A 57,671-nucleotide genomic window follows, 5' to 3' on the forward strand; every position below is an offset into this window, starting at 1 on the left:
TAAGTTAAATGTATTGTTGTACAGATAACCATTGTTTTCGGTTACTGAACCATTTCCGCCTTCTTCGCGGATATCATTAGGGCCATAACCAATTTTGTATTTTTTACTGTCGTTATGTGTTTTCCAAAGTTCGCGTTTAAAAGATGCATCAGCATTTACCTGAAGATCACCTTTTAAAAATAAGGCCGTAGCGCTGGTGATATTCTGGAAACCGAACATGTTCTGAAGGTTGTTTCCACCATCAACAAGTTTTGCGGCCAGTTTGCCGGCCGCGGTGTTTGCCCAGGTACCATCAGGGTTTTTGGCCACATCGGTTGGCATCAGGTAGTACAGGTCGGTAATATTTCCATTCGGGAGTGCCCGTTTAGTTTCATAAATATTCAGATTGTTATCAATTTTAAGCCAGGAAAGTGGAGAGAAGCCCACCTTCGATCTCATCCCATACCGGTCCCAATAATCGGCTGTAAGTTTGTTTAGTCCGTTATCTCTAGTGTAATCTGCTGAAAGGTAATAGGTTAATGGTTTTTCGTTTACAGTAGCTCCGCCAGAAAAGGTAAGGGTGTGACTTTTAGATAAACTCGAGTTATTGAAAAAGTAATTATACCAGTCGTTGCTACCCATGTAAGCCCATTTAGTAGGATCTGTAGGGTTTAGCCGGGTATCGGCTATTGATGGATTATCTGATCTTTCCTTTGCCCAACGGTAATACTCATCAGAGTAATTTACATAATCCCAGGGTGTATTATCGGTAGAGGTTTCTAAAACCCTCGAGAAGATATACGGATCTGTTACCGGTTTAGGCAGTAAAGTTGGTTTTGCCCACGATTGGAAAGTGTTGTAACTAATTACATTATTGCCTGCCACACCTTGTTTGGTGGTAATCAGGATCACACCAAATGCTGCACGTGCACCGTAAATTGCTGCAGATGCTGCATCCCTCAATACGGTAAAAGAAGTAATGTCGGAAGGTGTTAAGCGCAGCATATCATCATTACTAGTAGCAGGAATACCATCAATAACGATTAATGGTGAACCCCCGTTAATAGAGGTATATCCCCTGATGTTGATATTGGGTACACTACCTGGCGAACCACCTGCATAAGTAATGTTCAGGCCTGGACTAATACCCTGTAAACCCTGTAATACATTGGTTACAGGTCTTGATTCGAGTTGTTTACCTGAAATTTGATCAATTGCGCCAGCAACATTGATTTTTTTCTTGGTACCGAACCCAACCACCATTACCTCATCAAGGTTGGCGTAATCCGGAGATAAAGAAACATCGATTTTCGCTCTGCCGCCTACTGCAATTTCTTGTTGCTTGTAGCCGATATAAGAAAAAATGAGGATGGCATCAGGCTTTACACTACTAATGGTGTAGATACCGTTGCTGTTGGTGGCGATGTGCAGATTTGTTCCCTTTACGGTGATGTTTACCGCAGGAAGCGTTTCCTCTGTCTTTGCATCAGAAACCACGCCCTTAATGGCGATTCCCTGAGCAAAGCCGCCGGCGGATAGGATCATCATGGCGAACATCCATAGTAGCTTTTTTTTCATTTTACTTAATTATTTAGTTGTTTGATTTGGAATGATAGGTGCTTTTCAGCGGCGCTAAATTGAACATATCATATTAAGGTTAAGTTAAAACTAAATTAATAAATTAATTGAACGTTCATTCAATCTATTTCGAAAAATAAATTTGCGGAATCCCACTACTTTTGGTTAGTTTGCCCCATCAAATTAACTGCACAATGGGACGCAAAAGCCTAAAAGAGACTAGACGATTAGAAATTATTAAAGTATTTTATCAGGTAGCCAAAAAAGAGGGCTATGAAAATACTTCTATTGCCAAGATTGCCAAGGTGATGGATATTAACCCCAGCCTTATTATTCATTATTTTGAAACCAAAGAAGGACTCACTTACGAATTGATCGATCATATACTCGATCGCTATTTATTGATCTATACCATCAAACATAAAGGGGAAGCAACCTTAGATGATCTGAGGAAAACCATAGATATGTTGTTTTCTAAAAAATGGAACCTGCTTTTTGATGATGGTTTGTTTTATACTTTTTATGCTTTGGCATTTAGGGAAAAAAAGATCAAATTAAAGTATAAACTTATTTTGGATGCGCTGCGTAACGGCCTTAGCCTGATGATTGAACAATGTAACGCGCGGTGTGTAACAGATGTAGAAAATCCACAGGGTGTTGCCGATTTTATCTTTGTACTGGTTGATGGTGCCTATTTTTATCTTTCCATGGAAAGTGATAAAAAAGCTTATACAGAGCGGTTGGCCTATTATAAACAAAAGGCCTACGATACGCTTGGTTTACCTCCTGTTAAGGTTCTTTCTGCTCCCGTTTTGTGAACTGTTTGCTTAAGGCATATAAACCGATCGACATCCAAAGTACATTTGCCGCAGCATTGGGAAGATCGTGGGTATCTAAGGCAGTTACAGCAAGGCATAAGCCACCCAGTATGTTAAGCGCCTGGAAGGATAGTGAATCTGCACGGATTAGTTTCATGCTCAGCAAAAGGTAGCCGAGTGTACAAAACACTACCCCAGACCAGCCTATAATAGACATTGCTAATTTCATATGATTATATAAATTTATTTTTCTTTAAGTAGCACATTTTTCCTTAACGTTTTGAACCGCACTGCATTATTTTGTTTAACAGTAATGGTGGTATGTCCGGTTTTACTGGTATGCAGATCGCTTACTTTGCCCGATTTACCTTTGTGGGTTCCATCTATAACCATGCATTGATCGCCATCTTTTAAAGGTGTTGTGCTATTGGTGTTCATACGCATTCAAATGGCCATTTTATTGCATTAAAGCTATGAAATAAATGTGATCACAACCAGCTGGTCATCGTTTAAAAATAATCCACATTTTAATGGTTTGTTGATTTACATATTTGATTATGCATAGCGTATTTAGCACATAAACTGTTATATTTAACTGAAATAAATTTAATATGGATTCGAATATCATTACCTTAAGTGTCATCAATTATATGGGCGACTATGATTATTATAATTCTCTTGCAGATTTAAACAACAATATCAGCTCAAAGTCTTTAACCAAATTGAGCGAAATCAGAGAAAGAAATAAACGTCATATTACAGAACTTTTTCCTGAGGTAAAATTTCGCGACAGTAAAAACCAGTTGCTTGCAGTTGGCCATTTTAAAGGAGCAGTTAAGGCTAAAATCGAAACGTTATCAAAAAAAGAAACAGAAGATTACCTGGAGATCCTAAAAAAAGATGCGAAAAAGATAGAAAGGCTTTATAGAAAGGTGAGGAAGTAGAGTGGAAGCATCAACTCGACACTATGAAAAGTCCTTCGACTCCGTTCAAGATGACTAACTGGTTAGGTTTTCCGTGTTTCTGTGTTTCCGTGGCAAAAAATAACGTAAATTTTATTCCATCATCCATCTTACATTTTCCATCTTTCCACCATTAATGAATTAAGAACATCAAGGTCACGTCATTGCGAGGAGGAACGACGAAGCAATCTTACTACTACAGAAGGGCTATTAAATAGCGAAAGTATTAAGATTGCTTCGGTGGCTAAAAAGCCCTCTCGCATCCGATAGATATAGGATGACGATTTATGGAAAACTTGTCATTAGCAGTTCAATGTTTTTAGTTTAAAATCGAACGCTCTGGGTTACCAACCTGGTTAGGTTTTCCGTGTTTCTGTGTTTCCGTGGCAAAAAATAACGTAAATTTTATTCCATCTTCCCATAAAAATACAGACTTTGGACTCGGGACTACCGACTATGGACTCATTAACCTATTCGTGCAGCACCAATATTGCCTTTACCGTTTTGTTCATTACCTGATTAACCGTACTGCTGGTAAATAAGCGGTAAATGATATTGTGGTGGTGTTTAACCAAACAAAGTATATCGGTATGGTTGCTTTTAATAAAATCCATAATGCCATTAGGGGCGCTATTGTGCACGATGTAGTTAAATTCGATCTCCGTATCCGGAAGTAGTTCCCTGATCCTTTTTTCTCCGGTTTGTATGTGTGCTTCGTCTGATTTTTCGGCAACATAAAGTACCTGCATTTTTTTTGTTCCCGATGCTTTTAACAGCTCGCTCAATGCTGTAACATCTTTTGGCGATAAAACCGTTTCATAATCGGTGGCCAGGGTAATGATCGGGAAATTGGTGAAACTGCTTTCCAATGGTACAATCAGTGTAGGGATTCTCATTTTGGTAACGGCCATGCTCGCATTACTGCCTACAATTCCGCTAATTCCGGTTGCACCGGTTATGCCCATTACCAACAATTCTACAGGGTTGTTTTCGGTATGTTTGGTAATCACGGTTTTTAAAAAGCCCACGTCGCAAATCGTTTCGAGTTTAACGTCAGTAAGGTTCTCTCTTTGGCTGATGTTTTCTGCCCATTCTTTCAACGCCGCTCTTTTGTTCCCGTAATACGATTCGATAAAAATGGCATTATAAGTGCTGTTATTTATACCCTCAGTTGGATGGATGGCATGAATGGCCACAACTTCCATTTTCAGTGTTTTTGCCATCGCCAATGCATAAGCCAAAGCATTTCCGGCACTTCTTGAAAAATCCGTTGCTACAAGTATCTGTTTCATTTTTATAAAAAATATATAGAAATAGGTAAAAACTGCTTAAATAAACAGGTGAAAAAGCATAAATAACAAAATAGACAATACAATTGACACGGGTAGGGTAAGTACCCAGGCCAGGCCAATATTTTTAAGCGTATTGCTGTTCAGGTTTTTTCTGCCTCCAGAGGCCACCATTGCCCCCGCTATACCGCTTGATAATACGTGTGTGGTACTTACCGGTAGACCAAATGCAGTACTCAATCCAATAGTCGAAGCCGCAACAATTTCGGAAGTGGCACCCTGGGCATAATTTAAATGCTCATTGCCTATTTTTTCGCCTATGGTTACCGCTATGCGTTTCCAACCGATCATCGTACCCAAACCCAGCGAGATGGATATTAATAAGATAACCCACAACGGTGCAAATTCTACCAGTTTCGAAAGCTCCGAAGCGTTGTCATGAAGCAGCTGATCGTCAGCAGCACTTATGATCAATGTTTTATCCTCCCTTACAGTTTTTACCGAAGCAACCACCTCTTCAATCTGCTTACGGAAAAGATAGGTGTTTTTCTTATCAGTTTCGTTTTTCAGTGAAAGGTGAAATTTAGCCTTGTCAATTTTGCTGATCAAAGCATTAATGTCTAATCTTTTGCCCTGGTTAAGTGTGGCTGTTTTTTGAAGCACCTGTTCGGTTTGATTCAGTTGAAACAGTACCTTATCGTTCGATATATGGTGGTTTACTGCAAATTTTGCCGGTAAAAAAGCAATCAGGATCAGCATCAGTAAACCCACACCTTTTTGTCCGTCGTTACTGCCGTGGAAAAAGCTAACTAAAGTACAGGTAGTGATGAGCAAAGCCCTGATCAATAAAGGAGGCCTGTCGTTTTCGCCAGTTGGGATATGAAAAAGAGCATGGTATTTAATTACATGTTTTAAAAAGTACATCAATAATACGGCTAGTCCAAAACCAATAATGGGTGATAAAATGAGCGATAACCCAATCTCTTCGGCCTTGCCCCAGTTTACACCTTTACCACCATAATACCAGGTAAAGGCCAAGCCAGCACCAATCATGGCACCGATCATGGTATGCGAACTCGAGCAGGGGATACCCAGGTACCATGTGCCCAGATTCCAGGCGATGGAGGCCAGTAAAACGGCCAATACCATGGCCGCACCAACACCAACGGGAAGATTCATCAAGGCATCTAAGGGTACCAGTTTTAAAATGCCCATGGCCACGGCGATGCCTCCGGTAAATACGCCCATAAAATTCCAAAAACCCGACCAGGGAATGGCGATAACTGGTTTAAGTGCCTTAGTATAGATCACTGTAGCTACCGCATTGGCCGTATCATGGAAACCGTTAACAAATTCGAAACCAATTACGGCAAGCAGGCATACAACAAAAACAATGGCTAGGGGAGTGCTTAAATCAGAATTCCCTAAAAAGGGTATGATGGTGCAGAACGACGGCATAAAATCAGTTTGGATATTCAAAGGGCAGATCACTTATCTGCTCAGCTCAAATAAATGAATAAGTAGCTGATTTAAATCGTGTTGAATATTAAATGATTGTTATGAATATGTTAATTGCATCGTGTGGTGAACTGCGAAAAGGAAATCACCATTCATTAAAATTATTTGATAGTTTTGCCAATATATCCCTCCCTTAAAATGAAGCCGATTTTTACCTTTCTGATCATGTTTGCCTGTTTGTCTGTTATGGCGGGCAACAAAGTTCATTCAACTGTCGATAAACGCGTTGAAGTGTTGAGCATTATATTCCGGCTGGCGGGAAACCCGGAGTACAACATGAAATTTGCAAAACGGTATGTAAACGATATCCATACCTATTTTGATGCCTATAAAAACGACCCTGTAGTAAACTTTGCAAAGGAACTGAGCACAAAAAAAAACATGGGTTTTTCGAAGGTGATGTTTTTGGCGGTGCACTTACAATACATGAATAAGGGTTTTTCGCTGATCAAAGAATCTGAAAGCAATCTTAAAGGAAAGTGGGCAGAAGAGGACGCGATAAAATTTGTTAAACTGTTAAATGATTTTTATCACAGGTCCAAGTTCGATACCTTTTTTAAGGTGCACAAAAGTGAGTACGATGAGGCAACAAAACAGTTTGATCAATCCGTTTCTGCATTCGATCAGCAATGGTACCTGGATTATTATGGTGATCATGAAGTAGATTACCAGGTGATCCTCGGACTCGGTGATGGAGGGGCAAATTACGGACCCAGTGTTAGCCCAATAGGTAAAAAAAGATTGGTTTATGCCATTATGGGATCGTGGACTTTTAATGAAGACGGAAATCCAATGTTTCCTAAAGCTATTTATCTGACTTATCTGATCCATGAATTTAACCACTCTTTTGTGGATCATATCCTGGAGGAAAACAAAGATCTTGAGATATTGCTTCAATCAAGTGGAGAAAAGTTGCTCGATAAAAAGAAAAATGAAATGAAGCTTGAAGGATACGAAGACTGGCATAGTTTAATTGACGAATCGCTGGTTAGGGCCTCGGTAGTGCGCTATATGATCGATCATCAGGAAACACCTGAAGCAATAGCGCAGGAAATCTCAGTGCAACAAAAAAAAGGTTTTGTTTGGATGGGTGAGTTGGTTGCTTTGCTTGGTGAATATGAAAGTTCGAGAGCGACGTACCCCACATTTAAAAGTTTTTATCCTCGGATCACTGCTTTTTTTAATCAGGTTGCGATTTAAGGAATATCCGAATCTGGTTTTACCTCCAGTAATTGAGTGGTACAATCTTTTTCTTTAAACAGTTCATAACCTTCTTTCCACCAGGTTTTCATTTCCTGTTTGTCAAAAACGAACGAATGTGTGGTGAGTTCGCGGTTAATGAAATAAAAATTGATTTTTACATTTTTGCTCGCTGTTTGCAGTTTCGAAATGATCAGGTCGTCGTTTGCAATCTGGTTGAGCATAAAATCGCTGGTGCGGGCAAAAACCTCAATCGCATTTTGAAGGGGCGGGTTATTGTAAACCGCTTTTTCCTGCCGGAGAACAATGGTATCAATATCAGTTGCTCCTTTAACAATAGCCTCTTGCACGGGGATAAGATTGCCAAATCCACCATCGGCATAATCGTTGCCGTCTTTATTGCAAAGGCTCATTAAAGGTGCCAGGTTGCATGAGGCCCACATCCAGTCGCAAAAATCTTCATAACTGCAATCATTTGATGATTTATATTCGATCAACTGTGTGGTTAAATTGGCAACGGTAACCACAACTTCTTTCTTCAGTTCTTTTATCTTTTCAAAATCTTTACGTTTAAAATTTTTTCTGATCAGATTTCTCAGATTGGTGCTGTCGCCGAGGGTTTTCTGTCGTTTAAAAAACTGCATGATGATCCCCAGATGGTTCATCCGGAGTTTTACCTTTCCGTTTTTGGTTTTGATAATAAATGGGCAAACGGTAAATATATCCGATTGTTTAATCGTGGTGTATAGTTTTTTAATGCGTTCTACCTCGCCAATGGCCAAAAAGGGGATAAGAAGGCTGCCTGTAGAGCTTCCTACAAAAAGATCGTAGTTTTTGTGACTATGATTGATCAGATATTCTGCTACCCCGCCTGCGAAAGCGCCTTTGCTTCCGCCACCTGAAATGACCAGTGTATTCATGATATAATTTTAGAAGTTCTACTCAAATATAGATGATAATTAGATTCTTATCAGAAGATGAAAAATTAAAATGGAGATGAAATGACGAAATATAGATGCAGAATACCCGAGCTTATTATTTTTTTGTGATGTGAAGTAATAGCTTCTAAAATAAAGCGTTAACTAATCACTAATGTGAAGAAATGTTAAATTATCACTTAAAGTAAACAATTTACTGATGCTTCATGTTTATGTCTTTTTTAACCGAACAATATGATAAGAAAAGGGCGGATCCAAACCATTGACAAGTTTAGTGGAACAGGTGTAATTGTTGATGAAAATGATCAGGAAATTTCCTTTTCAGTTGAAGATTTGATAGAATGGCCTATAAAGAGTGCAGAGGTTGCATTCGATATTGCGTTAACGGCATTGGGTTTAATGGCAATAGATATTATTCCGCTCCATCAGATGTTGTCGACAAAAGAGAAAGCCGAACTTATACCTGCTGATCTATCCGAAACGGTATTAGAAGCGGTATTTATCCATCCGAATGGAAAGGTATAGATATTGTTGCATAAGCAATTAATATTTTGTAAACCGATAACAAAGAATTGTTACCGGTTTTATGTTGCCTATAGATAAAGGCTACCTTCCATAACGATAACCGATGAGCCACTAACAAAGATTCCGTCTTCTTCTACGCGTACATGTATTTCTGAAGGATGGCCAACCTGTTCTCCCTGAAAAATAATATGGTCAGTATGTTTTTGAATATGTCCTAACTTTTCAAGGTAGCCTGCCAATGGTCCGGCAGCAGTGCCTGTAGCGGGGTCTTCATCAATTCCAACGGTCGGACTGAAAAATCTTGTGCTGGCCAGGTATCCCTTTGCGGAAGGTGCTGTGGTGAAGAGATAATATCCTTCAAAACCATATTCTTCACTAATTGCTTTTAAAAGTGTTTTATTGGGCGATGCGTGTCCTAATGCATTGAGATCTTTAACGGGTACCATCAGATGGGCAACTTCTGTGCTTACGATCTGGTTTTCCCAACCATGATCGCCAAGTATTGCAGGATCAAGCCCCAATGCTGCCGAAATTTTGGAAACGGGTACACTACCAATACGTTTTGCCGGGCGCTGTTTCATCGCAACAAAGGGGTGACCATCTTTTTGAGATATCTCTAGATTGATTGCTGTTCCATTGATGGAAACCCATGGTTTTGTTGTTTGTGCCTTAAAAATATCCCATTGCTTTAACAGTGCCAGAATAACCGCGCCCAGTAAATTATGCCCGGCACCGCTAACTTCATAGCCAGAAGGGGTAAATGATCTGACCTCCAGCGCTCTGGTGCTTTCACTGTAATACACAAAAGAAGTTTCGGAATAGCCAAACTCTCTCGAAATTTTGTGGTATTCTTCCAAGCTGAGGGGATCGGGCGTATATACAACTGAAAGCTGATTGCCTGTATAGTGCTGTACGGTAAAAACGTCTAATACGTAATAATCTAGTTTTTTCATTTTTAGTGATTTAATTGTTGAGGCCTGTAATGATGATGTAATTTTGAATCCTGGTATATCGTTTTTTGATTCGCAACCAATAGGATATAAACTTTTTGACCATGATCTTTTGTTTAAAATTCATCTCAAAATTAGGCTGTAATAGTTTATTTTTGTTATGGGTTAACCCCAGGTAACCGGTTACCATGAGTTAACTATTATAGATATGGCAACAACGAATATCAGTGGAAAACTAACAGAAGCCACCTGTGAGCAGGAGCTATCGGCTATTCGCGATAGTCTGGAAATTTTGGGCGGAAAATGGAAACTTAGGATCATGCGTTATCTGGTGATCCGCCGGGAGCAGCGCAATACTTTCAAAAAAATACAAAGGGAGATTGAGGGGATTTCGGCTAAAATGCTCTCTAAAGAACTCCACGATCTGGAGCTTAACCTTTTGGTATCAAGAGAAGTGATCGATTCGAAGCCGATAACGGTAGCTTATTCGATTACGGAATATGGTTGTACCGTGCTTCCTGTAACCGATACCCTTGTAGAATGGGGATTAAAACACAGGGAAAAAATTAAGGAAATGATTCATTGTCCGTCGCTTTGTGATTGCAAGTAGTCTGTTTTATACTTGATATAAAATCACTTTCTAAAATTATTTGGTGAAAATTTATACAGCTTAGATATTTATAAACATGTGTGCTTGGAAGCCATAATTTATTTACTTTTGACGTCCCCGAATTTAACGAGATTTAGCAGCACGAGATATTGACATGGCGACAACAACAAATGAACAGGTAGCGGTAAAAGCAACCTATTTTAGTATCATTGGAAATACCTCCTTAGCCCTGATAAAAGGTGCTGCCGGCATTTTTGGGAATTCTTACGCCTTAATTGCAGATGCCATCGAATCTACCGCCGATATTTTTTCTTCCTGTTTGGTGCTGTTCGGAATCAAATATTCGAATAGGCCAGCTGATGAAAATCATCCCTATGGGCATGGTAGGGCAGAACCTCTTATTACATTTTTAGTTGTTGGTTTTTTGATTACTTCAGCAACTATAATTGCTTACGAAAGTATTCAGAACATCAAAACCCCGCACGGTCTTCCAAAACCTTTTACCTTATTTATCCTTGGGGCAATTATCATCTGGAAAGAGATTTCGTTTAGGCTGGTAATGAAGCGTAGCAAAGAAACCAATAGCTCATCTTTAAAGGCAGATGCCTGGCACCATAGGAGTGATGCCATCACCTCAATTGCTGCTTTTATCGGGATCTCTATTGCCTTGTTTATGGGCAAGGGCTATGAAGCAGCTGATGATTGGTCGGCACTGTTTGCAGCCGGTTTTATTCTTTACAACTGTTACCATATCTTCAGGCCTGCATTGGGCGAGATTATGGATGAAAATCTTTATGAGGATATTATTGCAGAAATAAGAAAGGTATCTGCTACTGTTCAGGGAATAGCGGGTACTGAAAAATGTTTTATCCGAAAATCGGGTATGAAATACCATGTAGACCTGCATGCACTTGTAAATGGAGAGCTTTCGGTGCGGGCAGGGCACGAACTGGCACATAAACTACAAGATACCTTGCATAAAGTGATTCCTGAGCTTGGTAATATTTTAATCCATATTGAGCCATCTGAATAATTAGTTTTGATGTGGAAGGTTGAGGGAAATCGTTATTCTTTCGGACGGATATACCAAGAAGTCAAGTTTTTAAAAACTTGACTTCTTTTTCATTTCTCCAGCTATTGATGAAAAATCGGTTAATGTGACTTCCGACTCTAGACTGAGGACTTCGCTAATTTAGCTGATTTTAAGTGAGATTGATGAGTTTAAAGCCGCTTCAGCGCATCCTCATTACCCAGTTTATTATCCGATTTCTGAATTTTAGATTTACCGAATTTATAGGTAAAGCCTACGAAAACACGTTTGCTATCGTTAGTGATGCGTTCTGCTGAGTTAAAAGTACCATAATTGCGTTCGATCAGATAATCGTTGCGTTTAAATATCAATTCGTTTCCGCCTAAGCGTAGCTGTCCTTTACCTTCCCAAAGGTTGAGTAAAAATGAAGCGTCTATATTTTTGTAGCCGCTGTTTTTCGAAAGATCCTGTACATAATCCGTCCAATAATAGGCATCCACCTGCAATTTCAGGTTCTTCGTGATTTTAAAGATCTGCGAACTTTTAAAATCAGAATGGAAAGCAGCCAATTTATAGTTTGCACCCAAAACAGGACCTTCTGCTTTGTTATAACCAATTGGAGTGCCGCTGTTCAAGGTTTCCCACCAATCGTTAATTTTTATCGGATAAAACAGGTAGAGCGAAATATCGGACGAATGGTTCAGGTTCCGGCGCATATAATATGTCACTTTTGTCGCCAAATCCTGCCTGTAAGGGAATAAACCAATCATTCCTTTAGTCCTGGTGTAACTTAACGAAAGATTAAGCTTGTGGATATTTGCATTTATGGAATAAGTATCATCGAATTGGGGCGTAAGTGAAGGGTTACCCTGCTCGATGGTATATTGATTAAGCAAAACAGTATAGGGAACCAATTCGTAATAAGCTGCACGGTTAATGGTGGGTTTGTATGAAAATGAGATGTTATTGTTCTGGTTAAAGTTGTGCTGATAAAGGAAAGTTGGGAATAGGTTACTGTAGTTTTGCTTAAAATTACCAACAAAATCAGCCTCAGTGCGTTCTACCCTTAAACCAAGTTGCAGTTTGTCGTTTTTCCAATCTTTACTCAGGATCCCATACACCGAACCGATCGATTCCCTAAGGTTACTCTGATTGGAAAATGTAGCATTGGCCTCCAATTGGCCATTGCGGGTATCTTCGTAGTCTACGCTGGTATTGGAATTGGTATATTGAAATTTAACCCCGGTTTCTAATTTCCATTGTTTTTTAAATTCGTGCGTATAATCTGCCTGGGCAATATAAACATCAATGGCGGCTTTATTCCGGTTCTGGTAATAGGGTGGGGTTCTGATTATTTTACCTGTGCCATCGTAAAGTACCGAGGGGAAATTCTGAAACAGATTCCTTTTCCACGGGGTAAAAGTGGCGAGTAAAACCAGTTCATTTTTACCAGAATCGGCCAAAAGGTGGTAATTCAGGTTGTAGGTATATGAACTGGCCCGCTGGTTAAAAACAGCATCAGTATACAATACGGAATCGATACCGATGTTTTTCCGGCCGAATGCATTCGTGGTGGCCCATGGCCCTTTAAAATAGAAAATACCACCATTTGCAAAGAGCGATATACTCTGGTTTTTATCCAATTGTAATTCGGCACTGGCCTGAAAATTATAAAGTTTATTGTGTGTTAGCCGCGACCAGTTATTGGTTAAATAATAAAGTGGATCGGTTGGGTCCTGAAAGCGCTCGGAAGTAATACCGAAAATATTATCACCTTTTGTAATGCCTCCATTGGCATAAATGGTGAGGTTTTTACGCTTAAAGGTCGCTGATGTATTGAGATTACCAATTGCATATTTTCCGGTCGAAGCATCTGCGCGGACATCTCCTGTAAAACCTTCGATCTGGCTTTTCTTGGTAATAATGTTGATCACTGCACCAAAAGCAGCATCGTACTTTGCAGAGGGCTGTGTAATGAGCTCAATTTTAAGAATGTTGCCTGCAGGCATGGTTTGTAATATATTCTCTAAAGCAGCATCGGGTATGGGTTTTCCATCGATCAAAATCATAGTCCGTTTTCCCTGTAAACTCACGGTATTATCAGCCGAAATCCGTACAAAAGGTGCCGATTTTAAAACCTGCAGCGAATTGCCAACGGCCATTGCACTGTTTTCTACATTAAAAACCAATCTGTCGCTTTTGGCTTCTACCAAAGGTTTGCTTGCGGTTATCTTAACTTCTTTTAGGTTTTCGCCGGATGATTGCATGGCAATAGGGGCAATGGTAACTGCTACGTTGCCGCCAACTGTAAAGGGTTTCGTAGTATACGGACTGTAACCAACAGATGAAACCCTGATTTTATAAGTGCCTGGTTTAACCGATGGGAAAGTGAATTTTCCTTCCAGATCGGTCATTGAGTTAGTCACGAATGATGAATCGGCAGCCACCAACAACGTTACTGTGGTATATTCCAATGGTTTGGCGTGCTCATCCAGCAATCGCCCGCTTACCTGATCCTTTGCAAGAGAATCTGCAATGATAGGAGTTATACTTGGCTTTAAGGGTGCCGCAGTTTTAGAAACCGTCGGGAAAATAGAATAATTTTTATCATCTACTTTGTACCACGAAAGGTTAAGTGGTAAGATCATCGCATCCAAAACCTGCTTTAAGGGCTTGCCTGCATAGTTATTGGCATTGTAAAACACCTGCTTCTCTTTAAGCTGGCTTTCTTCATATAAAAAATTGACCTTATATTGTGCGCTGAGTTTACTGAGTACCTGTGTTAAAGCTTGTGTTTCTTCTTGTTTTACCTGTTGGCTAAATGCACATGGAATAAAAAATAAAGTACATAATAAGGCAATAAGGCTGATTTTTAAGTTCGTTTTCATCATCTTGGCCTTATTTAGATGTAACAACAAGTTCGCGTGAATCCTCTTTTGGTGTAATACTGATGTTTAAGGTAAGGCCAATGGCTTTGAAAAGTACATCTCTGTTTTTCGCACTTAAAGCACCCGACAATCTTTTCTCTAAAATTTTAGGATCATCTACCACCACTTTATAACCATAAATATCTTCGAAATAGTCGAATATCTTCGCCATCGGTACATTACGGAAATAGAGTTTTCCATCTTTCCATGAAGCATATTCAACAACGTTGATCGGTTTTTTGATCAGTTTACCATTTGCATACTCTGCAATATCGCCAGGTGCCAAAATGAGCTGTTTAGCTGCATCAGCGTTTAAACCCAAACTGATTTTACCATCTAAAAGGGCAACCTCGGTACGGCCTCTTCTATCGTTTACATTAAATGATGTACCCAACACTTCTACATTAACCGCGCCTGTATGTACAATAAAACGTTCGTGCTTTTGTATTTTGCCTGTTTTATGCAGGTGATTTACTTTTAAAAAGGCCTCTCCTGATATCCAAACCTCACGGATTTCGTCTTTATCCCAGTTTTTATCATATTTAATGTTCGAGTTGGCATTTAGGGTAACGATCGATCCATCTGGTAAAGTGATGTTTTTTAATTCACCATAAGGTGTTTCGATATTTACCTTCTGGTTAACCGAATATAAAATGCCGATACAGCACAAGATACCAACCACAACAGCTGCGGCCGCATAACGGTACCACATTGGAATGATTTTGCCTGTTTTTTTGACCAAAACGGTTTTCGCTGCAATGTTTTGCCAAAGTTGTTGTTGCTCTGGTGCACTAAGCGAATCGGTCTCGAAACGCATAGACAATACAATTTCCCTTGCACTAACAATGGATGGGTTTAATGTAGGATAGGCCTTTTGAATGTTCTGCCAATAGGTATTCGTGGTTTCATCAGGCTGAAGCACCCAAAGGATAAAGGCTTCATCGTTGATCAGATCTGCTAAAGTATAAGCGTTATAATCGCTTAGCTGTTTCTTCATATTCTTTCTTTTGATCCTATTAGCAGCTACCTGAGTTTTTTACCCCATTCAAATCGATAAAAATATATAATATTTCGTAAGGTGTTGATTGTTAGTTGAATAATTTTAAATGTAAGATCAGGTAGAACAATAATAAATCATCTTTGGAAAGATTGTTCCGCAGGTAATCTAAAGATCTGGCCATTATTTTGTAACCAGCCTTAACGCTGATCCCCATTACTTCGGCAATTTCTTCATACGAAAGTTGTTCGTAAAACTTAAGGAAAATCGCCTCCTTTTGTCTGGCGGTAAGTTTAGCGATGGCCTGTTGAAGCTGCTCGCTTACCTGCGATTGCCTTTCGTTATCGATAAGTGATTCTTCTACATTTAAAACTACCTGAAAAGAATAACTTTCCGTTTCCTCGTAACTTTCGTTTTTACTTAACTGGAAAGTTTTTTTGAAGATGGAATGTCTGAATGATTTGTAGAGGTAATTTTTAACATGCTCCGGTTTTCCGATTGAAGTTCTTTTGGTCCAAAGGTTTACAAAAAGATCCTGTATACATTCTTTTATGAGGTCTTTGTCTTTTGTGAATTTCGATCCATAATTGTACAAACCTGCAGAATATGTTTGATAAAGTGATTCGAATGCTTCGGCATTGCCATCTTTAAAAGCGTTCCATTGTTCGGTTGCTGTTTTGTTATGTGGATGCTGATGGGTTTGCAAAATATTAAAGCTGATTGATGATTAGAATGTATGTTTGCAATTAAGTTCTATTGCACCTGTTGTAGGAGCCAAACATAAGTAAATTCTTTTAAAGCAGAAATTTGCTTTTTAATCCTAAAGTATTTGCTTTTAACGGCAAAGAACACAAAGAAAAGGTGCGGAGGACGCAAAGTTGGGTGTATCATCTTGATTTTCCGCTGTGTTTATCCTCATTAATCTGAGGTAACAAACCTATAGAGTTTCCAGCTGATCGCGCAGATTTACGCGGAGGCCATTCTATTTTTCATCATCCATCTTTTCTGCTCCATAACTTCGGACCTCCGACCCCCGACTATTCCCATCTTTTAACCACAAAGAACACAAAGGAAAGGCGCGGAGCATACAGAGTTGGGTGCATAGTTTAGGTCTTAATCTGCATGTATCTTCTTGATCTGCGGGACTAAACTAACGGCCTATGGTTTCCCGCTGATCGCGCAGATTTACGCGGAGGCAGTTCCATTTTTCATCATCCATCTTTTCTGCTCCATAACTTCGGACCTCCGACCTCTGACCCCAGACTATTCCCGTTTTTTTACCACAAAGGGCACAAAGGAAAGGCGCGGAGTGCACAGAGCTGGGTGCATAGTTTAGGTCTTAATCTGCGTTTATTTTCTTGATCTGCGGGAATAAACTAAAGGCCTATGGTCTCCCGCTGATCGCGCAGATTTACGCAGAGGTTATTCCATTATCCATTTTACATTTTCCATCATTTTCAATCTGTGGGAACAAACCTATAGCCTAGAGTCTCCCGCGGATCACAGAGATTTACGCGGAACGAATCCCATCATCCATTTTCCATCATCCGTCTTCCTCATCTTGTTTTCTTAAATTCACTTGGCGTTACGCCATATTTGGCTTTAAAAATGGTAGAAAAATAGGTTGCAGATGAAATACCCACCATATAACTCACTTCGGCTATGGAATAATCTTCATTTCCGAGATAATATTTGGCTTTTTTTAACCTGCGGTTTAAAATGTAATCGGAAATGCTGCAGTTTAATAATGCCTTAACCTTCCGATACAACTGAATTCTGGAGATACCAATGGCTTTACAGAGATCTTCCACACTAAAATCTTCGTTGGAGAGGTTGTGTTCAACAATTCCAGAAAAATCATTGATAAATTTTTTATCAAGCAGGCTTGCAGTGCTTTTTTTGGTGCTCGTATTCGTAATATCGCTTGTATAATGTTCTTTTAAAATGCCACGGTTCCTGATCAGGTTTTCTACATTGGCCGTTAAATAATCAAAATTGAAGGGTTTGGTAAGGTAAAGATCGGCCATACTTTGAATTCCGTTGATCTGCTGTTCAATACTTCCCCTCGCCGTTAATAAGATAATGGGAATATGAGAAGTACGGAAATCGTTTTTCAGTTTATTGGCCAGTTCGGTGCCGGAACCATCTGGCAGTATTACATCTGAAATGATCAGGTCTGGAATTTTTTCGTAGGCTTCGTGCGTACCATTTGTAACGTTTGCCGCAGTAAAAACCTCGTAATTGTATTCAAATTTTTCGCGGAGATAGTTTTGCAGATCTTGATTGTCTTCAATAATCAAAATCGATTGTTCTTTTAATGGATTGAATACTTCTTCTTTCCGGAACTCCTGCTGAGGTTCCATATCTGTAGTGTAAATTTTTAACTGATCATATAAACGTGTCCTTTTTTCTTGCTGTGTATCTTGTTCCGGCTTAGAAAGATGGGCATTTCCAAGTGGTAGGTTAACGGTAAATGTGGTTCCTTCCCATTTTTTGCTTAACACGCTAATCGTTCCTTTGTGCAGTTGAATCAGTTCTTTAGAAAGCGATAAGCCTAGTCCGGAGCCACGCGAGTACCCCGAATCGGCCTGATAAAACTGATCAAAGATGTTTTTAAGTTCATCTTCAGTCATACCAACACCGTTATCTTCCACCAAAATTTCAACTTCAGCCTCAACCGCCCGTATCCTAATGTGTATGTGGCCATTATCCGAAGTAAATTTGAGGGCATTCGATAAGAGGTTAAAAATCACCTTATCTAAGATATTGGCATCAAACCATACCATTATTTCATTTTTATCGCTCAATAGCTGTAAATCGATATTTCTTTTTTTGGCGATATGTTTAAAGTTTTCGATGAGTTCGCGTAAAAAAGCCACGATGTTTCCCTCTGCTGCCCTGAGGTTGAATTTCTGATGTTCTATTTTTCGGTAATCAATAAGCTGGTTCACCAGTTTCAGTAACCTGAACACATTTTTATTGATCAGGTTTAAATTATTACCTGCAAGGCTTCTTAATTTTTCATTTTTAAGCAGATCTTCAAGAGGCGAGAGGATCAGGGTTAAAGGTGTCCGGAATTCGTGAGAGATATTGGTGAAAAAGTTAAGTTTCATCTCGGTTGCCGCTTCTGCTTTGGCCGACATCTCGATCAGCTGGTTTCTTTGAGAAAGGATTTCGCTGTTTTTAAGCTCCAGGCTTTTATTTATTTTTCTGTTTTCTAAAAGCGAGTGGAATGCAATACCGCCAAAAACAACCACCAGCACAAGGGTAATTACAATCACATTCAGTACCAAACGCTGGTTATCATAAATCTCGAGCTGATTTTCCAATAATTCCTGCTGGCGTTCAATGTCTTTCTGCTGGTTGTTAATTCTCGACCACTGCATTTTCATGAGCTGAACATTTGTACTGTCGATCACTACCGTTTGCAATATGTTTTCCCTTGCGAACGATTTATTGCCAAGGATGGCAAAAGCCGTATTAATGGCTTCTTTACCTCCGGTTGGGTATAATAGGCTTCCTGTTAGGATTTTATCGCCAACAAGCTCCAAACCTGCACCTTTTCCCGGAAGGGCATCAACGCCGATTACTTTTGTTTTACGGTCTAAAGCCAGATTGCTTAGTACATTTTTGCTGGCCAGGGCCATTACATCGTTATGCGCAAAAATGGCGTCTACATTTTTAAGCTGTTTAGCGTGTTGATAAAGCTGTTTTTGTGCTCCTTCGCTAATCCAATTGCCATAAACCTGAAAACTTAATTTAATGTCAGGGTATTTTTTTAATTCATCTGTAAATCCTTTCGAACGTTCTATGGCAGGAGAAGATCCCGGTAAGCCCATTACTTCTGCTACAGTACCTTTTCTTTTAAGTACAGCATTGGCCATATAATCGGCCGCCATTTTACCGATTTCGTAATTGTTGGCGCCTACATAGGCTGTATAATGTGGCGACGATGTTTTCCTGTCGATCACAATAACCGGGATACCTTTATTATAAGCTTCTTCTACAACGGCAGTAAGTGGATGGGCTTCATTTGGAGATATAATCAGCAGATCGATGTTTTGCCTGAGCATTTCACGCACCTGTTTAATCTGCCGGTTGCTGTTTCCATCTGCGTCACTGTATAAAAATTCGGTGGCAGGATGTAAGGAGAGTTCCATTTTCATTTCATCGAGCATGGTGCGGCGCCAATGATCGGAGGCTACACATTGCGAAAACCCGATCACAAACTTTTCATCTTCCTTTTTTTTGCTGCATCCAAAAATGGACAATATCAGGAAAAACAGAGTGATCATCCGTACAAGTTTAAGGCTTGTGGAGAGCTGTAATTTGATAGGATTTGCAACGCTCATGTGTTAGTTTGATTTGGTTAGTTGAGCTAAAACTATAAAATGTAATCTGTATTTGAAAATCCTTGCCTGTAGCCATATTTAAAATCTGTAACCAGAACGAAGGTTATCTGATACCAGATTTAAAGTTTGTCAATTTTGTCAAAAATTAAAATTTCAATCGCCTGATTATTAGGCGTTTATTGTTTGTGTGTTTTTTAACGATTTTGATATTTTTTTTATAGCCCTCAGCAATTTGTAGCCATAAATTGCATTCAAAATTATCCTAACCAAATTATATGAAAAAAAATTCTGTCATGGCCTGGTCCATGGTTGTTGCGCTTGGAGGCTTTCTTTTTGGCTTCGATACGGCCGTGATCTCAGGTGCCGAAAAATCTATCCAGCAGTTCTGGTCGCTTTCCGTATTTCAGCATGGCCTTACCATTTCTATCGCCTTAATTGGTACTGTTGTTGGCTCACTTTTAGGCTCAAAACCGTCCGATGCTTTTGGCAGAAAGTCTACTCTGGCCTTTGTTGCAATTGCTTATCTTTTATCGTCATTGGGTACCGCCCTTGCCGATAACTGGTACCTCTTTCTGGCTTTCCGTTTCCTGGGTGGCTTAGGCGTTGGCACATCATCTGTAACGGCTCCGATTTACATCTCAGAGGTTTCGCCTGCCGAGAAGAGAGGGCAATTGGTGGGCTTGTTCCAATTTAATGTGGTACTGGGTATTTTGATTTCATATCTCTCTAATTACCTGCTCAGCCAAAGTGGCGAACATTCGTGGCGTTGGATGTTGGGGGTTCAGGCAGTGCCTTCATTGGTTTTTCTGATCCTGATCAGGTTTATTCCCGAAAGTCCACGCTGGCTGATCCTGAAAAAGGGAGATGTAAAACGGGCACTCGAAACGTTAAGGATTATCAATCCGCTAAATTGTGATGATGAGCTGGCTGCTATACGGCAATCTGATACCTTAAATAAAGGCAAAGATAAAAGCCCGGGACTATTTTCCGGACAGTATAATTTTCCGGTAATGCTGGCGGTGGTATTTGCCTTTTTTAATCAGGTTTCGGGTATTAATGCCATTATTTATTATGCGCCCAGGATATTTGAAATGGCAGGTTTGGGAGAGCATTCTTCGTTACTTTCTACAGTTGGTATAGGGGTAATTAATTTCATATTTACGCTCATTGCAATCAATTTTATCGATCGGGTAGGGCGAAGAATTTTAATGCTGATCGGTTCGGTTGGCTTGATTGCCTCTTTATTTGCGGTTGCGTTTACATTTTATTTCCATATAGAAGGCGGGCTTTCCATACCCATTTTTATCATGTTGTTTATAGCCTTTTTTGCTTTTTCTCAGGGCGCAGTAATCTGGGTGTTTATCTCCGAAATTTTTCCCAATCAGGTACGGGCAAAAGGGCAGACTTTAGGCAGTTCTACCCATTGGATCATGGCCGCATTGATTGCATTTTACTTTCCTTATCTAACCGAAACCCTTGGCGGTGCTGTTACCTTTTTCTTCTTCGGAACCATGATGGTGCTACAGTTAATCTTTGTTTGGCGCGTAATGCCCGAAACAAAAGGAAGATCACTCGAACAAATAGAATCAAACATTATACTCCATTAATATGTGTGCATTAAAAAAAAACAATACATCGGTAATCTGCTTTGGTGAGGTACTTTGGGATATTCTTCCCGATGGTCCGCAACCGGGTGGTGCACCACTTAATGTGGCTTATCACTTAAATAAACTGGGTGTACCAGCTGGTATTATCAGCCGTATAGGCAATGATGAAAATGGCAAATGGCTTCAGGAACTGATGGAAGAATGGGCTATTGATCACCGTTCACTCCAGGTGGATAAAAAATATCCAACCAGCGAGGTATTGGCCAGTTTAAACAACGGAAATGAAGTGTGTTACGAAATTGTATTTCCGGTTGCCTGGGATTTTATAACGGCAGATCAGGTGGCGCTGGAGCAGGTATCTTCATCAGCATATTTTATTTATGGCTCATTATCTTCCAGAAATGAACCCACACAACAAGCCTTAGCGCGTTTTCTCGAACTTGATGTGGTAAAAGTGCTTGATATTAACCTTCGGTATCCATTTGTAAAACGCGCTGTTTTGCAAGCTTTAATGGAAAAAGCCGATATCATTAAATTTAACGAAGCAGAGCTTGATGTGGTTCAAACGCTTTTCGGTGGACTTTACGGGACAGAAAGGGAGAAAGTAAAGTTCATTCAAGACCGGTTCGATGTGGCCGAAATACTGATTACCAAAGGCGAATCGGGTGCCGCATATTATAAAGGACCGGATAGGTTTTACCATTTCGGATCTGAAGTTAAGGTAGAAGATACCATAGGGAGTGGAGATGCATTTCTTGCCGCTTTTATTTCCGGCCATAAACAGCAGAAACATCCAAATGAAATTTTAAAGAATGCAATTGCTATGGGGGCTTTTATTGCCACACAGAAAGGTGCATGCCCAAACTATCAAATAGACGAGTATCTCCTTTTTGATACGTATTGCTAAATCGATTTTTTCTGCCAATATGAATCTATATTCCCGGCAAGGGTATGATGGATCGAACAAATACTAACCAATAAAACCAATTATGAGATGATGAAAAAAGTTATTTTTTATTGCTGTTTAATGCTCATTGCAGCGCTAAACAGTGTGGCTCAAACCAAAACTGTAACCGGTACGGTAACCGATCAGCAGAACAATGCACTTGAGGGTGTTTCTGTTGGTGTTGCAGAATCTGGAAAAGTGAGCCAAACAGATGCTAAAGGGAAATTTAGCATTCAGGCCGAAACCGGACAGACCTTAAAATTCAGTTATGTAGGGGCAAACCCTTACAGTTTAAAACTTGGCCTGAACACCAATGTGAGCATTCAACTCGATTTAACAAACGCCTTAAATGATGTAGTGGTAACCGGTTATCAGAAGGAAAGGAAAAAAGACCTTACTGGTGCTGTGGCCGTTGTTAATGTTAAAGATATCAAGGATATCCCGCTGGGCAATCCGATTAAAGCGCTGCAGGGCAGGGTTCCGGGTGTGTTGATCGGAGCCGATGGTTCGCCAAATGGCGGGGCCAGTGTCCGCATACGTGGTATCGGTACTTTGGGCAACAACGATCCTTTATATGTAATCGATGGCATCCCGACTAAACGGGGTTTGCAGGAATTAAACCAAAACGATATCGAATCGATACAGGTACTAAAAGATGCTTCATCTGCCACCATTTATGGATCGAGGGCAGCAAACGGGGTAATTATTGTAACCACCAAAAGAGCTAAGGCAGGTTATAGCCGTATTGATTTCGACGCATCTGCATCCCTTCAGTATTATACCTCGAAAATTAAAACGCTTAATGCCGAAGAGCGGGGAAGGGCATACTGGCAAGCGGCGGTAAACGACCGTTCGAATCCGAATGTAAACCAGATTTATCAGTACGATTGGAACAACAATTTCGATAACCCTGTGCTCAATCGCGTGATTATCCCTGAATTTATTGATGGGGCTAAAACCATGCGGTCGGCCGACACGGATTGGTATGACGAGATTTCCCAACAATCTTTATTACAGTCGTATAACCTTTCTATCGCCAACGGAAATGAAAAGGGCAACAGTTTATTTTCTTTGAGTTATTATGATAATAAAGGGATCATTAAAGAAACAAGAGATAAAAAACTAACCGGCAGGATCAATTCTGATTATACTTTGTTGAATGGAAAATTAAAAATCGGTGAAAATTTTTCGGGTACCTATATGAAGGATGTATTGATCCCTACAGGAGATGTTACCGGATTATCGCAGATTGTATTTTCGGTTGTGCCGATTTATACCGTAACAGGAGGTTGGGGCGGTCCGGCAGCGGGTATGGCCGACAGGCAAAACCCTGTGCGCCTGATTGAAGATAACAAACAGAATTACAATAATTTTTGGCGGGTATTTGGTAATGCCTATGCAGAATTGCAGATCATCCCGAAATTATTCTTAAAAACCAGTTATGCCATTGATTATAACGGAAACTATGCACGCACTTTACGCAAATCGTACACTTCTGGTTTCCTTTCCGATCCTTCAAATGCGGTGAACACCAACAGCAACTACGATGGAAACCGCATTTGGCAAAATACCCTTACTTATTCGATAAAAAAAGATAAACATCAGGCTGATTTTTTAATCGGGCAGGAGCAGATCAGTACCATATACCAGGGCTTTAGCGGAAGCAGGCAGGGATTGGCACTCGAAAACCTGGATTATGCCTATCTTGATGCAGGATCGACAACCAAAGACAATTCGGGAAACGGTACAGCAAGTTCATTGTTGTCGTATTTCGCGAAAGCCAATTATAGTTATAACGACCGGTACCTGCTTTCGGCAACGATCAGGCGTGATGGTTCTTCGCGATTTGGAAAAGAAAACCAGTTCGGTTATTTCCCTGCCTTTTCTGCCGGTTGGCGGATCAGTGAGGAAAAGTTTATCAAAGAATCGGTTCCAGTAGTTTCCGATCTGAAATTGCGTTACGGTTGGGGTAAAAACGGGAATCAGGAAATTGCAAACAATGCTACCTATACCTTGTATTCGGCCATTTATGGAACAAATGCAGTGGGCAATTATGATGGCGGTACCGCTTACGATATTTCAGGTGCCAATACCGGGCAGTTGCCATCTGGCTTTGCGCTCATCCAACAGGGAAACAATAGTCTTAAATGGGAAGAAACTGCCCAACACAACGTTGGTTTGGATTTTGCGCTTTTTAACAATGAACTTTCGGGATCGGTAGATTATTTTATCAAAAAAACTTCTGATATTTTAATCAATCCGGCGTACCTGGCCGTAATTGGCGAAGGCGGATCGAGGTTTGCAAACGGTGCATCTATGCAGAATAAGGGAGTGGAATTTTTGCTCTCATGGTCAAAACAGGTTGGTAAAGACTGGAACATTACCTTAACCGGAAATGCTTCTTCATACAGCAATAAGGTAACGGTTCTTCCTCCTGAAATCCTTACTTCTTACCCAGGGAACGGAACTGACAAAAATATCTTAGGCCGGCCGGTAACTTCCATCTTTGGCTACGTAGCCGATGGAATCTTTAAAACTGCTGAGGATGTAAATAACCATGCCATACAGCCAGGAAAAGGTATCGGCAGGATTCGGTATAAAGATTTGAACGGCGATGGCACTATTGATGCGCTGGACAGGGACTATATTGGCAATACCGCCCCTAAATGGATCTATGGTTTTAACACATCCATCAGTTATAAAAATTTCGACTTCTCCTTCTTCTTGCAGGGCGTACAGGGATCTGATGTGAACAATGGATATAAATACCTGACCGATTTTTCTTCACTGGCTCCGGGAGCAAATTTCGGAAACCGCACTTTAGACGCTTTTACACCACAAAACAGCGGTTCTAATATTCCATCACTTACGCTGGTAGACCGGAATAATGAAGGAAGAACTTCAACTTATTTCCTGGAAAGCGGCTCTTATCTCAAACTCCGGAATATCCAGTTGGGCTATAATTTACAGCCTGTGCTCAAGAATCTGAAAGTACAACGGGCAAGGGTTTTTGTACAGGCGAGTAATGTATTTACCCTTAAAAGTAAAAGTTATACCGCAACCGATCCCGAGAATCCGGGCAATGCCTATCCAATACCTTTAATTACCACTTTGGGGATCAATGTTTCATTCTAAATCAATAAAAAAGATGAAAAAGACTACACTATATATCTTAACTGCAATCTGCCTGATTTTGGTATCCTGCACAAATACACTGGATGAAAAACCTCAGGGGGTAGTATCATCCGAAGACCTGAATACACCTGAGAATGCAGAGAAAATGGTTATCGCAGCTTATTCTGCCCTTGGTAACGATTATTGGGCAACACCGTATAGCAATATGTGGGCTTATGGCAGTATCCGCAGTGGCGATGCTTATAAAGGCGGCGATGGTCCCGGCGATGTAGGCGATTTTAATGCTTACGAAACCTTTAACCTTAACCGCGTGGATATTGGCAATGCCGATGGTACCTGGTTTAGGTTGTATTTAGCCATTGGCAGGGTTAACGATGCTTTGGCGCGCGTAAATAACTTAACCGCTGCACAGCTCTCTACCAGGCTTTCGCGACAGGCTGAACTGAGGTTTTTAAGAGGACATTTTTATTTCCTTTTGAAAATTCTATTTAAACGTGTGCCTTATATCGACGAAAGTATTCCCAAAACCGATTATGATAAGATCTCAAATGTAGATTTAACAGACGAACAGCTCTGGGATAAAATTACTGCAGATTTTCGTTTTGCAGGCGATAACCTGCCGGTAGACCAGTCGGATAAAGGAAGGATTACCAAATTTGCGGCAAAGTCTTATCTGGCCAAAGCATTGTTATACCAGGCTTATGTGCAGGATAATCAGAATAACGTAACCTCAATCAATCAGGCCAAATTAAATGAAGTGTTAAGTCTTACCGATGAGGTAATCAATTCAGGTAAATATAGTTTGAGTGCCGATTATGCGAATAACTTTCTTTCCAGATTTGAAAACGGACCTGAATCTGTTTTTGCCATCCAGTATTCGAAAGATGATGGCACGCCCAATGGAAGAACGGATAACGGCCATTCCCTTAATTATCCTATGAACGTAGAATATGGCTGCTGCGGTTTTCATACCCCAAGTCAGAATTTAGTAAACGCCTTTAAAACCTCTCTTACAGGTTTACCATTGTTCGATTCTTACAATACCATTAATACGGCTGCTGGCGATGACTTTAAAACCAATAGTTTTGATCCGCGTTTAGATCACTCCGTGGCCATACCAGGTCATCCTTATAAATATAAACCAACATTCATTTTTCAGGTATCGTGGACCAGGGCACCACAGATTTACGGTCGTTTTATGAGTTTAAAGGAAACGGTCCTGCCCGATGATCCGGCGTTTAAAAAGTTCCCTCCCTTTATGTCGAGTGCTAAAAACTGGGATATTATCCGCTATGCAGATGTACTGCTTTTCAAAGCAGAGGCGCTAATCGAATTGGGGCGGTTTAATGATGCCGTTCCGATTATCAATTCGATTAGAACTAGGGCCGCAAACAGTACCACGCTGTTAAAACAGGCGGATGGATCGAGTACTTCTAATTACAAAATAAATACCTATCAGCCAGGGGTAAACTGCACCTGGACACAGAGCTATGCGCGTGAAGCCTTGAGGTACGAACGCAGAATGGAGTTTGCTATGGAAGGTTACCGCTTTTTCGACCTGGTACGGTGGGGAATAGCTGCCGATTATCTGAATGCTTATTTTTCGGTCGAGAAAAACAGGGCTTCGCACCTCCGGGATGCCTTTTTTAAAAAGAATAGAGATGAATATTTGCCAATCCCATTAAATCAGATCAATTTTAGCAAAGGATTGTACAAACAAAATACCGGCTGGTAGTCATCATTCTGGGGCGATATTTTGCACCGGAATATGTTAAATTTAAAAATATGAGAAAAGCTTTTTATTCGGTGGTATCGGCCTTTGCGGTTTTGCTGATGAGCTTTAATGCTTTTAGCCAGGAAGAAGTTTCGTTCTCGGGTTTGCTAAAAGAAATGACGGCCAGCAAAGCGATGAGTTATTGGCCTGCCAATAATTTTACCACCCATCAGGCCAGCAGTTACGACCGGGCTTCTGTATCGCCTGATCAACCGGGATGGTACAACAATGCCGATTTTTCGCAATACATCAGAACAGAACAAAAATCGGGACATGCCGAGCAGGTGATGCTGGATGTAGATGGTCCGGGTGTAATTGTACGGTTCTGGCTGACCACTTTTAAACGAAATGGAATTTTGCGGATTTACTTTGATCATCAGGATAGCGCAACATTGAAGATTCCCGCTTACGATCTGCTGAAGAGTGGTTTAAACCTCGGGCCTGCCTTGTTAAATCCGCATTCTTCCTATCAGCCAAAAGAAAAAGGCGGCAGTACCCTTTATCTGCCTTTGCCTTATGCAAAACATTGTAAGGTTACCTGGGAGGAAAAGGATCTTCAGGAGAAACAGCCAAGATATTATCAGATCAATTACCGTACTTATCTGCCAAAAACCAAAGTAAGAACATTTGATTTTAAAGAACTTGCTGCTGCGAAAAATCTGATCGGTGAAACAGAAAAACTGTTGTGGAATCCACCTGTTGCGAATCACACAACTGCCAGTTTACTTAAAAAGTTGATCCAACCGGGCAAAACAGTTTCCATAACCCTACCTAAAGGACCATCCTCCATAGATGTGATGCGCTTAAAAATAGCAGCACAACAACTGGCACTTCAAGATCAGGCCTTGCGTTCTACCATTATTAAAATCGTGTTTGATAACGAACAAACCGTTTGGTGCCCTGTGGGCGATTTTTCGGGCAGTGGAGTAGGTGGCAAGGCACTTCAAAGTTGGTACAGGATAGTAAGCCCCGATGGACAGATCATAAGCCGCTGGGTAATGCCCTATCAAAAATCGGCTGTAGTTTCCTTCATCAATTTAAGTGATGTGCCGATTGAAATTGATTTATCCGCGCAGGTCAGTAAATACCAGTGGACAAAATCGAGCATGTATTTTCATGCCAGCTGGAAACAAAAAAGAGAAGAAGCCATTTTTAAATTTGATACACCAAAAGCACAGGAACTGAATTTTATCACCATTAAGGGGAAAGGCATTTACCTGGGCAATAACATGTCGGTATTTAACCATATGCATACCTGGTATGGCGAAGGCGATCAGAAAATATGGGTCGATCAGGATAAATTCCCTTCCGAATTTGGAACGGGAACCGAAGATTATTACAATACCTCCTGGGCACCGGTTGTATTATACCAAACACCTTTTGCAAATGCGCCCCGTGCAGATCATGAAGATTCGTACGGGTACAATACCTTTACCAGAACCCGCAACCTCGACCGTATCCCATTTACAAACTTTTTTAAAATGGATATGGAGATGCTGGGCTGGCAAAACGGAACCGCCGATTTTGCGGCCACAACCTATTGGTATGGTTTCGCCAAAGCAACCGATCAAATTACAGGAATGGAAGAAGAAGCCAAAACTATTTTACCAAAGTAAACAGATAAACTATTTATCGGACAGATTAATTATTATTATTGAAAAGATATGAAAACAACACTCAAAATGATGCTCGGCATCGGCGCTTTATTGGTTCTTTTTCAGGTGGCCAATGCGGCTGATATTGTGATCAAAATAAACAAGCGGTACCTCAATTTGCCTGTTTCGCAAAAACAGAACAGGGCAAACATGAAATTTGAAATTGCAGGTAAACAGGAACGTATTTTCAAAATCAGGCTTGCTAAAGATGAACCCGAATATTGGGTTTTCTGTGATGTAAGTGCGTTAAAAGGAAAAACAATCAAAATCAGCTACGATGGCGATGGTTCAGGACTGGATAAAATTTATCAGAACGATGAGATAGAAGGACAAAAATCGATATACAAAGAAAAGAACCGCCCCCAGTTTCATTTTACGACGAAAAGAGGATGGATAAATGATCCAAACGGACTTATTTTTTACGAAGGCGAATACCACCTTTTTTATCAGCATAATCCTTACGAAAAGGAATGGGAAAATATGTCGTGGGGCCATGCGGTAAGTAAGGACATGATCCATTGGGAAGAGCTTCCAACGGCTTTAAGTCCGGATAATATCGGTACCATGTTCTCGGGGTCGGCAGTGATCGATTACAACAATACCGCTGGCTTTAACAAACGAAATACACCTGCCATGGTAGCTACTTATACGGCATTTACAGATGAAAAACAGGTTCAGTGTGTGGCTTATAGCTTAGATAAAGGACGTACCTGGACAAAGTACAGCAAAAACCCGATTATCGATTCGAAGGCAAAATGGAACAGTAATGATACCCGCGATCCGAGAGTGTTTTGGTATAAGCCGGGCAACCATTGGGTATTGGTGTTAAATGAAAGAGACGGCCATTCGATCTATAACTCTAAAAATTTAAAGGATTGGACTTTCGAAAGCCATACCACAGGTTTTTGGGAATGCCCTGATTTATTTGAACTGCCTGTTGATGGCGATAAAAGCAAAACCAAATGGGTAATGTATGGTGCATCAAATACCTATATGATCGGCACTTTTGACGGTAAAAAATTCACTCCTGAGTCTGGCAAACATTATTATGTTACCGGAACCATTTATGCTGCCCAAACTTTTACCAATATCCCAGAAAGCGATGGACGTAGAATCCAGATTGGATGGGGCAAGGTGAGTCATCCTGATATGCCTTTTAATGGTATGATGCTTTTGCCAACCGAACTTAAACTTAAAACCACAAAGGATGGTGTACGCCTGTTTAGCGAACCTATAAAAGAGGCCGATCAACTTTTTGAAAGCGTAGGGGAATGGAGTAACCTAAATGAAAAAGATGCCAGCGAAAAGCTCAAAGCCTACAACAATAACGATAGGATCCGGATCAAGACAAAAATTAAACTTTCTCACGCCACTGGCGCAGGTTTAAATCTTTTTGGACAGAAATTATTGGATTACGACATGAATTTTAATTTGGTAAACGGTGTTTTTTATTCTCCGGAGGATATGACGAGTATGGAAATTTCGGCTGATATCTATATCGACCGTACCTCTATAGAGGTATTTATTGATGGTGGTGCCTATTCATATTCAATGGAACGCAAGCCGGATACCAAAAACACTGAAGGTTTTCACTTTTGGGGAAATAATATTGATGTTAAAGAACTGAAGGTTTATACTGTGAAGTCGATTTGGTAATAAATTAGATATAAACCGTTTTTTTGGGATCCTGGCGCAATCATTTGCCAGGGTCCCAAAAATTTGTTGACTTAAAATACTTAAATTGCTTTTCAAATAAAGGTAATTATGAGAAATAGGTCTTTAGTTTTTTTTGCTTTCCTGGTTGTTTTGTCTTTTTCTGGTTTCATTTCAACTCAGCCAGAATATCCACAGTTGGGCATCGTTTCCGGTTTAGCTCAAGACAGTATAGCCTATTCGGCAGGTTTTAAACTGATCGGCGAATCGGTGCCAAAAATATTGGTACCAACAATGGGCGATGAAGAGTTTCGTGCAAACTTAAAAAAAGTGAAAGCAGCAAAATGTAAGGTGTTAAGCTGTAATCTGTTTTTTCCAGGCAGCTTAAAAATTGCCGGGCCAAATGTAGATGAAGCCCAGGTTTTGGCCTATACCGAAACGGTGTTATCTAGAGCCAAGGAGGCGGGCGTGAAATACATTGTTTTGGGCAGTTCGGGCGCACGCAGCATACCCGCCGATTATGATGTGAATAAGGCAACATCAGATTTCATAATCCTGAGCAAAAAACTGGGGCAGCTTGCCAAAAAACACAATGTAATTATCCTGCTGGAAAACTTAGAAAAAACCGAGACTAATTTTATTACCTCGTTAAAGTCGGCAGCCGAGGTTGTAAAGGGTGTAAATGAACCCAATTTTAGGCTGAATGTGGATATTTTTCATATGCTGCGCGAGGGAGAATCTCCAGACGAAATTGTTGCCGCTGGCGCGGTAGTAGGCTTTTGTGAAATTGCCGAAAAAGAAAAACGTACGCTACCTGGTGTAGCTGGCGATGATTTTAAACCTTACCTAAGGGCATTGAAGAAAATCAATTACAAAGGTTTTATCTTTATCGAAGCGAGTACCAGTAACCCTTCAGTTGAGATACCAGTTGCTTTCAAATACCTTTCAAATCAGGTTGCAGAGGTGTATTCGGGAAAATAGGATTAATGTGGTAAGGTGCAATATCATTAAAAAGCGCTAGACACAAAAAACTTAATCCTTTAACGAAATCTCCAGTTTCTGTTCCGCTTGATTTCTAAATATGGTAATGGCTACATGTCCTTTCCATCGGATTTCACCATGGATTTTTAGTAAGCCGCCAACAGATTTCACTTCGTTCTGATCAAGCCCGATAATCACATCACCTTTCCTTAAGCCATTTTTTTCGGCGATAGAGCCTTTTGTTAACCGAATGAGCAAAGCCCCATCATTATTAGGCAGCCCGGCTGCTGATCTTTCACCTAAATTTTCAATATTCTTGAATGTCGCGCCCAGCCATTCGCCTTCACTCGATTCGCTAATCTGATCAGTACTGTTTAAGGGATTGATTTTAGGAGAAGCGGCCAGCTTTTTTAAACGGGTGGCAGTTACGCCAAAATTCATATCGAAATCTTTAAACCCGATTTTTAATGCATCAGATGATTTTTTAAGGTGATAATTTCCTGTTTTTTCATCCACAAACCGGACATCGCCTGCCAGGCTATTTGCGTCTGTTTTTAGCTTTTGCGTTTTTAAAAGACCTTCCTGGGTAAGGAAAAAATTGTAATTAATTTCTTTACCCCAGTTTTCCATTAATATTGGGGCATAAGCTGATGATACGATGTTGTTTTTAAAAATATCACCACTATTTTTTAACCAAACATGAGGATGAAAGGTATTGTTAATAATAATGTTGTTATATACGCTGCGGTGATAGCCTTCCCTTAACTTTAAACCACCACTCAAGCAAATGTTATTGTAGATCTGATAATTGCTACTGCCATCATCTAAATCAATATCCCAGCCATGGTCGCATCGAAAACGGTTGTTCCGCAAAATGATCGGATGGATCACATCTAAAAGTTCTATGCCTGGCTTAGCCGCCACAATGCTATCCATTGTATTTCTTGCCGGCCGCCAGTACCGGTCTCTACCCCACGAATTAAAGGCGCCATGGTCGCCAGTTTCCAGTACAGTATCAAATACATCGTTAAATTCGATAATATGTCCGCCCCAGGTACCTTCGCTAATGTTAATGCCCGCACGTGGAACATGATAAATGGTATTATGGCTGACCAAAATATCCGACGACATGGATATTTGAATACCTGCTGATTGCTTTTCTATAGTACCCGTATGGTGGATCAGGTTACCTGCAGCCTCGCACTGCTGCGGATAATTTAAGCTTTTAGGCCCTGGCTGCATGTCTGTTTCAGGGTATGGAACAGCATTTTCATATCTAAATGATGGCGAACGAACGGCATCAGGACTACCTACAAATGCGATTCCATTTGCACCGATGTTATAAATGTGGTTGCTGTCGATTTTGTCATTTTTGTTGTAATTGCTTAGAAAAATTGCGCTTCCACCTAAATCGTAAAAATTACAATTTTTAACCACGACATTTTCTGTCCCATCCATCAAAATAGCGCCCCCACGGAATATGGCCCAGTCGCTTCTTAATAAAGGTTCCTTTACCAGCATAAAACTTCTGGCGGTCTGCGTAAAATCAATACCAGTTATGGAGATATTTTTAATTGGGCTCGCTAGTGATCCTTTTAGATGTACAAGATCGGTAATGCTGGTAAATGCAAATTCGGCCGTTTGCGGGTTTGTCCCAACAGGAGGAATAAGGTAAATAATTTCCGCTTTCTGATCATAAAACCATTCGCCGGGCTGGTCTAATTCTTCGAATATATTTTCTACGTAGCGGTGTTGAGGATGCATTTTGGCTGGGCGGTTGTTCTGCCAGCCACCTTTGTAAAACAGTTTGCCCGTACTGTCTTTTCCGGTAATCAGATAATGGAAATCGCCCCATTCGCCCTGATGTAACGCATGTATATAACCACCTTTAGGGTTATTCCATTTCTTTGCGCGCTCCGGTGCAATTGCATCGGCAGCTGTTCCGTTATATACCCTTGCCGATGGATTAAAATCCGGGTACCGTGCCATTGGTAGTATCTTGCCATTCATAAATAGCTGGTCGGGAGCCTGATTTAAACTTAATCTGGCAGATAGGATATTGTTTTTAAAAGGCTTCCAGGACAATTTAACTTTCTGTGCGCCCGAAATGAGTACCTTTTGGTTGGGTTTTGCTTTAATGTTAAGTGTTTTAAGATGATAGTGTGCCGAAGTAATTTCAACAGTTTTATCTAACGGATATGTACCACCGGCAAGTTCGATAATGACGTTTTTGTTTTTATAGGCTAGTGCCTTACTGATCCCTTTAGCAAAGGTTTTTACAGGCTGCTTGGCCGTACCGGGGTTTTGATCATTGCCAGCTGTGGAGACAAAAATGGTTTGTGCTTTAGCAATGCTAAATGCCAAAAAAGCAATAATAGCCAATGATGTTTTTTTCATCCGTATATCTCTTATTAAAATACTGCGGGTATAAGGCGCAGATTGTTTAAATATTTGGTCGTTTTTACAGGATGTTTGAACACCCGTTTAAGCTTAGGCCTTAAATGATTAAGATGTTATCAATTAGCCTATTGCAATTAAACCATTAGGGCGTAATTTAAATTTAATCTTATTGGCAAATGATTCTCCGATATAAGCCATTAAATCACGTTACGAAACCTAGCTTAACCCGTTGCTCTTTAAAAGATTCGATAGCTAGCCTTTTCTTGTTGGCTCATTTTCCTTGAAAAGAAAACTAGACAAACGTTTGTGCGAAGAAAAAATAGGAAGGGCGAAATTGTTATCAATATCTTGCATATGCCAATTCAAGTTCGATGCTGAAATTGGAAGCGATTTAATTTTTTGAGCTCATTTTATTATAAGGATCGAAGTCCATTTGGTTTTTCTTTTTGTCTGTTGATCATCATGATTAATCGCCGACGTAAAGACTCAATAAAATTGAAAATGATACCAGGGTTCTGCCCTTAAAAATTGAACAAAATTATCAACGCTAAAAAAGAATAAGCTTAATCCAAACCACGAATGATAAAAAGAACGCTATTCCTGTTGTGTCTGGCCGGAACATTAACTGCCAGCACCTATGCTCAGAAAAACAAGACTAAACCCAATATCGTCTACATTCTTGCCGATGATCTGGGTTATGGCGAACTGGGTAGCTATGGTCAGCAGAAAATAGAAACCCCTCATCTGGATGAACTGGCCAGGCATGGCAAACGGTTTACCCAGCATTATGCCTATCCCGTTTGTGCGCCTTCGAGGTTTGGATTAATGACGGGCATCAATTCGGGCAAAGCATTCATCCGGGGTAACCACGAGTGGGGAGAACGTGGCGATGTGTGGAGTTTTAAGGCGATGGAAGAAAATCCTTTTCTCGAAGGCCAGTATCCAATTCCTGATTCGACTATCACTATTGCCAAAGTATTAAAAACAGTAGGCTATAATACTGCATTGGTAGGTAAATGGGGTTTGGGAAGCCCGATGACGGCCGGTACGCCAAACCGACAGGGTTTTGATTATTTCTACGGATTTATCTGTCAGCGACAGGATCATACTTACTACGGCGGGCACTTATGGGAGAACGAAACCCGTGTTCCATTGGATAATAAAATTGTTGATCCTGATGTAAAATTCCCTTCGGATCTTGATCCCCTGAATGAAAAAAACTATGAGAAATATCAGCAGAACGACTATGCACCAGATTTCTTGATTAAAGCGGCCATAAATTTCATCGGAAAGAATAAAGACAAGCCCTTCTTTTTGTATTATGCAAGCCCTTTGCCACATGTATCATTACAGGCACCGAAAAAACTGGTCGATTATTATCATCAGAAATTTGGAGAGGAGAAGCCCTTTTTAGGGGGCTCTTATTTTCCTTGTCGTTACCCCCGTGCTACTTACGCGGCTATGATTACCTTACTCGATCAGCAGATAGGGCAATTGATTAAAAAGCTTAAAGATGAAGGCGTGTACGAAAATACCATCATCATGTTCTGTGCAGATAATGGAACCGCATCTAACGCAGGTGCCGATCCGGTATTTTTTAACAGCAATGGCCCATTTAAAGGAGAGTATGGCTGGGGCAAAGGTTTTGTGCGGGAGGGTGGCATCAGGGAGCCATTTATTGTATCCTGGCCGGGTAAGGTGAAAGAAGGATCAACCAGTGATCTGATTTCGTCGACCCTCGATATCATGCCTACATTTTGCGATTTGTTGAATATCAAAGCACCAGCAGAGATAGATGGATTGAGCATTCTGCCAACCATTTTAGACAAAGGGAAACAGATCCAGCACGATTATCTGTACTTTGAATATCCCGAATATGGTGGGCAACAGGCCATCCGCATCGGCAATTGGAAGGGGGTAAGGTTAAACATGCTGAAGGGAAATGATACATGGACATTGTACGATCTGACAACTGATTTGAAAGAACAAAATGATGTAGCTGCAGATCATCCCGACATTGTAAAACAGATGGTGGCCATTTCAAAAAAAGAACACCATACGCCATTGATCAAAAGATTTGAAATACCGGTGTTGGAAAAGGAAAAGCAATAAGTTTTAACTTTTCCAGCGTTTATCTGATTTTTATATGATTTGCAGCCACCCATGGTGGGAAGCTTTCATAACCCTTATGATTTGTCGCCACCTATGGTGGGAAGCTTTCATAACCCTTATGATTTGCTGCCACCCATGGTGGGAAGCTTTCATAACCCTTATGATTTGCCGCCACCTATGGTGGGAAGCTTTCAAAGTAAAATTTTCATGTTTGCGCCTTAGTACGATGGTAATATTTAAATTTGGCCAATAAAATTCTTCCTTAACATGACCTATGTAGAAAAATTACAAGCCTTACGACAGTTAATGACTAATCAAGGTGTTGATGCTTATGTGATTACCGCTGCCGATCCTCACATTAGTGAATATCTTCCTGCACATTATAAAGCCATCCCCTTTGCCTGTGGTTTTACAGGTTCGGCCGGTACACTGGTGATTACGCAAACCTTTGCAGGCCTGTGGACGGATTCGCGGTATTTTAGTCAGGCAGAAACCCAATTACAGGGTACAGGCTATGAGTTGGTTAAGTTAAAAGTACCCCACACTCCCGAATACATGGCTTGGCTGCTCGAAGTATTGCCCGGAGGTGCAAAAGTAGCCTTCAATCACCAATTGATTACCGTAGCATTGGCGATCGAGATGAAGCAACACCTGCTGGCGCGATCTATTGAAACAATCGATTTCGATTTCGTGAGCGCCATCTGGACCGATAGGGTAGGGCTGCCGCAGGAAAAGGCTTATTTAATTGGAGAAGAAGCCGCTGGTTTGAGTATTTCGGATAAAATTGCTGAAACCAGAGCTATATTGAAAACAAATGCTACAGCCTATCATTTTATTTCTTCCCTTGATGATATTGCATGGCTATTTAACCTCCGCGGCAAAGATGTAGATTATAATCCCGTTGCTTTAAGTTTTGCGATCATTACTCCTGACGAAACAAAACTCTTTATCGATCAAGAAAAGTTGTCGGAAACCGATATCGATATCTTGAATAAACAGGGCGTAAGGGTATATCCATATCAAAATATATCGAAGGCATTGCAGGCTTTGCCACCCGATGCTTCTATTTTTATCGATCCAAAACGCACCTGTTTCGGCTTGTATCAATGTTTGCCTAAAACAGCTCAGGTTATTTTTGGGATCAATCCGACCACGCATTTAAAAAGTTTAAAAAACGATACCGAGGTTAAGCACATCCGTAAAGCCATGCTACAAGATGGTGTGGCCCTATCCAGGTTTTTTAAATGGATGGAAGATAGGCTGGGGAAAGAAAAAATTACAGAATGGTCGGCGGCAGAACAGTTGGCTAAATTTCGGGCCGAACAGCAATCTTTTGTCGACTTAAGTTTTAATACCATTGCAGGTTATAATGCCAATGGCGCGCTGCCGCATTATAGCGTAACCGCAGAGAGCGATCAGGAAATTAAAGGCGATGGTTTGTTTTTAGTCGATTCAGGAGGGCAGTACCTGTATGGTACCACCGATATTACCAGGGTAATGCCCATCGGTAAAGCTTCGGCAGGCCAGGCCGACGATTATACTTTGGTACTTAAAGGACTTATTGAGGGGGCTAAATTGATTTTTCCAGAAGGTACAAAAGGGTATCAGATAGATGCCATCTGCAGAAAACCATTGTGGGATTATACCATTAACTTCGGTCATGGCACCGGTCATGGTATCGGCTTTTTTCTGAACGTACACGAAGGTCCTCAGAATATTAGCCCTGCTAATGTAGATATAGCCTTTAAGCCGGGTATGGTAACTTCTATCGAACCTGGTATTTATCGACCGGGTAGACATGGTGTACGGATCGAAAACCTGGTTTTGTGTTCTGCACACAGTAACAGCGAGTTTGGTAACTTCCTTGCTTTCGAAACCTTAACACTGTGTTTTATCGATACCACTATCGTAAATAAAACACTTTTGGAATCGCATCAGCTGGTCTGGTTAAATCAATACAATCAAATGGTTTTCGATCGGCTTCAGCCTTTGTTGTCAGTAGAAGAAGCGGAGTGGCTGAAGGTAAAATGTCAGCCGATTTAAAGATTGTCTTGGGGCATCATAATCCGATCGCTGCCCAGTTTGGATATTAAGATTACTTATGTCTTATAATGACATTTACTTAAATAGCAGATAATCTGTGTTTGTTTGCCATATAGGGAATATAAGGACCATGTAAGCTTACCTGTTCTCATATTCCTTATATGGTGAAATCTTTCGCGTAAACTGCGAGCACCTGTTCGTTGATCACACTTCTCACCCTCCGCTCACCCCAACTTCCAATAAATACACCAATCCTTTACCAATTTTGCGCTATTTTTAAGATCGGTACCCGCTTTATCTTTTAAAGTATATTTTTGATTGTCCCAAAACACTTGCTCCCTCATCATGACCATCAAATCAAAAAAACTATCAATAATTACTTTTAAAGCAATATTTTGCTGTACACTGGCTCTACTTAATGTTAAGGTAGGTTTTGCGCAATCACCGTGGATTGCCTTAGGTAAAAAACCTTCCACATTAGGGCTTGAAAATGGATTTTCGACCTTCAACGCCGGAGCTTTTAACCTGAAACTGGTGAAATCCTCGCAAACGGTGGCTGGACTTCAACCTAAATTGGTTAAAGATTTCGACTTCGTGCCCAGCGATAGTTTAAAAGTGCGTAGTTCCGACGGATTATACCATTTGGGCGATATCAACCTGAAACTACGAAGTGCGGGAGAAGAAGCCTGGAAAAGCTACAGTACGGCAGCAAAACGGAGTCTTGTTAAAAATATTCCGATCGGTAAAAATGGATTGGCAGCAGCCGATCTTAATGCAACGCTCCCAACTGATATTCCTTTGCAGGTAAAGCGCATCTGGGAAATGCAAAACGGAAAACTGGTACTGCGTTTCGAACTAAAAAACAGAACTGATAAAAATATAGAAATCGGTGCATTGGGAATACCAATGATTTTTGACAATATTTTAGAGGGCAGAACATTGGAGCAAACCCATGCTAAAAATGTTTTTTACGATCCTTATATCGGTAGAGATGCCGGTTATCTACAGGTGACCCGGTTAAGCGGTCACGCGCCATCATTGTTGGTGGTTCCGGTGGGGCATACACCTTTCGAGGCTTACAATCCCTTAAACGACGACAAAACGCCAAGAGGAATTGCCTTTGAGGGCTTTTACGAATGGATGGTGTACAGTAAGGCCAATGCCGAAAACGAATGGAAAAATGCAGAGCAATGGAATACACCAACATCAACCACTTTAAAACCTGGCGAAACAAGGAGTTATGCCCTTCAGTTTATCCTCTCAGGTACTGCTAAAAATACCGAAAGTAAACTGATCGAAAATAAACGACCTGTAGCCATATCGGTTCCTGGTTATGTATTGCCACGTGATGTAGAGGCCAAATTATTCATCAGCTATCCTAAAAAAATTAAATCCATTCAGGTTCAACCAGAAAATGCCTTAAAAGTGAGTGCATTAAGTACCACTAAAAATGGTTGGAAGAGTTATGCCGTAAAAGGAAATACCTGGGGCAGGGCAAGGTTATCGGTTACCTATGAAGATGGACTGGAACAGACCATCAATTATAAGGTAATTGAGCCTGAAAGTGAAGTCATAGCCAGTTACGGCCACTTTTTAACCACTAAACAATGGTTTAATCAGGCCGATCCTATTTTTAAAAGAAGTCCTTCTGCCATTACCTACGATGATGAAAAACAGCAACAGGTTACACAGGACAATAGAGCATGGATTGCAGGTTTAAGCGACGAGGGTGGGGCAGGATCCTGGTTGGGTGCCATAATGAAACAATTGGTTCATCCCGAAAAGGAAGAGGTAGATAAGTTAAAACAATTTGTTGATAGCGTGATGTTTGGGCGCATCCAACTAAAGGATGGTCCTCAGAAATATGGGGTGAAAAAAAGTTTGTTTTATTATGCCCCTGATTCGCTGCCTAAAGATACCTATGCCGCAAACATTAATTTCAAAACCTGGTCGGCATGGCCAAAAAAAGAAGCCGATAATTTAGGCAGATCCTACAACTATCCGCATGTAGCGGCTGCGCATTGGTTAATGTACCGCCTGGCGCGTAATTATAAAGGCCTTGTAGATGAGCAAAGCTGGAAACAGCACCTGATCGATGCCGCGGAAACCGGTATGGCCATGGTAAATATTGCACCTTATTACGCACAGTTCGGACAGATGGAAGGCACCATCTTTTACCTCATCTTAACCGACCTTAAAAACGAAGGGTTAACAGATGAGGCAGGCAAGCTGGAAACTGAAATGAAAAAACGCGCCAACCATTGGCGTTCGTTGCAATATCCCTTTGGTAGTGAAATGCCTTGGGACTCTACAGGTCAAGAAGAAGTTTATGTATGGTCGAATTATTTTGGCTACCAGGATAAAGCAAATGTAACGCTCGATGCCATACTTGCTTATATGCCTGTGGTACCGCATTGGGCTTATAATGGCAATGCCCGCAGGTATTGGGATTTCCTTTATGGCGGTAAACTTTCACGTATCGAAAGGATGATCCACCATTATGGGTCAGCATTGAACGCCATTCCGGTATTAATGGATTACCGTAAACACCCTGACGATTTTTACCTGTTGCGTACAGGTTACGGGGGCTTGTTGGGATCGATCTCAAACATCACCAAAGAAGGTTTTGCACCAGCAGCTTTTCATGCTTATCCATCCACCCTGAAAAATGATGGTATCACCGGCGATTATGGCTCTGGTTTTTTTGGCTATGCTGTTAATACCTCATCGTACCTTTTACAACATCCAGAATTTGGTTGGCTGGCCTTTGGCGGAAATCTGAACAAAAAAGGGAATACCATCAGTGTAGAATTAACCACAGCGGCAAAATCGTCTGTTTATATTGCCCCTGCCGGACTTTGGATTACCCTTGATGCCGGAACCATTGATGGGCTTGATTATAACACTGCAAATGGTGAAATCAGTTTAAAATTGAGCAAGGCAAACGGCTATACGCCCAATGCGGTGTTGAGATTGTCGCAGCCTGCGAAAGTTAATGGAGTGGGTATTTATTCAGTTAAAGGGAATAAAGTTGGAGATAGGGGAGCGTACGAACTTTCGCTTTCGATGGATCATGCCACACAAATTATCCTTCAAAAATAACATTGCTATATATACTTAATTAGCCTCGTGAAATAAAATTTACGGGGCTATTTTATTGTCTTTTAATTTTGATATTCAGTTAGATATCATTTTTATTTATAAAAGGTATCTATGTAATAGGGTTTTGTGCTATGTATTTCAGGTAGTTAAATCAAATAAATCCATTTTTAGGCCTTATCTAGCTTTACTTATATCACCAAATTAAGCTTAAATACACTTGTATGGTTAGTTTAAATATAAGCACTTAATTTTTTGTTTAACAAACTTCTAATGATTATCAAAGTAATATAATCCATTTAAATTTGTAAAAGATTATCGATCGTCCTTGTTTGTAACGAGGATGGAGGGAGACTGGCGATTGTATCGCCTCTTAAATATGAATATCTTATTCTTTGGTTGGTGACCCTTTCATCGTCCTCGTTTGCAACGAGGGTGGATGGAGAAAGGCGATTGTATCGCCAGCTAGAACAGTTTCTTTATCCCTTTTCTATTGGCGCTCCAGCCATTTTAGCTTATCCTTGCTTGTGACTCACATAATCCATTTGTTTACCGCGGTTTGTGCAGATTTTAACCTTATTTTTCACTAACACAAAATTTATTGTGATTTTTGTACCATAATTTTAACTTATAATTTGCAGATACAACCCATATTTTAGCCATTTGATCCGATCTTAATTGAATAAAGATTGCTTTTGGGATATTTGCCTAACTCATAAAAAATATGTTTGAAAAGAAAGTTTACCTCCAACGGAGAGCAGCGTTAAAATCAAAAATAAATTCGGGACTATTGCTCTTTTTGGGTAATGAAGACAGCCCGATGAACTATAAAGACAATACCTACCATTTTAGGCAAGACAGTACTTTTTTATATTATTTCGGAGTTAGCGAACCCTTATTGGCGGCCATTATCGACCTGGATGCAGACGAAACCATCCTGTTTGGAGACGAAATGGGTATCGACGATATCGTTTGGATGGGCAGACAGAAGACGCTCGAAGAAAAAAGCCAGGATGCAGGACTTACAAAAGTACTTCCTTTAGATCAGCTGGATGTTTACCTTAAACAGTATCAGGAGAAGAAAAGGACGGTTCAGTTTTTACCGCCTTACCGTTCGGAAAATAAAATAAAACTGGCCAACTGGTTTAGCCTGCCGATTGATCAGCTGAAAGAAAAGGCCTCTATTGAATTTATTAAAGCTGTGGTAGCACAACGCTCAATAAAATCGGTAGAAGAGATTGAAGAGTTAGACCGTGCTGCAGCCATCTCTGCAGATATCCATTTAATGGTGATGCAGCAGGCAAAACCTGGTATGTATGAGCGTGAGCTTGCAGCTAAGATCCAGGGAGCGGCTTTGGCTTCAGGAGGTAATTTAGCCTATCCTGTGATTTTGACGGTGCGCGGCGAAATTCTGCACAACCATTATCATGGCAATCAATTACAGGAAGGTCAACTGGTTTTAAACGACTCTGGTGTAGAAACTGCTTTAGGGTATGCAGGCGACCTTACCCGTACCTTTCCGGTAGGGAAAAAATTCAGCGCAGAGCAAAAAGACATTTATGATATTGTACTCAATGCTTATACCCATGCTAAAAATCTGCTGGCACCAGGTGTAAGGTATTTGGATGTGCATTTGGCTTCCTGTAAAATGTTGGCACAAGGCTTAAAAGACGTGGGTTTAATGAAAGGAAATATCGACGATGCCGTGCAAGCAGGTGCACATGCTATGTTTTTTCAGTGCGGAACCGGCCACATGATGGGCATGGATGTACACGATATGGAAGATTTGGGTGAGCAATATGTAGGTTATACCGACGAGCTATCCAAAAATACCACGCAGTTTGGATTAAAATCTTTAAGGTTAGGTAAGGCACTCGAGGCAGGTTATGTATTAACTGTTGAGCCTGGTGTTTACATCATTCCTGAGCTGATCGATCGCTGGAAAGCCGCCAATCAGTTTACAGAGTTTATCAATTACGATAAATTAGATGAGTTCAGAAACTTTAGCGGAATTAGGGTAGAAGACGATTTTCTGGTTACTGAAAACGGAAGCCGGATGTTGGGTAAACACCTGGCCTTAACTACCGACGAAATCGAGTCGATCAGAACAGGAGCTTACTCGTAAATCGCATTTATATTGTAGAATAATAATGTGTTTATTTCGGAGCGCAGGGCTTTTCGCTTTTTTTAAAGGATAGTCCTGCCATTCGCTTTACCCCCGACTTTACGTCGGGGTGCCCGCTGCTGTCAGGGCTAAAAACGGCAGCCTGAAGCGCGGAACTAATGAATAACTGCCATTGCTTTTCAAATGAATAAAACACTCTTTCAATATATAACCAGTAAAAAGATATGAAAAAACGAACATCCTTAACCGTACTCTTCTTCGTATTTAGTACTATGCTTTTTGCGCAGGCCCCAAAAAAGGTCTACACTTTAGCCGATACCTTAAGGGGAAGTCTAAATGCAGAACGTACCTGGTGGGATGTACAACGTTACGAACTTTCGGTTAAGCCCGATTATAATGATAAAAGTATTACCGGTTCGAATAAAATCGTGTATAAAGTTGTACGCAATAACAATGGCAATACCCGTATGCAGATCGATCTGCAAGAACCATTAATTATCGACAGTGTTTTATACAACGGAAAAGCTAAATTAAAATTTGAACATGTTGCCAGTGTTTGGTATGTACATGTGCCGGCGCAAAAATTATCGGCAACAAATAATGTCCATATCTTTTACCATGGCAAAGTGCACCAGGCAAAAAGAGCACCCTGGGATGGCGGTTTTATCTTCACCACCGATTCGCTTTCGCGCCCATGGATGACGGTGGCCTGCCAGGGCTTGGGCGCTTCAGTATGGTATCCAAATAAAGATCATCAAAGTGATGAGCCCAATCTGGGTGCCTCATTAACCATGACAGTTCCGGATACATTGATTGCTGTTGGCAATGGCAGATTGGTGTTTAAAAAGGATAACCACGATGGTACCACAACCTATCAGTATAATGTTAAAAATCCGATCAGCAACTATTGCATTATTCCATACATTGGCAAGTATGTTAATTTTAAAGAAAAATATGCAGGCGAAAAGGGTGCGCTTGATGTAAACTATTGGGTACTCGATTACAATTACCCCAAAGCGAAAACCTATATGCCTGATCAGGTACACAAAATGATGAAGAGTATGGAACACTGGTTTGGTCCGTACCCCTTTTACGAAGACGGTTATCAACTGATCGATGCTTCACATACGGGGATGGAACACCAATCAGCAGTGTCTTATGGCAATGGTTATAAGTTTGGTTACAGAGGAAGGGATATGTCGGGCGATGGCTGGGGACTGAAGTGGGATTTTATCATCATCCACGAAAGTGGCCACGAATGGTTTGGCAATAACATCACCACCAACGATCTCGCCGATATGTGGGTACATGAAGGATTTACCAATTACAGCGAAACGCTTTTCGTAGATTATATTTTCGGCAATAAAGCAGGCAATGAATACAATTTTGGCATTAGAAAAGGCATCCGCAACGATACGCCGATCATCCCTCCATATGGTGTAAATGCACAGGGCAGCGGCGATATGTATCCTAAAGGTGGAAATATGTTGCACGCCATCAGACATAGTTTAAACAACGACGAACTTTTTAGATCGATATTGCGCGGCTTAAACCAAACCTTTTACCATAAAACCGTAACCACTGCACAGATTGAAAATTATATTTCGAAAAAAGCAGGATTCAATTTTTCAAAGGTTTTTGATCAGTACCTGCGTACCATACAAGTGCCCGCATTCGAATATTACCTGAAAGATGGCAAAGCTTTTTACCGTTACAGCGATTGTGTTAAAGGTTTCAACCTCCCATTAAGCCTTAAAAAAGAGGGTGTAAAAACACTTAAAATTTTGCCTTCGCAAAACTGGCAGCAGGTGGTATTGGCTAAAGGGCAGGATGTTTTGTTTACAAAAGCGGGCATCGAATTTATGTACTACCTACAGGTGAAAAACACAAAATAAACTCCTCGTAATATAGGAAGGACAATAAGATGTAGTTGTCTCGCTGATTTAATAAAATGGTATTCTTTTCACGAAGGATACCATTTTTATTGTACCTCCTTTTTTCTACAAAAGATTATATTTCTTCCATGCGTTCCTGTCTGATTCAAATGGCGCATTTATAACCAATATCGGTTAAAATCCAACAATATTACTGTTTACCGATCAGTTAACTTTGAATATCGTTTAACAGATTGATCGCTGATCATTTAATTAAATGACGTTTGGCCGCTGCCATACTAAGTTTTTGAATCATAATTTATAAAAAACATAACATTACAATGAGTATCAAATGGACTGGGGTTTTCCCTGCTGTAACGACAAAATTTACAGCAAATGACGAGTTAGATTTTCCGGCTTTCGATTTAAATATCGAAGCACAGTTAGAAGCAGGAGCTGAGGGGATTATTTTAGGCGGGTCGCTTGGCGAAGCCAGCGTATTAACCGACGAAGAAAAGTTCGGTCTGTTATCGCACACTTTAACCGTAGTAAATGGACGAGTTCCCGTTTTATTGAATATTGCCGAATCAACCACGAAAAAAGCAATTGAAGTAGCTAAAAAAGCCGAATCGTTAGGTGCACAAGGTTTAATGTTATTGCCGCCAATGCGCTATAATGCTGCCCCCGACGAAACTTTGGCCTTTTTTGGTGCCATTGCCGAAAGTACCAGCTTACCGATCATGATTTATAACAATCCTGTTGATTATAAAATCGAAGTGACCCTGGATATGTTCGAGGTTTTGACTAAATACGATAATATACAAGCGATTAAAGAATCAACCCGTGACGTATCGAACGTAACCAGACTGATCAACCGTTTTGGTGATCGTTTCAAAATCTTTACCGGTGTAGATCCATTGGCAATGGAAAGTATTGTAATGGGGGCACATGGATGGGTTGCAGGTTTAGTTGATGCTTTCCCGAGAGAAACGGTAGCCATTTTCAGATTGATCAAAGAAAACCGCATTTCCGAAGCCTTAACCATTTACCGTTGGTTCTTGCCTGTATTAGAGCTTGATATTCATGCCAAATTGGTGCAATACATTAAACTGGCAGAAGTAGCAACCGGATTGGGAACTGAAGCCGTACGTGCACCACGTTTACCGATAAGCGGAGCAGAAAGAGAAAAAGTGTTGAAAATTATTAACGATGCGTTAGCTGTTCGTCCTGAATTACCAGCAGGTAGCTGGGGCAAATAGTTTAAAAACCAAATATGAACGGAAAAAATATCGTAGCAAACACTTATGTAGAAGTTAGTGAAAAAAGCCTTAGAGCTGTTAATCCCGCAACGGGATTAACGCTTGACGGTGAGTTTTTTAAAGCCAGTGAAAGCCTTGTTAATGATGCATTAACAGCAGCAACAACAGCTTTCCAAAGTTATAGAAGTTTAAATAAAGACCTTAAAGCCGCTTTTTTAAATGCCATTGCCGATGAAATTGCCAGTCTTGGCGACGAACTGGTAAACCGGGCATCTGCAGAAAGCGGTTTGCCTTTAGGTCGCTTACAGGGCGAATTAGGCCGAACAACGGGCCAGTTAAGGTTATTTGCCAATTTAGTTGCCGAAGGCTCCTGGGTAGATGCAATAATTGATACGGCATTGCCTGAAAGACAACCCTTGCCACGATCTGATATTAGAAGAATGCTGATCCCGATCGGACCTGTAGTGGTTTTTGGTGCCAGTAATTTCCCGCTGGCCTTTTCAGTGGCAGGTGGCGATACGGCATCAGCCCTCGCATCTGGTTGCCCCGTGGTAGTAAAAGCACATCCCGCGCATTATGGAACCAGTGCTTTAGTGGGCGGAGCCATTATTAAAGCCGCAGAAAAAACGGGAATGCCAAAAGGTGTTTTCTCACTTTTATATGATGATGGTTATACCATCGGCGCCAGTTTGGTTAAACACCCGTTAAGCAAAGCGGTAACTTTTACTGGTTCGTTTAAAGGAGGGATGGCACTGATTAATCTTGCACAGGAACGGGAGCAACCTATTCCGGTTTTTGCCGAAATGGGTAGCATTAATCCCGTAATTTTTCTTCCAAAGGCCATCGAAAATCAGGCAGAAGAGCTGGCTAAAAAATATGCGGCGTCTATCACCTTGGGCGCTGGTCAATTTTGTACCAACCCGGGTTTATTACTTGCCGTTCAATCGCCAGCTTTAGAAAATTTTAAAACGGTTTTAAAAGAAAGTATATCAACAGTTCCATCAGCAACGATGCTTACCGAAGGCATTGCCAATAATTATGGCAAACTTTCTGAAGAGATTGTTAGCGAAGGTGGTGTCGAGCTTTTATCGGCTTCAACACTAAAAAACAATGAACTTCAGAACCAGTCTGAAGCAAAAATTGCGCAGGTAAGTGCGGCCGATTTTATCAAGAATCCAAAACTCCGGGAAGAAATTTTCGGTCCTTATTCGCTCCTGGTGGTGGCTCAGGATATTGCCGAACTCGAAAAAGCCATTGCGGTATTGGAAGGACAACTTACGGTAACCCTAATGGCCGAAAAGCAAGAACTTCAGAATTATCAAACCTTAGTAAATAAACTGACCGATAAAACAGGAAGGATCATCTTAAATGGTGTACCTACCGGTGTTGAAGTTTGTGCGGCCATGCAGCACGGCGGACCATTTCCGGCAACTAACGATAGTAGGTTTACTTCAGTTGGCTCTACGGCCATACACCGTTTTGCACGTCCATTGGCTTATCAGGATTGGGAGCAGGATTTATTGCCGGATGAATTGAAAGATGGAAATCCTTTGGGCATTTTCAGAACGATAAACCAGAAATTAACGAAATCTCATGAGTAAAACTTTTTTTTGTGTAGATGCGCATACCTGTGGAAACCCGGTTAGATTGGTAGCAGGCGGTGGCCCTCAGCTTATTGGCTCAAATATGAGCGAAAAACGTCAGCATTTTTTAAAGGAATTCGATTGGATCAGAACAGGTTTAATGTTCGAACCACGCGGACACGATATGATGTCGGGTAGCATTCTTTATCCACCTCACGATCCGGCTAACGATGTTGCTGTATTATTTATCGAAACCAGCGGTTGCCTGCCCATGTGCGGTCACGGTACCATCGGTACCATTACCATTGCCATTGAAGAAGGATTGATCCAGCCAAAAGTACCCGGGGTTATCAGAATGGAAGCACCGGCAGGATTGGTATTGATCGAATACAAACAGGAAGGAAAAAAAGTTAAATCTGTTAAACTTAAAAATGTAGCTTCTTACCTTGCTGCCGAAAACTTGCAGGTAGAATGCCCTGATTTGGGTACGCTTACTTTTGATGTAGCTTATGGTGGTAACTTTTATGCCATTGTAGATCCGCAGGATAATTTCCCTGGATTGGAAAATTATACCGCTTCGCAACTCGTTACCTGGAGCCAAACCATCAGAAAACGCATTAACGAATTATACACTTTTGTGCACCCACAGGATCCAACGATAAACGGTTGTAGCCACGTGTTGTGGACAGGGAAAACAATCGACCCTACATCTACGGCCAGAAATGCTGTTTTTTATGGCGATAAAGCGATTGATCGGTCGCCATGTGGTACCGGAACTTCAGCGCGTTTGGCACAATGGTATGCTAAAGGGAAGTTAAAGCTGGGAGAGGATTTTATCCACGAAAGTTTTATCGGCAGTAAGTTTATCGGTAGGGTGGAAGAAGTTGTCGATTTAAATGGCATCCAGGCAATTATCCCGAGTGTAGAGGGCTGGGCTAAGGTATTTGGTTACAATACCATAAAAATTGATGCCGAAGACGATCCTTATGCACATGGATTTCAGGTGATTTAGTGAACTTTTAAATTGAAGATTAGCAATATAAATTAGAATAATGTCGAAGGTATTAATTATAGGTGGTGGAATTGTAGGTCTAACTTCAGCATATTACCTGCAGAAAAAAGGCTACGAGGTAACCATTTTGGATAAGGGTGATATTACCGACAATTGTTCTTTCGGTAATGCAGGGATGATTGTACCCAGCCATTTTGTGCCATTGGCTGCGCCGGGTATGATTAAGCAGGGCATCAGATGGATGTTTAACAGCAAAAGTCCGTTTTATGTACGCCCATCATTAAATGGCAATCTCATTAATTGGGGACTGAAGTTTATGAAACATGCCACAACAAAGCATGTTAACGCATCGGCAGAACCCTTACGCGATCTCTCTTTACTGAGCAAAAAGTTATATGAAGGTTTGGCTAAAGAACCTGATTTTAATTTCGAACTCACCAACAATGGTATCCTTGCTTTTTACAAAACAGAAAAGGCAGGAGAAGAAGAGGCACATCTGGCTACCAGGGCTATAGAGCTTGGTTTAGATATGGCGGTATTAAATGTTGAAGAATGTAAAGCATTACAACCTGATTTAAAACTGGATGTTTTGGGTGCGGTACATTACCGTTGCGATGCACACCTTTATCCCACGAAGCTGATGAATGCCCTGTTAAAATATTTAATTGATAACGGCGTGCAGATAAAACGTGGCAAAGAAGTTGATAAAATTGAAGCTGCGGGCAACCGCATCACGAAAGTTTTTACAGGCAATGAGGCCTGGGAGGCAGATCAATATGTGATTGCTACAGGTTCATGGTCGCCGGCGGTTGCTAAAATGGCCGATATTAAAATATCGTTAATGCCAGGCAAGGGCTATTCCTTTATGGAAGCTGAATCTCAAAACCGTTTAACTATTCCGGCTTTATTGTGCGAGGCCAGGGTGGCCATTACCCCAATGAATGGGCAGATCAGGTATGGCGGTACAATGGAATTGGATAAAATCAATAACAGGATCAATATGCAGCGGGTTAAAGGGATTGTAGAATCCGTGCCCAACTATTTTCCTGATTTAAAACCTGCCATTCCTGCCGAAAAAGATATCTGGTATGGTTTCCGTCCATCATCTCCCGATGGTTTGCCCTATATTGGTAGAAGTGAAAAAAGAGAAAATTTAATTATAGCTACAGGCCACGGCATGATGGGACTAAGTTTAGGGCCAGCCACTGGTTTACTGGTGAGCCAGATTGTTGAGGGCATGACAACCGATTTAAAATTGGAGCCGTTTGCCGTAGTCCGGTAATCTTGTTGATAAACTATTAAAAAGTATACCATACAAAGTTTGTCAGTCTGAGCGTAGTCGAAGTCTGAAGAAGTCAGGTTTTTTGAAACTTGACTTCTTTTTTTATCAAAACTCCTTTATTTTGCCTATTTTCCTCAAATTAACCCTCAAAATCGATGGTTTTCAAATATTAGTTAATCGTTTTAGTTGTTGTTATTCAGGGTTTTAACTAATTATCTAGTAGTCGTGTTTTATCAATTATAATACTAAAATCCGTCATATTTTATCAAATTGTAGCAGGATTTTAACCTTGTTAAACTTTTCTTGGTTTTTTAGGGTTAATATCCTTACATTCAATTCGTAATCAACAAACCGAACCTAACTAAACTAAATCATGAAAGTATTACCATTTACCATGCTTGTGCCCGACGACAAGAGTGTGATATCGGAGCATATTGAATCGCCTTATTTCTATCAATACCTGCACCGACATGACGAATGGCAGATTACGTATATCGAAAAAGGAGAAGGGACATTAATTGCAGGTAACGATATGCACGCCTTCAGATCGGGCGATGTTTTCGTGATCGGCGCAAAGCTTCCTCATTTATTTAAAAGTAATCCAGAGTACTTTTCCACAGATAGCCCTAAATCCATTAAGGCCTGTTCGGTTTACTTCAATCCAAATGGTATTCTGGCTGCGCTGTTTAATCTTCCTGAAATGAAAATGGCCAGTGCTTTTTTGGCCAAAAACAAACATGGCTTCAAAATTCCAAATGGTTTTACCAAAAATATCATTACAAAAATTTTTAATGTACACCTGGCATCGGGGGTAGACGTATTGTTTAATTTCCTGAAATTGGTTAACGGCCTGCAGGATTTGAACGAGAATGTAGAATCATTGTGCTCGGATATGTATTCCTCTAACGTTACCGAAAATGAGGGCATGCGTTTGAGTAAAATCATCAACTTCATTACCGAAAACTACAATAACCAAATCTCTTTAGAAGATGTGGCGAATGCTGCCTTTATGACCCCGCAAGCCTTCTGCAGATATTTTAAAAAGCATACTGGCCATACTTTTGTTTCATTTTTAAATGAGGTAAGAATCAACGATGCCTGTAAAAGTCTCATTTCGGGAGAGAAAGCCGACTGCATTTCGGGAGTAGCCTATAAAGCTGGGTTTAATAGCATCACTAACTTTAACAGGGTATTTAAAAGCATTATTGGTCAATCGCCAAGGGCATATATCGATACCTATAACAGCATAAGCAGGGTAAGTTACGTAGGCGCGTAAACCAAATATCATCTTCATGTATCCTAAAAATTCAGCCATCTTTTCAGATGGAGGCAATTCTTTTTGTAAAAAATTAACCGATTCGAAATGCAGCACAAGTACTATTTTTTTGCGCTTTTATTAACTATAAACTTATTATCAGGCCCCCTTGCAATTGCACAATCGCCAAATGCAAGCCTATATGAGCAGACCAGTGAAATGGGAACACTCATTGTGGGTTACGAAAGAGATGTAGATGCCATTAACGATTTCTATTATCCTTATACCGCGGGAGGTTATTATGCCTATCCAATGACCACCTTTAAAAGTCCGGAGCAAAGAAAACGGCTTCAGGATATCAATAACGATTATTTGCAAAAATTAAAGGCGGCGCCTTTCGAAACCTTTAGTGTTTATGGAAAGGTAGATTATATTTTGCTTAAAAAGGAGATCGAATCTTCGGTGTGGTTGCTCAATAAAGAAGAAACAGATTATAATGCGCTGGCTAAGTATTTCACTTTTGCCGATTCCATATATGCATTAGAGAAATTAAGAAGGAGAGGTACCTATAAAGAAGGATCTTTGCTGGCGGTGCAGATGAGTGAAACGGCAAAACAGATTGATAACCTGAGTTTAAATTTTAAAAAAGGGCGTAAACTCAAACCCGACCAGCTTAAAATGGCGGCAGCAGTGACCTTCAGTTTAAAACAGCGTTTGAAGGGTTTTTATCAGTTCTACATGGATTACGAGCCAGGTTTTACCTGGTGGGCACCCAAACCCTACGAAAGGCTCGACCTGGCATTAAACAATTATGCTAAATTATTTGCCGATAAACGCGATTCAGTTCCTTCTGTAAAAACAGATAAACCCGAAATAAAAGGTACACCGATTGGGCGTGAAGAGCTGATCAGACAGTTAAATGCCGAGCTGATTCCTTATACCCCCGAACAGTTAATCCAGCTTGCCGAAAAAGAGTTTAAATATTGCGATGAAGAGTTGTTAAAGGCATCAACGGCAATGGGATATGGAAAAGACTGGAAAAAAGCGCAGGAAAAAATTAAGAACAGTTATGTGCCGCTGGGTAAACAAGCAGAACTGATAGTTAAACTACAGGATGATGCATTGACTTTTATAAAAGCCAACGACTTGATCGCTATTCCGGCTTTGGCAGAGGAAACCTGGGGCATGGTGATGATGTCGGCCGAACGCCAGTTGGTGAATCCATTTTTTACCGGAGGTCGCGAAATCAGTATTTCTTATCCTACCAATAGCATGGAAGAAGATGATAAACTGATGAGTATGCGCGGTAACAATCCTTATTTTTCAAGAGGTACCGTACAACATGAGTTATTACCAGGCCACCATTACCAGTATTTCATCAATAACCGTTATAAAAGCTACCGCGAATCATTTAAAACCCCTTTTAGTGTAGAAGGATGGCCTTTATACTGGGAGCTTTTGCTTTACGACAAAGGTTTCGCCAAAACGCCTGAAGAAAAAATGGGCATGTTGTTCTGGAGGATGCACCGTTGCGCCAGGATTCTATTTTCCTTAAACTTTCACCTTGGTAAATGGACCCCGCAAGAATGTGTCGATTTTCTGGTCGACCGTGTTGGCCATGAACGTGCCAATGCAGAAGGTGAAGTACGAAGATCTTTTAAGGGCGATTATAGTCCTTTGTACCAGGTAGCCTATCTTACCGGCGGACTTCAGCTTTTTGCACTTAAAAAAGAACTGGTTGATAGCGGTAAAATGAGTTTTAAAGCATTTCATGATGCGGTGATCAAAGAAAACCTGATCCCCGTAGAAATGATCAGGGCTACTTTAACCAACCAACCTTTAACCCGTGATTTTACCACCTCGTGGCATTTTTACGACCAGCTTAAATAAAACAACCTAAAACCATATCCCAAACAAACAACCAACCAAACAAACAAATGAAGAACCAGGAAACCACACAGTTTAAACCCTCACTTAAATTGATGGATGCAACTATGCTTGTAGCCGGAAGTATGATCGGATCGGGTATTTTTATCGTCAGCGCAGATATTACCCGCAATGTGGGCAGTTCGGGCTGGTTATTGGTGGTTTGGCTGATTACTGGTTTTATGACCCTTACCGCGGCTTTAAGTTATGGCGAGTTAAGTGCCATGTTCCCAAAAGCTGGCGGGCAATACATTTATTTAAAAGAAGCTTATAATCCGCTCATCAGCTTTTTATATGGCTGGAGTTTTTTTACGGTGATCCAAACGGCAACCATTGCAGCAGTGGGTGTGGCTTTTGCCAAATTTACCGCATATCTGGTGCCCGCATTGAGTGAGGATCTCGTGGCTATCGATCTGGGCTTTTTTACCATTTCGCCCGCACAGCTGTTGGCCATAGCCGTGATTATATTACTTACTTATATCAACAATAGGGGTGTAAATGGCGGAAAGATTATTCAGACCACCTTCACCGTAGCCAAACTGTTGAGTTTATTTGGTCTGATCATGTTCGGGCTGTTCTTTCTGGACAAAGGCATCTGGAAGAGCAACTGGGAAAATATGTGGACTCTAGGCCCCTTATCTACCAATGGAAGTATCGGTTCTTACACTACACTGGCAGCTTTCGGAGCCATTGCTGCGGCAATGGTGGGTTCGATATTCAGTAGTGATTCGTGGCATAACGTAACCTTTATCGCTGGCGAAATTAAAAACCCGGCACGTAATATCGGTTTAAGTTTGGCTCTGGGTACAATTATCGTTACCGTACTCTACATCCTCACCAATGTGATGTACACAGGTGTACTTTCGTTGCACGATATTGCTTACGCCGATAAAGACCGCGTTGCGGTTTCGGCAGCCAACCACATTTTTGGTACTGCAGGTACCATCATTATCGCTTTGATGATTATGGTTTCTACTTTCGGCTGTAACAATGGTTTAATTATGGCTGGTGCAAGGGTATACTATTCCATGGCCAAAGACGGACTTTTCTTTAAAAAAGTCGGCACCTTGAACAAAAATGCCGTGCCTGGGTTTGGTCTTTGGATCCAGTGTATTTTTGCTTGTCTATGGTGTATCAGCGGTAAATATGGCGATCTGCTTGATATGATTTCTTTTGTGGTGGTGATGTTTTATATGCTTACCATTTTTGGGATTTTTATCCTCCGTAAAAAACGGCCTCAAGCCGACCGCCCTTACAAAGCCTTTGGTTATCCCGTATTGCCAATTATCTATATCGTAATGGGGCTGGCCTTTTGTATCCTATTGATTATTTTTAAACCTAAATTTACCTGGCCAGGTTTAATTATTACGCTGATTGGCATTCCGGTTTACTACTTCATTAAAGGAAGCATCGCCCGGCAGGATCTAAAAGTTAAAACCGATGTTAACGGTTAAGATATTGATGTTATCCATCAATATCTAAAAGGAATCTGCAAAAGCCTAGCACTATATTTACTGCAAAAAATCTATAATAATGATTTATCCCATCGTTAGAAAATCGATAGTTTTCATTTTATCAAGTTTAGCCTTTTTTCAGGCAAAAGCGCAACAGCAAATATTACATCCTTATGCGCCAGGTGCTACTGAAGTAGCCGATGCTTATCAACGATCAAATAAATTAGATACTGCACTGCGCAATATCCCAACCAATAACGATATTGTTCCTTTATGGAAAAAAGATGGTAGTGCTTTTTGGTATAAAAAGAACCTGCCAAACCGAACCTGGGAGTACTATTATGTGGATGCTGCCTCTGGAAATCGAAAAGTAGCATTTGACCACGATAAACTGTCGCAAAGTATCGAAAAAGCGATAGGTAAAAAACAGAATCCATCAAAACTTCAATTCTCCGAACTGTATTTTGCTGATCAAGGCAATAATGCCATCCTAAAAATGCAGGATAAATGGTATCGGCTGAATTTGAGCGATTACAATTTAACTGAGACTACAGACACCAGTATTTACCGCTATAATGCAAAAAGACCTCTACAGCAAAGGCGATCGCGTTGGCAAAGAAACCGCGAAGGCCGGAAATCGCCAGATGGGAAAAATGAAATCCTGATCCGCGGAGGAAATTTATATGTCGTAGATGTGGCTACAAAAACTGAAACCCAGTTAAGTACCGATGGCAATGCCGAAAAGCCTTACGGTGATTATGCTTGGTCGCCGGATAGCAAAAATATTATCGCTTATAAAACTGATCCCAAAGAGATTAAAAAAGTGCATTATGTATTGAGTTCAGTTCCGGGTACTACACGTGGCGAATTAAAATCAAGGGAATATGCACAGCCAGGTGATGATTTTACGGCTTATCAACCCTACGTATTTAATTTAGCGGCTAAAAGGGCCACTAAAATAGATGCTGATCCAATTGATTTTTTTGGTCCACCCGAATTGCATTGGCGTGCAGGCAATAGCAGGTATTACAGTTATGAAAAAGTAGACCGCGGTCACCAGCGCTTCAGGGTAATTGAAGTAGACGTAACTACCGGCAAAACCAAAAATATCATTGATGAAAAAACAAAAACTTTTATTTACGAAAGCCGCATTTATACCCGCTATCTGCCTAAAACAAACGAAATGTTATATACCAGTGAGCAGGATGGATGGCAACATCTTTATCTGGTAAATACCCTTAACGGAAAACAATCTTTAATTACCAAAGGAAATTATGTAGTGCGGGAGATTGATAGTATAGATGTGGTAAAACGCCAGGTTTGGTTCAGGGCATCTGGAATGAATGCTGGAGAAGATCCCTACTTTATTCATTATTACCGCATTGGTTTTGATGGGAAGGGTTTGGTAAACCTCACACCTGAAAAAGGTAACCACAACCTCAGCTTTTCTCCCGACCGTAAATATTATATCGATACCTATTCTAAGGTAAATGTGCCACCTGTTAGCGAATTGAAATTAACGACCAGCACTAAAAAGGTAACGGAATTAGAGCATGGAAAAACAGACAGCTATTTGGCTACAGGAGTAAAATTGCCAGAAGTTTTTGTGGCCAAAGGAAGAGATGGCACGACCGATATTTGGGGCGTAGTTTGTTTCCCTTCAACAATGGATATCAATAAAACCTATCCGGTTATCGAAAATATCTATGCAGGTCCACAGGATAGTTTTGTGCCAAAGAACTTTTTGCCGGCAAGCGAAATGCAAAGCATAGCCGAACTTGGTTTCATTGTGGTGCAAATAGATGGGATGGGTACGGCTAACAGATCAAAAGCTTTTCATGATGTGTGTTGGAAAAATTTGGCCGATGCCGGGCTGCCTGATCGGATATTGTGGATGAAAGCCATGGCAACAAAATATCCAAATGCAGACATTACACGCGTGGGCGTTTATGGAACTTCAGCAGGAGGACAAAACTCAACAGGTGCATTATTGTTTCACCCTGAGTTTTATAAAGCTGCGGTTTCTGCCTGTGGCTGTCACGATAATCGTATCGATAAACAATGGTGGAACGAGCAATGGATGGGCTATCCTGTTGGCCCGCATTATGGCGAACAATCGAATATTACCAACGCAGCGAAATTGCAGGGAGATTTGTTTCTGATTGTTGGCGAGGCCGATGAAAATGTGCCACCAGAATCAACCTATCGACTTGCGGATGCACTGATCAAAGCCAATAAGGATTTTGATATTTTAAGCATTCCAGGTATGGGCCATAGCGATGGAGGTACTTACGGACGTAGACGAAAACGTGATTTCTTTGTGAAACATTTATTGAATGCCGAACCACCAAACCCGAATGTTACAAAGTAGATTAGTTCAATAGTCATTAATTCATTGGTAACTGCAAACTAATAATTGGAAACTGGATAATTTGTTCATTCGTCATTGGTTCACTCGTCATTGGTAACTGCAAACCAGAGATTATTAGTGGAAATTATTTATATCGATAAATTGACTCCGGACTCCTGACTGTTAACAAACGCATTGCTTAACAATAAATGAAGATTTAAGTAATACAATGGTTTACGCATTCAATACTTGTTTATTAAAACCTTCAAAAGGCCTTTGGTTCCTTTTGATATTAGTTGCAACCAATTGCCTTGATATTTTTGCTCAGCAAGTTCAGCAACCCGGTAATGGCAATCCCATTATACCAGGATATTTTGCAGATCCTACAGTAAAGAAATTTGGTGATACTTATTATGTTTATGCCACAACAGATGGTAATGGCGGTGGTTTTGGCCCTTCCCAGGTGTGGATGT

The 57,671-nt window shown here is 40.7% G+C and carries 40 protein-coding genes (2 of these 40 cut by a window edge); 27 read left to right on the top strand and 13 right to left on the bottom strand.

Annotated features, from left to right (window positions below; translation table 11 throughout):
• Nucleotides 1–1,557, bottom strand: the 5' portion of a protein-coding gene (locus R2S57_RS14075) for a TonB-dependent receptor (protein ID WP_316845590.1). 1,671 nt of this gene lie to the left of the window's left edge; 1,557 of the gene's 3,228 nt are visible here — the first part of the coding sequence; its start codon is at nucleotides 1,555–1,557; its stop codon lies off the left edge, out of view.
• Between the two features lie 194 nt (nucleotides 1,558–1,751).
• Between R2S57_RS14075 and R2S57_RS14080 the strand changes: the two genes are divergently transcribed.
• Nucleotides 1,752–2,375, top strand: coding sequence for a TetR family transcriptional regulator (locus R2S57_RS14080; protein WP_316845591.1), 624 nt, complete (start codon nucleotides 1,752–1,754; stop codon nucleotides 2,373–2,375).
• On the opposite strand, the gene R2S57_RS14085 is transcribed toward R2S57_RS14080, so the two are convergent.
• Nucleotides 2,347–2,604: a CBU_0592 family membrane protein gene (locus R2S57_RS14085; RefSeq protein ID WP_316845592.1), complete on the bottom strand. Its 258-nt coding sequence runs from the start codon at nucleotides 2,602–2,604 to the stop codon at nucleotides 2,347–2,349. The genes R2S57_RS14080 and R2S57_RS14085 overlap by 29 nt on opposite strands.
• Nucleotides 2,605–2,618: 14 nt before the next feature.
• A complete protein-coding gene (locus R2S57_RS14090; RefSeq protein ID WP_316845593.1) occupies nucleotides 2,619–2,819 on the bottom strand; it encodes a KOW motif-containing protein in 201 nt (66 codons plus the stop codon).
• Nucleotides 2,820–2,986: 167 nt separating this feature from the next.
• On the opposite strand from R2S57_RS14090, the gene R2S57_RS14095 reads away from it, so the two are divergent.
• On the top strand, nucleotides 2,987–3,319 hold the full coding sequence (locus R2S57_RS14095) for a hypothetical protein (RefSeq protein WP_316845594.1): 333 nt from the start codon (nucleotides 2,987–2,989) through the stop codon (nucleotides 3,317–3,319).
• Between the two features lie 488 nt (nucleotides 3,320–3,807).
• On the opposite strand, the gene R2S57_RS14100 is transcribed toward R2S57_RS14095, so the two are convergent.
• Both R2S57_RS14100 and R2S57_RS14105 read right to left on the bottom strand, forming a co-directional pair.
• Nucleotides 3,808–4,629, bottom strand: coding sequence for a universal stress protein (locus R2S57_RS14100; protein WP_316845595.1), 822 nt, complete (start codon nucleotides 4,627–4,629; stop codon nucleotides 3,808–3,810).
• A gap of 36 nt (nucleotides 4,630–4,665) precedes the next feature.
• The gene (locus R2S57_RS14105; RefSeq protein WP_316845596.1) at nucleotides 4,666–6,084 is read right to left on the bottom strand and encodes an inorganic phosphate transporter; all 1,419 of its coding nucleotides are present in this window, start codon (nucleotides 6,082–6,084) and stop codon (nucleotides 4,666–4,668) included.
• A 198-nt stretch (nucleotides 6,085–6,282) separates the two neighbouring features.
• On the opposite strand from R2S57_RS14105, the gene R2S57_RS14110 reads away from it, so the two are divergent.
• Complete coding sequence (locus tag R2S57_RS14110) at nucleotides 6,283–7,344, top strand: DUF4932 domain-containing protein (RefSeq protein ID WP_316845597.1); 1,062 nt, start codon at nucleotides 6,283–6,285, stop codon at nucleotides 7,342–7,344.
• Here the strand turns inward: R2S57_RS14110 and R2S57_RS14115 are convergent.
• A complete protein-coding gene (locus R2S57_RS14115) occupies nucleotides 7,341–8,264 on the bottom strand; it encodes a patatin-like phospholipase family protein (RefSeq protein WP_316845598.1) in 924 nt (307 codons plus the stop codon). The genes R2S57_RS14110 and R2S57_RS14115 overlap by 4 nt on opposite strands.
• 252 nt (nucleotides 8,265–8,516) lie before the next feature.
• On the opposite strand from R2S57_RS14115, the gene R2S57_RS14120 reads away from it, so the two are divergent.
• On the top strand, nucleotides 8,517–8,807 hold the full coding sequence (locus tag R2S57_RS14120) for a hypothetical protein (RefSeq protein WP_316845599.1): 291 nt from the start codon (nucleotides 8,517–8,519) through the stop codon (nucleotides 8,805–8,807).
• 68 nt (nucleotides 8,808–8,875) lie between these two features.
• Here R2S57_RS14120 and R2S57_RS14125 read toward each other — a convergent pair whose 3' ends face one another.
• On the bottom strand, nucleotides 8,876–9,760 hold the full coding sequence (locus tag R2S57_RS14125) for a PhzF family phenazine biosynthesis protein (protein ID WP_316845600.1): 885 nt from the start codon (nucleotides 9,758–9,760) through the stop codon (nucleotides 8,876–8,878).
• A gap of 205 nt (nucleotides 9,761–9,965) precedes the next feature.
• Between R2S57_RS14125 and R2S57_RS14130 the strand changes: the two genes are divergently transcribed.
• Together R2S57_RS14130 and R2S57_RS14135 are read left to right on the top strand one after the other, a co-directional pair.
• On the top strand, nucleotides 9,966–10,367 hold the full coding sequence (locus tag R2S57_RS14130; protein WP_316845601.1) for a helix-turn-helix domain-containing protein: 402 nt from the start codon (nucleotides 9,966–9,968) through the stop codon (nucleotides 10,365–10,367).
• Nucleotides 10,368–10,521: 154 nt separating this feature from the next.
• Complete coding sequence (locus R2S57_RS14135; RefSeq protein WP_316845602.1) at nucleotides 10,522–11,400, top strand: cation diffusion facilitator family transporter; 879 nt, start codon at nucleotides 10,522–10,524, stop codon at nucleotides 11,398–11,400.
• 188 nt (nucleotides 11,401–11,588) lie between these two features.
• On the opposite strand, the gene R2S57_RS14140 is transcribed toward R2S57_RS14135, so the two are convergent.
• The 4 genes from R2S57_RS14140 to R2S57_RS14155 form a co-directional block, all read right to left on the bottom strand.
• Nucleotides 11,589–14,288, bottom strand: coding sequence for an outer membrane beta-barrel protein (locus tag R2S57_RS14140; protein ID WP_316845603.1), 2,700 nt, complete (start codon nucleotides 14,286–14,288; stop codon nucleotides 11,589–11,591).
• Nucleotides 14,289–14,295: 7 nt separating this feature from the next.
• Nucleotides 14,296–15,321 (bottom strand): FecR family protein, encoded by a 1,026-nt coding sequence (locus R2S57_RS14145; RefSeq protein WP_316845604.1) that lies wholly within the window; start codon nucleotides 15,319–15,321, stop codon nucleotides 14,296–14,298.
• Between the two features lie 91 nt (nucleotides 15,322–15,412).
• Nucleotides 15,413–16,027: a sigma-70 family RNA polymerase sigma factor gene (locus R2S57_RS14150; protein ID WP_316845605.1), complete on the bottom strand. Its 615-nt coding sequence runs from the start codon at nucleotides 16,025–16,027 to the stop codon at nucleotides 15,413–15,415.
• An 850-nt stretch (nucleotides 16,028–16,877) separates the two neighbouring features.
• Nucleotides 16,878–19,616, bottom strand: a complete 2,739-nt coding sequence (locus tag R2S57_RS14155; RefSeq protein WP_316845606.1) for a substrate-binding domain-containing protein — start codon at nucleotides 19,614–19,616, stop codon at nucleotides 16,878–16,880.
• Nucleotides 19,617–19,948: 332 nt separating this feature from the next.
• On the opposite strand from R2S57_RS14155, the gene R2S57_RS14160 reads away from it, so the two are divergent.
• From R2S57_RS14160 to R2S57_RS14190, 7 genes are all read left to right on the top strand, one after another.
• Complete coding sequence (locus R2S57_RS14160) at nucleotides 19,949–21,280, top strand: sugar porter family MFS transporter (RefSeq protein WP_316845607.1); 1,332 nt, start codon at nucleotides 19,949–19,951, stop codon at nucleotides 21,278–21,280.
• A 1-nt stretch (nucleotide 21,281) separates the two neighbouring features.
• Nucleotides 21,282–22,187 (top strand): carbohydrate kinase, encoded by a 906-nt coding sequence (locus R2S57_RS14165; protein ID WP_316845608.1) that lies wholly within the window; start codon nucleotides 21,282–21,284, stop codon nucleotides 22,185–22,187.
• Nucleotides 22,188–22,274: 87 nt separating this feature from the next.
• On the top strand, nucleotides 22,275–25,361 hold the full coding sequence (locus R2S57_RS14170; RefSeq protein WP_316845609.1) for a TonB-dependent receptor: 3,087 nt from the start codon (nucleotides 22,275–22,277) through the stop codon (nucleotides 25,359–25,361).
• Between the two features lie 13 nt (nucleotides 25,362–25,374).
• Nucleotides 25,375–27,096 (top strand): RagB/SusD family nutrient uptake outer membrane protein, encoded by a 1,722-nt coding sequence (locus R2S57_RS14175; protein ID WP_316845610.1) that lies wholly within the window; start codon nucleotides 25,375–25,377, stop codon nucleotides 27,094–27,096.
• Nucleotides 27,097–27,146: 50 nt separating this feature from the next.
• Nucleotides 27,147–28,751 (top strand): glycoside hydrolase family 172 protein, encoded by a 1,605-nt coding sequence (locus tag R2S57_RS14180; RefSeq protein WP_316845611.1) that lies wholly within the window; start codon nucleotides 27,147–27,149, stop codon nucleotides 28,749–28,751.
• Between the two features lie 48 nt (nucleotides 28,752–28,799).
• Entirely contained in the window at nucleotides 28,800–30,446 is a 1,647-nt protein-coding gene (locus R2S57_RS14185) for a DUF4980 domain-containing protein (protein WP_316845612.1), read from the top strand.
• Nucleotides 30,447–30,554: 108 nt separating this feature from the next.
• A complete protein-coding gene (locus tag R2S57_RS14190; protein ID WP_316845613.1) occupies nucleotides 30,555–31,424 on the top strand; it encodes a sugar phosphate isomerase/epimerase family protein in 870 nt (289 codons plus the stop codon).
• A 51-nt stretch (nucleotides 31,425–31,475) separates the two neighbouring features.
• Here the strand turns inward: R2S57_RS14190 and R2S57_RS14195 are convergent, their stop codons facing one another.
• Nucleotides 31,476–33,821 carry a PDZ domain-containing protein gene (locus tag R2S57_RS14195; protein ID WP_316845614.1) on the bottom strand — a complete coding sequence of 782 codons (2,346 nt, stop codon included), beginning with the start codon at nucleotides 33,819–33,821 and terminating at the stop codon, nucleotides 31,476–31,478.
• 582 nt (nucleotides 33,822–34,403) lie between these two features.
• Here R2S57_RS14195 and R2S57_RS14200 point away from each other — a divergent pair.
• Together R2S57_RS14200 and R2S57_RS14205 are read left to right on the top strand one after the other, a co-directional pair.
• Entirely contained in the window at nucleotides 34,404–35,936 is a 1,533-nt protein-coding gene (locus R2S57_RS14200) for an arylsulfatase (RefSeq protein ID WP_316845615.1), read from the top strand.
• 267 nt (nucleotides 35,937–36,203) lie between these two features.
• Nucleotides 36,204–37,979, top strand: a complete 1,776-nt coding sequence (locus R2S57_RS14205) for an aminopeptidase P family protein (protein WP_316845616.1) — start codon at nucleotides 36,204–36,206, stop codon at nucleotides 37,977–37,979.
• A gap of 224 nt (nucleotides 37,980–38,203) precedes the next feature.
• Here the strand turns inward: R2S57_RS14205 and R2S57_RS14210 are convergent, their stop codons facing one another.
• Nucleotides 38,204–38,488 (bottom strand): hypothetical protein, encoded by a 285-nt coding sequence (locus R2S57_RS14210; protein WP_316845617.1) that lies wholly within the window; start codon nucleotides 38,486–38,488, stop codon nucleotides 38,204–38,206.
• Between the two features lie 25 nt (nucleotides 38,489–38,513).
• Between R2S57_RS14210 and R2S57_RS14215 the strand changes: the two genes are divergently transcribed.
• The 12 genes from R2S57_RS14215 to R2S57_RS14270 all read left to right on the top strand — a co-directional run.
• On the top strand, nucleotides 38,514–41,081 hold the full coding sequence (locus tag R2S57_RS14215) for a DUF5695 domain-containing protein (protein WP_316845618.1): 2,568 nt from the start codon (nucleotides 38,514–38,516) through the stop codon (nucleotides 41,079–41,081).
• Nucleotides 41,082–41,802: 721 nt separating this feature from the next.
• Nucleotides 41,803–43,203, top strand: a complete 1,401-nt coding sequence (locus tag R2S57_RS14220) for an aminopeptidase P family protein (protein ID WP_316845619.1) — start codon at nucleotides 41,803–41,805, stop codon at nucleotides 43,201–43,203.
• A gap of 224 nt (nucleotides 43,204–43,427) precedes the next feature.
• Complete coding sequence (locus R2S57_RS14225; protein WP_316845620.1) at nucleotides 43,428–45,098, top strand: M1 family metallopeptidase; 1,671 nt, start codon at nucleotides 43,428–43,430, stop codon at nucleotides 45,096–45,098.
• A gap of 320 nt (nucleotides 45,099–45,418) precedes the next feature.
• Complete coding sequence (locus tag R2S57_RS14230; RefSeq protein WP_316845621.1) at nucleotides 45,419–46,336, top strand: dihydrodipicolinate synthase family protein; 918 nt, start codon at nucleotides 45,419–45,421, stop codon at nucleotides 46,334–46,336.
• A gap of 14 nt (nucleotides 46,337–46,350) precedes the next feature.
• Nucleotides 46,351–47,937 carry an aldehyde dehydrogenase (NADP(+)) gene (locus tag R2S57_RS14235; RefSeq protein WP_316845622.1) on the top strand — a complete coding sequence of 529 codons (1,587 nt, stop codon included), beginning with the start codon at nucleotides 46,351–46,353 and terminating at the stop codon, nucleotides 47,935–47,937.
• Nucleotides 47,930–48,931 carry a 4-hydroxyproline epimerase gene (locus tag R2S57_RS14240; protein ID WP_316845623.1) on the top strand — a complete coding sequence of 334 codons (1,002 nt, stop codon included), beginning with the start codon at nucleotides 47,930–47,932 and terminating at the stop codon, nucleotides 48,929–48,931. The genes R2S57_RS14235 and R2S57_RS14240 overlap by 8 nt, the downstream gene beginning before the upstream one ends.
• A gap of 40 nt (nucleotides 48,932–48,971) precedes the next feature.
• A complete protein-coding gene (locus tag R2S57_RS14245) occupies nucleotides 48,972–50,213 on the top strand; it encodes an NAD(P)/FAD-dependent oxidoreductase (protein ID WP_316845624.1) in 1,242 nt (413 codons plus the stop codon).
• Nucleotides 50,214–50,586: 373 nt separating this feature from the next.
• On the top strand, nucleotides 50,587–51,489 hold the full coding sequence (locus R2S57_RS14250) for an AraC family transcriptional regulator (protein WP_316845625.1): 903 nt from the start codon (nucleotides 50,587–50,589) through the stop codon (nucleotides 51,487–51,489).
• A gap of 87 nt (nucleotides 51,490–51,576) precedes the next feature.
• Nucleotides 51,577–53,358 carry a DUF885 family protein gene (locus tag R2S57_RS14255; RefSeq protein ID WP_316845626.1) on the top strand — a complete coding sequence of 594 codons (1,782 nt, stop codon included), beginning with the start codon at nucleotides 51,577–51,579 and terminating at the stop codon, nucleotides 53,356–53,358.
• A 47-nt stretch (nucleotides 53,359–53,405) separates the two neighbouring features.
• The gene (locus tag R2S57_RS14260) at nucleotides 53,406–54,848 is read left to right on the top strand and encodes an APC family permease (protein WP_316845627.1); all 1,443 of its coding nucleotides are present in this window, start codon (nucleotides 53,406–53,408) and stop codon (nucleotides 54,846–54,848) included.
• Nucleotides 54,849–54,927: 79 nt separating this feature from the next.
• A complete protein-coding gene (locus R2S57_RS14265; RefSeq protein ID WP_316845628.1) occupies nucleotides 54,928–57,219 on the top strand; it encodes a S9 family peptidase in 2,292 nt (763 codons plus the stop codon).
• Nucleotides 57,220–57,427: 208 nt separating this feature from the next.
• Nucleotides 57,428–57,671: the 5' portion of a family 43 glycosylhydrolase gene (locus R2S57_RS14270; protein ID WP_316845629.1), read on the top strand. The gene runs 3,299 nt beyond the window's last position; 244 of the gene's 3,543 nt are visible here — the first part of the coding sequence; it begins with the start codon at nucleotides 57,428–57,430; its stop codon lies beyond the right edge, outside the window.

Source organism: Pedobacter psychrodurus (assembly GCF_032678585.1).
Classification (GTDB): domain Bacteria; phylum Bacteroidota; class Bacteroidia; order Sphingobacteriales; family Sphingobacteriaceae; genus Pedobacter; species Pedobacter psychrodurus_A.

Excerpts from the sequence above, each read along its gene's own strand:
- R2S57_RS14140 (WP_316845603.1), bottom strand. The coding sequence starts at position 14,288 with ATGATGAAAACGAACTTAAAAATCAGCCTTATTGCCTTATTATGTACT.
- R2S57_RS14095 (WP_316845594.1), top strand. The coding sequence starts at position 2,987 with ATGGATTCGAATATCATTACCTTAAGTGTCATCAATTATATGGGCGAC.
- R2S57_RS14230 (WP_316845621.1), top strand. The coding sequence starts at position 45,419 with ATGAGTATCAAATGGACTGGGGTTTTCCCTGCTGTAACGACAAAATTT.
- R2S57_RS14205 (WP_316845616.1), top strand. The coding sequence starts at position 36,204 with ATGACCTATGTAGAAAAATTACAAGCCTTACGACAGTTAATGACTAAT.
- R2S57_RS14200 (WP_316845615.1), top strand. The coding sequence starts at position 34,404 with ATGATAAAAAGAACGCTATTCCTGTTGTGTCTGGCCGGAACATTAACT.
- R2S57_RS14235 (WP_316845622.1), top strand. The coding sequence starts at position 46,351 with ATGAACGGAAAAAATATCGTAGCAAACACTTATGTAGAAGTTAGTGAA.
- R2S57_RS14220 (WP_316845619.1), top strand. The coding sequence starts at position 41,803 with ATGTTTGAAAAGAAAGTTTACCTCCAACGGAGAGCAGCGTTAAAATCA.
- R2S57_RS14240 (WP_316845623.1), top strand. The coding sequence starts at position 47,930 with ATGAGTAAAACTTTTTTTTGTGTAGATGCGCATACCTGTGGAAACCCG.
- R2S57_RS14225 (WP_316845620.1), top strand. The coding sequence starts at position 43,428 with ATGAAAAAACGAACATCCTTAACCGTACTCTTCTTCGTATTTAGTACT.
- R2S57_RS14155 (WP_316845606.1), bottom strand. The coding sequence starts at position 19,616 with ATGATCACTCTGTTTTTCCTGATATTGTCCATTTTTGGATGCAGCAAA.
- R2S57_RS14165 (WP_316845608.1), top strand. The coding sequence starts at position 21,282 with ATGTGTGCATTAAAAAAAAACAATACATCGGTAATCTGCTTTGGTGAG.
- R2S57_RS14130 (WP_316845601.1), top strand. The coding sequence starts at position 9,966 with ATGGCAACAACGAATATCAGTGGAAAACTAACAGAAGCCACCTGTGAG.
- R2S57_RS14115 (WP_316845598.1), bottom strand. The coding sequence starts at position 8,264 with ATGAATACACTGGTCATTTCAGGTGGCGGAAGCAAAGGCGCTTTCGCA.
- R2S57_RS14185 (WP_316845612.1), top strand. The coding sequence starts at position 28,800 with ATGAAAACAACACTCAAAATGATGCTCGGCATCGGCGCTTTATTGGTT.
- R2S57_RS14190 (WP_316845613.1), top strand. The coding sequence starts at position 30,555 with ATGAGAAATAGGTCTTTAGTTTTTTTTGCTTTCCTGGTTGTTTTGTCT.
- R2S57_RS14245 (WP_316845624.1), top strand. The coding sequence starts at position 48,972 with ATGTCGAAGGTATTAATTATAGGTGGTGGAATTGTAGGTCTAACTTCA.
- R2S57_RS14085 (WP_316845592.1), bottom strand. The coding sequence starts at position 2,604 with ATGAAATTAGCAATGTCTATTATAGGCTGGTCTGGGGTAGTGTTTTGT.
- R2S57_RS14080 (WP_316845591.1), top strand. The coding sequence starts at position 1,752 with ATGGGACGCAAAAGCCTAAAAGAGACTAGACGATTAGAAATTATTAAA.
- R2S57_RS14160 (WP_316845607.1), top strand. The coding sequence starts at position 19,949 with ATGAAAAAAAATTCTGTCATGGCCTGGTCCATGGTTGTTGCGCTTGGA.
- R2S57_RS14195 (WP_316845614.1), bottom strand. The coding sequence starts at position 33,821 with ATGAAAAAAACATCATTGGCTATTATTGCTTTTTTGGCATTTAGCATT.
- R2S57_RS14170 (WP_316845609.1), top strand. The coding sequence starts at position 22,275 with ATGATGAAAAAAGTTATTTTTTATTGCTGTTTAATGCTCATTGCAGCG.
- R2S57_RS14105 (WP_316845596.1), bottom strand. The coding sequence starts at position 6,084 with ATGCCGTCGTTCTGCACCATCATACCCTTTTTAGGGAATTCTGATTTA.
- R2S57_RS14135 (WP_316845602.1), top strand. The coding sequence starts at position 10,522 with ATGGCGACAACAACAAATGAACAGGTAGCGGTAAAAGCAACCTATTTT.
- R2S57_RS14125 (WP_316845600.1), bottom strand. The coding sequence starts at position 9,760 with ATGAAAAAACTAGATTATTACGTATTAGACGTTTTTACCGTACAGCAC.
- R2S57_RS14120 (WP_316845599.1), top strand. The coding sequence starts at position 8,517 with ATGATAAGAAAAGGGCGGATCCAAACCATTGACAAGTTTAGTGGAACA.
- R2S57_RS14265 (WP_316845628.1), top strand. The coding sequence starts at position 54,928 with ATGATTTATCCCATCGTTAGAAAATCGATAGTTTTCATTTTATCAAGT.
- R2S57_RS14110 (WP_316845597.1), top strand. The coding sequence starts at position 6,283 with ATGAAGCCGATTTTTACCTTTCTGATCATGTTTGCCTGTTTGTCTGTT.
- R2S57_RS14255 (WP_316845626.1), top strand. The coding sequence starts at position 51,577 with ATGCAGCACAAGTACTATTTTTTTGCGCTTTTATTAACTATAAACTTA.
- R2S57_RS14145 (WP_316845604.1), bottom strand. The coding sequence starts at position 15,321 with ATGAAGAAACAGCTAAGCGATTATAACGCTTATACTTTAGCAGATCTG.
- R2S57_RS14090 (WP_316845593.1), bottom strand. The coding sequence starts at position 2,819 with ATGCGTATGAACACCAATAGCACAACACCTTTAAAAGATGGCGATCAA.
- R2S57_RS14100 (WP_316845595.1), bottom strand. The coding sequence starts at position 4,629 with ATGAAACAGATACTTGTAGCAACGGATTTTTCAAGAAGTGCCGGAAAT.
- R2S57_RS14175 (WP_316845610.1), top strand. The coding sequence starts at position 25,375 with ATGAAAAAGACTACACTATATATCTTAACTGCAATCTGCCTGATTTTG.
- R2S57_RS14250 (WP_316845625.1), top strand. The coding sequence starts at position 50,587 with ATGAAAGTATTACCATTTACCATGCTTGTGCCCGACGACAAGAGTGTG.
- R2S57_RS14180 (WP_316845611.1), top strand. The coding sequence starts at position 27,147 with ATGAGAAAAGCTTTTTATTCGGTGGTATCGGCCTTTGCGGTTTTGCTG.
- R2S57_RS14260 (WP_316845627.1), top strand. The coding sequence starts at position 53,406 with ATGAAGAACCAGGAAACCACACAGTTTAAACCCTCACTTAAATTGATG.